Annotated in this window: 63 protein-coding genes, 3 tRNA genes and 2 pseudogenes (2 of these 68 cut by a window edge); 27 read left to right on the top strand and 41 right to left on the bottom strand. The window is 65.5% G+C overall.

Features of this window, described 5'->3' with window-relative positions:
* A protein-coding gene (locus tag FPZ24_RS06265) for a glutathione S-transferase family protein (protein WP_146570260.1) crosses the window boundary here: on the top strand, positions 1 to 169 show its 3' portion. Its footprint begins 497 nt before the window's first position; 169 of the gene's 666 nt are visible here — the last part of the coding sequence; its start codon lies off the left edge, out of view; the stop codon is at positions 167 to 169.
* Between the two features lie 90 nt (positions 170 to 259).
* Here the strand turns inward: FPZ24_RS06265 and FPZ24_RS06260 are convergent, their stop codons facing one another.
* On the bottom strand, positions 260 to 709 hold the full coding sequence (locus FPZ24_RS06260) for a cupin domain-containing protein (RefSeq protein ID WP_146570258.1): 450 nt from the start codon (positions 707 to 709) through the stop codon (positions 260 to 262).
* Between the two features lie 31 nt (positions 710 to 740).
* Here FPZ24_RS06260 and dapE point away from each other — a divergent pair, with 31 nt between their 5' ends.
* A complete protein-coding gene (gene dapE / locus FPZ24_RS06255) occupies positions 741 to 1859 on the top strand; it encodes a succinyl-diaminopimelate desuccinylase (protein WP_146570256.1) in 1119 nt (372 codons plus the stop codon).
* Here the strand turns inward: dapE and FPZ24_RS06250 are convergent.
* The 6 genes from FPZ24_RS06250 to glmU are packed head-to-tail and all read right to left on the bottom strand — an operon-like array spanning position 1856 to position 7457.
* Positions 1856 to 3232 carry a cytochrome P450 gene (locus FPZ24_RS06250; protein WP_146570253.1) on the bottom strand — a complete coding sequence of 459 codons (1377 nt, stop codon included), beginning with the start codon at positions 3230 to 3232 and terminating at the stop codon, positions 1856 to 1858. The genes dapE and FPZ24_RS06250 overlap by 4 nt on opposite strands.
* A gap of 59 nt (positions 3233 to 3291) precedes the next feature.
* Complete coding sequence (glmS, locus tag FPZ24_RS06245) at positions 3292 to 5115, bottom strand: glutamine--fructose-6-phosphate transaminase (isomerizing) (RefSeq protein ID WP_146570251.1); 1824 nt, start codon at positions 5113 to 5115, stop codon at positions 3292 to 3294.
* 16 nt (positions 5116 to 5131) lie between these two features.
* Entirely contained in the window at positions 5132 to 5500 is a 369-nt protein-coding gene (locus FPZ24_RS06240) for a type II toxin-antitoxin system VapC family toxin (RefSeq protein ID WP_146570249.1), read from the bottom strand.
* Complete coding sequence (locus FPZ24_RS06235) at positions 5497 to 5763, bottom strand: ribbon-helix-helix domain-containing protein (RefSeq protein WP_146570247.1); 267 nt, start codon at positions 5761 to 5763, stop codon at positions 5497 to 5499. The genes FPZ24_RS06240 and FPZ24_RS06235 overlap by 4 nt, the downstream gene beginning before the upstream one ends.
* Positions 5764 to 5793: 30 nt before the next feature.
* Positions 5794 to 6108, bottom strand: coding sequence for a hypothetical protein (locus FPZ24_RS06230; protein WP_146570245.1), 315 nt, complete (start codon positions 6106 to 6108; stop codon positions 5794 to 5796).
* Positions 6105 to 7457, bottom strand: coding sequence for a bifunctional UDP-N-acetylglucosamine diphosphorylase/glucosamine-1-phosphate N-acetyltransferase GlmU (gene glmU, locus FPZ24_RS06225; RefSeq protein ID WP_146570243.1), 1353 nt, complete (start codon positions 7455 to 7457; stop codon positions 6105 to 6107). Before glmU ends, FPZ24_RS06230 begins: the two co-directional genes overlap by 4 nt.
* A 79-nt stretch (positions 7458 to 7536) precedes the next feature.
* Here glmU and FPZ24_RS06220 point away from each other — a divergent pair, with 79 nt between their 5' ends.
* Positions 7537 to 8175 (top strand): HAD-IA family hydrolase, encoded by a 639-nt coding sequence (locus tag FPZ24_RS06220; RefSeq protein ID WP_146570241.1) that lies wholly within the window; start codon positions 7537 to 7539, stop codon positions 8173 to 8175.
* Here the strand turns inward: FPZ24_RS06220 and FPZ24_RS06215 are convergent.
* Together FPZ24_RS06215 and FPZ24_RS06210 are read right to left on the bottom strand one after the other, a co-directional pair.
* On the bottom strand, positions 8172 to 8579 hold the full coding sequence (locus FPZ24_RS06215; protein WP_146570239.1) for a hypothetical protein: 408 nt from the start codon (positions 8577 to 8579) through the stop codon (positions 8172 to 8174). The two genes, FPZ24_RS06220 and FPZ24_RS06215, sit on opposite strands and share 4 nt — an antisense overlap.
* 79 nt (positions 8580 to 8658) lie before the next feature.
* Positions 8659 to 9504 carry a tetratricopeptide repeat protein gene (locus FPZ24_RS06210; RefSeq protein ID WP_146570237.1) on the bottom strand — a complete coding sequence of 282 codons (846 nt, stop codon included), beginning with the start codon at positions 9502 to 9504 and terminating at the stop codon, positions 8659 to 8661.
* A gap of 80 nt (positions 9505 to 9584) precedes the next feature.
* Between FPZ24_RS06210 and FPZ24_RS06205 the strand changes: the two genes are divergently transcribed.
* The 8 genes from FPZ24_RS06205 to FPZ24_RS06170 all read left to right on the top strand — a co-directional run bounded on the left by FPZ24_RS06205 (position 9585) and on the right by FPZ24_RS06170 (position 15221).
* A complete protein-coding gene (locus FPZ24_RS06205; protein WP_146570235.1) occupies positions 9585 to 10625 on the top strand; it encodes an ATP-binding protein in 1041 nt (346 codons plus the stop codon).
* A 120-nt stretch (positions 10626 to 10745) separates the two neighbouring features.
* On the top strand, positions 10746 to 11375 hold the full coding sequence (gene phoU, locus FPZ24_RS06200) for a phosphate signaling complex protein PhoU (protein WP_240047688.1): 630 nt from the start codon (positions 10746 to 10748) through the stop codon (positions 11373 to 11375).
* Entirely contained in the window at positions 11372 to 12064 is a 693-nt protein-coding gene (gene phoB, locus FPZ24_RS06195) for a phosphate regulon transcriptional regulator PhoB (RefSeq protein WP_146570233.1), read from the top strand. The genes phoU and phoB overlap by 4 nt, the downstream gene beginning before the upstream one ends.
* 101 nt (positions 12065 to 12165) lie before the next feature.
* Positions 12166 to 12525: a hypothetical protein gene (locus tag FPZ24_RS06190; protein ID WP_146570231.1), complete on the top strand. Its 360-nt coding sequence runs from the start codon at positions 12166 to 12168 to the stop codon at positions 12523 to 12525.
* A gap of 62 nt (positions 12526 to 12587) precedes the next feature.
* Positions 12588 to 12848, top strand: a complete 261-nt coding sequence (locus tag FPZ24_RS06185) for a hypothetical protein (RefSeq protein WP_146570229.1) — start codon at positions 12588 to 12590, stop codon at positions 12846 to 12848.
* Positions 12849 to 12979: 131 nt separating this feature from the next.
* Positions 12980 to 13879: an SDR family oxidoreductase gene (locus FPZ24_RS06180; protein ID WP_146570227.1), complete on the top strand. Its 900-nt coding sequence runs from the start codon at positions 12980 to 12982 to the stop codon at positions 13877 to 13879.
* Positions 13880 to 13937: 58 nt separating this feature from the next.
* The gene (locus tag FPZ24_RS06175; protein WP_146570225.1) at positions 13938 to 14120 is read left to right on the top strand and encodes a hypothetical protein; all 183 of its coding nucleotides are present in this window, start codon (positions 13938 to 13940) and stop codon (positions 14118 to 14120) included.
* Positions 14121 to 14189: 69 nt separating this feature from the next.
* On the top strand, positions 14190 to 15221 hold the full coding sequence (locus tag FPZ24_RS06170; protein WP_146570223.1) for a hypothetical protein: 1032 nt from the start codon (positions 14190 to 14192) through the stop codon (positions 15219 to 15221).
* Between the two features lie 60 nt (positions 15222 to 15281).
* Here the strand turns inward: FPZ24_RS06170 and FPZ24_RS17070 are convergent, their stop codons facing one another.
* The 3 genes and pseudogenes from FPZ24_RS17070 to epsC form a co-directional block, all read right to left on the bottom strand.
* Positions 15282 to 15455, bottom strand: coding sequence for a hypothetical protein (locus FPZ24_RS17070; protein WP_186729095.1), 174 nt, complete (start codon positions 15453 to 15455; stop codon positions 15282 to 15284).
* 2 nt (positions 15456 to 15457) lie between these two features.
* Positions 15458 to 15805, bottom strand: a complete 348-nt coding sequence (locus FPZ24_RS06165) for a DUF2794 domain-containing protein (RefSeq protein WP_146570221.1) — start codon at positions 15803 to 15805, stop codon at positions 15458 to 15460.
* Positions 15806 to 16481: pseudogene (epsC, locus tag FPZ24_RS06160) on the bottom strand (serine O-acetyltransferase EpsC).
* A 157-nt stretch (positions 16482 to 16638) separates the two neighbouring features.
* Here epsC and FPZ24_RS06155 point away from each other — a divergent pair.
* Together FPZ24_RS06155 and FPZ24_RS06150 are read left to right on the top strand one after the other, a co-directional pair.
* Positions 16639 to 17409 (top strand): sulfite exporter TauE/SafE family protein, encoded by a 771-nt coding sequence (locus FPZ24_RS06155; RefSeq protein ID WP_146570217.1) that lies wholly within the window; start codon positions 16639 to 16641, stop codon positions 17407 to 17409.
* Between the two features lie 40 nt (positions 17410 to 17449).
* Positions 17450 to 18349: a hydrogen peroxide-inducible genes activator gene (locus tag FPZ24_RS06150; protein WP_146570215.1), complete on the top strand. Its 900-nt coding sequence runs from the start codon at positions 17450 to 17452 to the stop codon at positions 18347 to 18349.
* Here FPZ24_RS06150 and FPZ24_RS06145 read toward each other — a convergent pair.
* The 3 genes from FPZ24_RS06145 to pgsA are packed head-to-tail and all read right to left on the bottom strand — an operon-like array spanning position 18346 to position 19567.
* Positions 18346 to 18783 (bottom strand): molybdenum cofactor biosynthesis protein MoaE, encoded by a 438-nt coding sequence (locus tag FPZ24_RS06145; protein ID WP_146570213.1) that lies wholly within the window; start codon positions 18781 to 18783, stop codon positions 18346 to 18348. The genes FPZ24_RS06150 and FPZ24_RS06145 overlap by 4 nt on opposite strands.
* Positions 18780 to 19019 (bottom strand): molybdopterin converting factor subunit 1, encoded by a 240-nt coding sequence (moaD, locus tag FPZ24_RS06140; RefSeq protein WP_146570211.1) that lies wholly within the window; start codon positions 19017 to 19019, stop codon positions 18780 to 18782. The genes FPZ24_RS06145 and moaD overlap by 4 nt, the downstream gene beginning before the upstream one ends.
* Positions 19016 to 19567, bottom strand: coding sequence for a CDP-diacylglycerol--glycerol-3-phosphate 3-phosphatidyltransferase (pgsA, locus tag FPZ24_RS06135; RefSeq protein WP_146570209.1), 552 nt, complete (start codon positions 19565 to 19567; stop codon positions 19016 to 19018). Before pgsA ends, moaD begins: the two co-directional genes overlap by 4 nt.
* 139 nt (positions 19568 to 19706) lie before the next feature.
* On the opposite strand from pgsA, the gene FPZ24_RS06130 reads away from it, so the two are divergent.
* Entirely contained in the window at positions 19707 to 20996 is a 1290-nt protein-coding gene (locus FPZ24_RS06130; protein WP_146570207.1) for an MFS transporter, read from the top strand.
* A gap of 271 nt (positions 20997 to 21267) precedes the next feature.
* Here the strand turns inward: FPZ24_RS06130 and FPZ24_RS17750 are convergent, their stop codons facing one another.
* The 4 genes and pseudogenes from FPZ24_RS17750 to FPZ24_RS06115 all read right to left on the bottom strand — a co-directional run bounded on the left by FPZ24_RS17750 (position 21268) and on the right by FPZ24_RS06115 (position 23932).
* Entirely contained in the window at positions 21268 to 22095 is an 828-nt protein-coding gene (locus FPZ24_RS17750; protein WP_275669369.1) for an alkaline phosphatase D family protein, read from the bottom strand.
* Positions 22096 to 22291: 196 nt separating this feature from the next.
* Positions 22292 to 23329: pseudogene (locus tag FPZ24_RS17745) on the bottom strand (alkaline phosphatase D family protein); the annotation flags it as partial.
* Positions 23330 to 23463: 134 nt separating this feature from the next.
* Positions 23464 to 23539: transfer RNA gene (locus FPZ24_RS06120), tRNA-Ala, on the bottom strand.
* 78 nt (positions 23540 to 23617) lie between these two features.
* A complete protein-coding gene (locus FPZ24_RS06115; protein WP_146570205.1) occupies positions 23618 to 23932 on the bottom strand; it encodes a TIGR02300 family protein in 315 nt (104 codons plus the stop codon).
* A gap of 98 nt (positions 23933 to 24030) precedes the next feature.
* On the opposite strand from FPZ24_RS06115, the gene aroA reads away from it, so the two are divergent.
* The 5 genes from aroA to ihfB all read left to right on the top strand — a co-directional run bounded on the left by aroA (position 24031) and on the right by ihfB (position 29440).
* On the top strand, positions 24031 to 25359 hold the full coding sequence (aroA, locus tag FPZ24_RS06110; RefSeq protein WP_146570203.1) for a 3-phosphoshikimate 1-carboxyvinyltransferase: 1329 nt from the start codon (positions 24031 to 24033) through the stop codon (positions 25357 to 25359).
* Entirely contained in the window at positions 25356 to 26339 is a 984-nt protein-coding gene (locus tag FPZ24_RS06105) for a proline iminopeptidase-family hydrolase (RefSeq protein ID WP_146570201.1), read from the top strand. Before aroA ends, FPZ24_RS06105 begins: the two co-directional genes overlap by 4 nt.
* Before the next feature lie 24 nt (positions 26340 to 26363).
* Positions 26364 to 27020, top strand: coding sequence for a (d)CMP kinase (locus FPZ24_RS06100; protein WP_146570199.1), 657 nt, complete (start codon positions 26364 to 26366; stop codon positions 27018 to 27020).
* A 222-nt stretch (positions 27021 to 27242) separates the two neighbouring features.
* The gene (gene rpsA / locus FPZ24_RS06095; protein ID WP_146570196.1) at positions 27243 to 28964 is read left to right on the top strand and encodes a 30S ribosomal protein S1; all 1722 of its coding nucleotides are present in this window, start codon (positions 27243 to 27245) and stop codon (positions 28962 to 28964) included.
* Between the two features lie 197 nt (positions 28965 to 29161).
* Positions 29162 to 29440 (top strand): integration host factor subunit beta, encoded by a 279-nt coding sequence (gene ihfB / locus FPZ24_RS06090; protein WP_146570194.1) that lies wholly within the window; start codon positions 29162 to 29164, stop codon positions 29438 to 29440.
* Between the two features lie 146 nt (positions 29441 to 29586).
* Here the strand turns inward: ihfB and FPZ24_RS06085 are convergent.
* Positions 29587 to 29672 (bottom strand) — tRNA-Leu (locus FPZ24_RS06085).
* A gap of 77 nt (positions 29673 to 29749) precedes the next feature.
* Between FPZ24_RS06085 and FPZ24_RS06080 the strand changes: the two genes are divergently transcribed.
* A complete protein-coding gene (locus FPZ24_RS06080; RefSeq protein WP_240047639.1) occupies positions 29750 to 31228 on the top strand; it encodes an ABC transporter substrate-binding protein in 1479 nt (492 codons plus the stop codon).
* An 8-nt stretch (positions 31229 to 31236) separates the two neighbouring features.
* Complete coding sequence (locus FPZ24_RS06075; protein ID WP_146570190.1) at positions 31237 to 31659, top strand: DUF4112 domain-containing protein; 423 nt, start codon at positions 31237 to 31239, stop codon at positions 31657 to 31659.
* Here FPZ24_RS06075 and FPZ24_RS06070 read toward each other — a convergent pair.
* From FPZ24_RS06070 to nadC, 3 genes are read right to left on the bottom strand one after another with little or no spacing between them, the layout of a single operon-like run.
* Positions 31656 to 32369 (bottom strand): ribonuclease T2 family protein, encoded by a 714-nt coding sequence (locus FPZ24_RS06070; protein ID WP_146570188.1) that lies wholly within the window; start codon positions 32367 to 32369, stop codon positions 31656 to 31658. The two genes, FPZ24_RS06075 and FPZ24_RS06070, sit on opposite strands and share 4 nt — an antisense overlap.
* Positions 32366 to 32773 carry a hypothetical protein gene (locus tag FPZ24_RS06065; protein WP_146570186.1) on the bottom strand — a complete coding sequence of 136 codons (408 nt, stop codon included), beginning with the start codon at positions 32771 to 32773 and terminating at the stop codon, positions 32366 to 32368. The genes FPZ24_RS06070 and FPZ24_RS06065 overlap by 4 nt, the downstream gene beginning before the upstream one ends.
* Before the next feature lie 31 nt (positions 32774 to 32804).
* Positions 32805 to 33662: a carboxylating nicotinate-nucleotide diphosphorylase gene (gene nadC, locus FPZ24_RS06060; protein ID WP_146570184.1), complete on the bottom strand. Its 858-nt coding sequence runs from the start codon at positions 33660 to 33662 to the stop codon at positions 32805 to 32807.
* Positions 33663 to 33715: 53 nt separating this feature from the next.
* On the opposite strand from nadC, the gene FPZ24_RS06055 reads away from it, so the two are divergent.
* On the top strand, positions 33716 to 34234 hold the full coding sequence (locus FPZ24_RS06055) for a DUF1697 domain-containing protein (RefSeq protein WP_146570182.1): 519 nt from the start codon (positions 33716 to 33718) through the stop codon (positions 34232 to 34234).
* 82 nt (positions 34235 to 34316) lie between these two features.
* A complete protein-coding gene (locus FPZ24_RS06050) occupies positions 34317 to 35066 on the top strand; it encodes a polyphosphate kinase 2 family protein (protein ID WP_146570181.1) in 750 nt (249 codons plus the stop codon).
* Between the two features lie 41 nt (positions 35067 to 35107).
* Here the strand turns inward: FPZ24_RS06050 and nadA are convergent, their stop codons facing one another.
* From nadA to FPZ24_RS05980, 14 genes are all read right to left on the bottom strand, one after another.
* Positions 35108 to 36106: a quinolinate synthase NadA gene (gene nadA, locus FPZ24_RS06045; RefSeq protein ID WP_146570180.1), complete on the bottom strand. Its 999-nt coding sequence runs from the start codon at positions 36104 to 36106 to the stop codon at positions 35108 to 35110.
* Positions 36107 to 36145: 39 nt separating this feature from the next.
* On the bottom strand, positions 36146 to 36934 hold the full coding sequence (locus FPZ24_RS06040; RefSeq protein WP_240047638.1) for a hypothetical protein: 789 nt from the start codon (positions 36932 to 36934) through the stop codon (positions 36146 to 36148).
* Between the two features lie 56 nt (positions 36935 to 36990).
* Positions 36991 to 37842, bottom strand: a complete 852-nt coding sequence (locus FPZ24_RS06035; RefSeq protein ID WP_146570179.1) for an MBL fold metallo-hydrolase — start codon at positions 37840 to 37842, stop codon at positions 36991 to 36993.
* Positions 37843 to 37937: 95 nt separating this feature from the next.
* The gene (locus FPZ24_RS06030; RefSeq protein ID WP_146570178.1) at positions 37938 to 39467 is read right to left on the bottom strand and encodes a M56 family metallopeptidase; all 1530 of its coding nucleotides are present in this window, start codon (positions 39465 to 39467) and stop codon (positions 37938 to 37940) included.
* A complete protein-coding gene (locus FPZ24_RS06025; RefSeq protein WP_146570177.1) occupies positions 39464 to 39832 on the bottom strand; it encodes a BlaI/MecI/CopY family transcriptional regulator in 369 nt (122 codons plus the stop codon). The genes FPZ24_RS06030 and FPZ24_RS06025 overlap by 4 nt, the downstream gene beginning before the upstream one ends.
* Before the next feature lie 281 nt (positions 39833 to 40113).
* Entirely contained in the window at positions 40114 to 41406 is a 1293-nt protein-coding gene (locus tag FPZ24_RS06020) for a glycosyltransferase (protein ID WP_240047637.1), read from the bottom strand.
* 21 nt (positions 41407 to 41427) lie between these two features.
* Positions 41428 to 41757, bottom strand: a complete 330-nt coding sequence (gene grxD / locus FPZ24_RS06015) for a Grx4 family monothiol glutaredoxin (protein ID WP_146570176.1) — start codon at positions 41755 to 41757, stop codon at positions 41428 to 41430.
* A gap of 12 nt (positions 41758 to 41769) precedes the next feature.
* The gene (locus tag FPZ24_RS06010) at positions 41770 to 42000 is read right to left on the bottom strand and encodes a BolA/IbaG family iron-sulfur metabolism protein (protein ID WP_146570175.1); all 231 of its coding nucleotides are present in this window, start codon (positions 41998 to 42000) and stop codon (positions 41770 to 41772) included.
* A 1-nt stretch (position 42001) separates the two neighbouring features.
* Positions 42002 to 42325, bottom strand: a complete 324-nt coding sequence (locus FPZ24_RS06005; RefSeq protein WP_146570174.1) for a DUF1476 domain-containing protein — start codon at positions 42323 to 42325, stop codon at positions 42002 to 42004.
* A gap of 194 nt (positions 42326 to 42519) precedes the next feature.
* On the bottom strand, positions 42520 to 43521 hold the full coding sequence (locus FPZ24_RS06000) for an NADPH:quinone oxidoreductase family protein (protein WP_186729094.1): 1002 nt from the start codon (positions 43519 to 43521) through the stop codon (positions 42520 to 42522).
* 267 nt (positions 43522 to 43788) lie between these two features.
* Positions 43789 to 44385 (bottom strand): 3-isopropylmalate dehydratase small subunit, encoded by a 597-nt coding sequence (gene leuD / locus FPZ24_RS05995; protein WP_146570173.1) that lies wholly within the window; start codon positions 44383 to 44385, stop codon positions 43789 to 43791.
* 97 nt (positions 44386 to 44482) lie between these two features.
* Positions 44483 to 45919, bottom strand: a complete 1437-nt coding sequence (gene leuC, locus FPZ24_RS05990; protein WP_146570172.1) for a 3-isopropylmalate dehydratase large subunit — start codon at positions 45917 to 45919, stop codon at positions 44483 to 44485.
* A 25-nt stretch (positions 45920 to 45944) separates the two neighbouring features.
* Positions 45945 to 46916 carry an NAD-dependent epimerase/dehydratase family protein gene (locus tag FPZ24_RS05985; RefSeq protein ID WP_146570171.1) on the bottom strand — a complete coding sequence of 324 codons (972 nt, stop codon included), beginning with the start codon at positions 46914 to 46916 and terminating at the stop codon, positions 45945 to 45947.
* An 85-nt stretch (positions 46917 to 47001) separates the two neighbouring features.
* The gene (locus FPZ24_RS05980; protein ID WP_146570170.1) at positions 47002 to 47676 is read right to left on the bottom strand and encodes a ferritin-like domain-containing protein; all 675 of its coding nucleotides are present in this window, start codon (positions 47674 to 47676) and stop codon (positions 47002 to 47004) included.
* 123 nt (positions 47677 to 47799) lie between these two features.
* Here FPZ24_RS05980 and purS point away from each other — a divergent pair, with 123 nt between their 5' ends.
* Both purS and purQ read left to right on the top strand, forming a co-directional pair.
* Complete coding sequence (purS, locus tag FPZ24_RS05975; protein WP_146570169.1) at positions 47800 to 48027, top strand: phosphoribosylformylglycinamidine synthase subunit PurS; 228 nt, start codon at positions 47800 to 47802, stop codon at positions 48025 to 48027.
* Between the two features lie 126 nt (positions 48028 to 48153).
* Positions 48154 to 48822 (top strand): phosphoribosylformylglycinamidine synthase subunit PurQ, encoded by a 669-nt coding sequence (purQ, locus tag FPZ24_RS05970; RefSeq protein ID WP_146570168.1) that lies wholly within the window; start codon positions 48154 to 48156, stop codon positions 48820 to 48822.
* Between the two features lie 132 nt (positions 48823 to 48954).
* Here purQ and FPZ24_RS05965 read toward each other — a convergent pair whose 3' ends face one another.
* The gene (locus FPZ24_RS05965; protein ID WP_146570167.1) at positions 48955 to 49686 is read right to left on the bottom strand and encodes a queuosine precursor transporter; all 732 of its coding nucleotides are present in this window, start codon (positions 49684 to 49686) and stop codon (positions 48955 to 48957) included.
* Positions 49687 to 49762: 76 nt separating this feature from the next.
* Between FPZ24_RS05965 and FPZ24_RS05960 the strand changes: the two genes are divergently transcribed.
* A tRNA-Arg gene (locus tag FPZ24_RS05960) sits at positions 49763 to 49839 on the top strand.
* Position 49840: 1 nt separating this feature from the next.
* On the opposite strand, the gene FPZ24_RS05955 is transcribed toward FPZ24_RS05960, so the two are convergent.
* From FPZ24_RS05955 to FPZ24_RS05945, 3 genes are read right to left on the bottom strand one after another with little or no spacing between them, the layout of a single operon-like run.
* Entirely contained in the window at positions 49841 to 50878 is a 1038-nt protein-coding gene (locus FPZ24_RS05955; protein WP_146570166.1) for a CaiB/BaiF CoA transferase family protein, read from the bottom strand.
* Between the two features lies 1 nt (position 50879).
* A complete protein-coding gene (locus FPZ24_RS05950) occupies positions 50880 to 51662 on the bottom strand; it encodes an SDR family NAD(P)-dependent oxidoreductase (RefSeq protein ID WP_146570165.1) in 783 nt (260 codons plus the stop codon).
* A gap of 13 nt (positions 51663 to 51675) precedes the next feature.
* On the bottom strand, positions 51676 to 52851 hold the full coding sequence (locus tag FPZ24_RS05945) for an acetyl-CoA C-acetyltransferase (protein ID WP_146570164.1): 1176 nt from the start codon (positions 52849 to 52851) through the stop codon (positions 51676 to 51678).
* Positions 52852 to 53047: 196 nt separating this feature from the next.
* On the opposite strand from FPZ24_RS05945, the gene FPZ24_RS05940 reads away from it, so the two are divergent.
* Positions 53048 to 53994 carry the start of a malate synthase G gene (locus FPZ24_RS05940; RefSeq protein WP_240047687.1) on the top strand. Its footprint extends 1078 nt past the window's final position, so the window shows 947 of its 2025 coding nt (coding positions 1-947); its start codon is at positions 53048 to 53050; its stop codon lies beyond the right edge, outside the window.

Here is a 53994-nt window from a genome sequence, read left to right as displayed (position 1 = left end):
CATGTTCGCGCCGGTCTGCACGCGGATCGTAACCTATCAGCTGCCCGTCGCGCGCTTCGCGGTGCCGTATGTCGAGCGCGTGCTCAACCACCCCTTCATGCAGGATTGGATCGCCGCCGCGCAGGAGGAGGAATGGGTGATCGAGAAGTTCGAGCAAGCTGCCGAATAAATCCCAAGTCCGTTCGTACTGAGCTTGTCGAAGTACGTGGCCGGGACACGCCCTTCGACAAGCTCAGGGCGAACGGCGGACTGAAACGCACTAAAACCTGCTGCCATCCTTGCGGCGTTGTTCCCCGACGCTGGCGTAGAGGTGCATGTCGATATCGGGGTAATGACAGTCGCTGACGCCCGTCCCGCCGATCGCGACGAACACGCAATCCTTGTCCGACCGGTTCTGCAGGACATGGCCGTTCCCGTCGTTCTTGGGGAAGGCGGCAATATCGCCCGGGCGCATGACATGCTCGCCATCATTGTCGACCAGCACTGCCTCGCCGGCCAGCATGATGACGGCTTCGTCCTCGCCCTCGTGCCAGTGGCGCTGCGCCGACCAGGCACCGGGCTTGAGCGTGACGTGGCTAAACCCGAAGTCGCTCACGCCGCCCGGCGGCGCGAGGCGGCGATACCAGCGTTCACGCACCACCGTGGCGTATTCCGGCGGATAGCCGGTCGCGTTCGACTGCGGGATTGTATCGAGATCGAGCTTGGGCAATGCCGTCTCCGTTGCTTTACGGGAGTGCATCTTGCCCCAAGTCGTCGATCTGACCAAGGCGCTGATCGCCGCCGAAAGCGTGACGCCCGCGCGTGGCGAAGTGTTCGACGTACTCGCGCAGACGCTAGCGGTCGCGGGGTTCGAGATCGACCGCTTCACGGTCGGCGAGGAACCCGACGGACCGGTCGAGAACATGATCGCGTTGCGTCCAGGGACGAGAACGCACCTTGCCTTTGCCGGGCATCTCGACGTCGTGCCGCCGGGCGACGGCTGGACCAGCGGGGCGTTCGCGCCCGAAGTGCGTGGCGACTTGCTCCACGGGCGAGGCGCGGTGGACATGAAGGGCGCGATCGCCGCCTTCACCGCCGCCGCGGCGCGGGTGGAAGGCCCGACGCTCAGCCTGCTGATCACGGGCGACGAGGAAGGGCCGGCGATCTATGGCACGCGCGCGATCATCGACCGGATGGCGGAGCGCGGGTTGAGGCCCGATCTATGCCTGGTCGGCGAACCGACCTCCGACCAAAGGCTCGGCGACACGATCAAGATCGGCCGGCGCGGGTCGGTCAACCTCTGGATCGACGTCCCGGGCAAGCAAGGCCACGTCGCCTACCCCCAACTCGTCGACAATCCGATCCCGAAGCTGGTCGCAGCGCTGGCGGCGATCGACGCGATCGTGCTCGATCACGGCAACGACTGGTTTCAGCCGTCGAACATAGAGGTGACCGACGTGACCGTCGGCAACCCCGCGACCAACGTCATCCCGGCCAAGGCGTCGGCGCGGCTGTCGATCCGCTTCAACGACGAGCAACGTGGCGAGGATCTGGTCGATCTGATCGAGCGCACCGTGGCGCTCCACGCTCCCGAGGCGACGGTGATCGCGCGGATTTCGGGCGAGGCGTTCCTGACCGAGCCGGGGCCGCTCTCGACCCTCGTGGCGGATGCGATCGCGGCGGTCACGGGCGTGACCCCTGCTTTGTCCACCACCGGCGGCACCAGCGATGCGCGGTTCCTGTCGCAACTCTGCCCCACGGTCGAATTCGGCCTGGTCAATGCGACGATGCACAAGACCGACGAGGCGGTGGCGATCGCCGACCTCGAGACGTTGACCGACATCTACGCCGACATCATCGCGCGGGTCGCGCACGGTTAGACGATCGGCACGATCCGCACCGGAAGCCCGTCCTTCGGCCGCGGGATAGGGAAAACCTGCCATTTGTCGCCCGCGCTGGGATCCGCCTCGATCCGATAGCGCGACAACAAATTCGCCATCAGCAGCTTCATCTGCATCACCGCGAAATGCAGCCCGATGCACATGTGGGCACCGCCGCCGAAGGGTACCCAGGCGAAGCGATGGCGGCCCTTCGACGCCTCGGGCGTGAAGCGCAGCGGATCGAACTTGTCCGGCTCCGGCCAGATGTCGGGCATGCGATGCGTCCAGGCGATACCGACACCGACGCTGGTCCCGGCGGGGATGGTGTAGCCGCCGAATTCGAAGTCGCGCAGTGCCCGGCGTGGCAAGGACGGCACCGGCGGCATCATCCTGAGCGCTTCCTTGAAGGCGTAATCGGTCAGCACGAGCCGATCGAGCTGGTCGGTCAGCGGCACCGCGGGATCGAGCCCCATGATCTCCTCGCGCAGCCGCTCCTGCCAATCGGGATTGCGCGCCAGCAGCATGACGAGCGTGGTCATCGACGAGGTGATAGTATCGTGCGCCGCCATCATCAGGAAATTCATGTGATCGGCGATCGCATCGTCGGACAGCGGCTGGCCGGCATCGTCGGTCGCGCGGCAGAATTGCGAGAAGAAATCCTCACCATTGCCTAGTCTGGCGCCATGCCGCCGCGCCGGGATTTCGCGCTTGAACCAGTCGATCAGATAGGCGCGCGCCTGCACACCCTTGCGCATCATCGTCCCCGGCAACGGCACGCGAATCGGCGAGATCGATGCCTGTACTTCATCGACGAACGCCTGGTTGATGCGATCGGCCTCGTCGCCCAATTCGACACCAAGAAAGCTGGTCGCCGCCAGATCGAGCGTCAGCTTCTTGATCGCGGGATAGAAGCGCATCTCGCGCCCGCTCCAGTCGGTGATGTGGCGCTTGATCCCGGCATCGAGTTGCGTCGCGTAGTGCCGCATCGGCTCGGGCTTGAACGCCACCGACAGGATCTTGCGGTCGGCGCGATGGTGATCAAAATCCATCAGCATCAGCCCGCGCGGGAACAGCAGGTTGAGCATCGGGCCCCAGCCCTGCTCCGACGAGAACAACCGGTCGCGATCGAACAGGATCAGTTCGTTCGCCTCCGGGCCGAGCAAAGCGACATTGGGCTCGCCGAATGCGTGGTTGCGGTAGACCGTGCCGTAGCGCCCGACCATCGCGTTCCCGAACTTCACCGGATCGCGCAGCAGTTTCAGCGTGTTGCCGAACAACGGCAGGCCGAAATTACCCGGGATGTGGGTCAGCGACTGGCGCGCCGCGTGGGGCACCCAATGGGGATTCGCTTCGAGCGTGTGCGCATAGGCCATGCGGTTACTTACCACGGTGTCAGTAAGCGACGCTAGCCCCCAACCTCCCCGGTCGAGGATCACTCGACGGTCACCGATTTCGCCAGGTTGCGCGGCTGATCGACGTCCGTCCCCTTCGCCACCGCGACGTGATAGGCCAACAACTGCACAGGCACCGCATAGACCAACGGCGCGATCAACGGATGGACCTTGGGCATCTCGATCGTCGCGAGGCAGTTGTCGCCCGCCTCGGCCAGCCCCTCGGCATCGGAGATCAGCACGATCTTGCCGCCGCGGGCCTGTGTCTCCTGCATGTTGCTCACGGTCTTCTCAAACAACGGTCCCGACGGCGCGATGACGATCACCGGCACATTCTCGTCGATCAGCGCGATCGGGCCGTGCTTCATTTCACCCGCCGCATAACCTTCGGCGTGGATGTAGCTGATTTCCTTGAGTTTCAGTGCACCTTCGAGCGCCAGCGGATAGTCCGGTCCGCGGCCCAGATAGAGCACGTCGCGCGCCGGCGCGATCAGCGGCGCCATCGCGGCGATTTCCTCGTCATGGTCGAGCGCGGCGTTGAGCGCGGCCGGCGCCTGCGTCAGATGCTCGACGATCTCCTCTTCCTCAGCGCGGGTCAGGCGACCCTTCACCACCGCGAGGTGCGCGGCGAGCGCGGCGAGGACGGCGAGCTGGCACGAAAACGCCTTGGTCGAGGCGACGCCGATCTCCGGCCCGGCATGCGTCGGCAGCAGCAGATCGGCTTCGCGCGCCATCGTGCTGGTCGGCACATTGACCACCACCGCGATCTTCTGGCCGGCCTTCTTGGCGTGGCGCAGCGCGGCGAGCGTGTCCGCGGTTTCGCCCGACTGGCTGATGAAGAGCGCCAAGCCGCCGTCTTCCAGCACCGGATCGCGATAACGAAACTCGCTCGCGACGTCGATATCGACCGGCACGCGCGCGAACTGCTCGAACCAGTATTTGGCGACCATCCCGGCATAGAAACTCGTGCCGCACGCGACGATCGTGACGCGCTTCACCGCCGACAGATCGAAATCCATCTGCGGCAGGCCCACGGTCCGCTCGACCCCGCGCAGATACGACCGCAGCGTCTGGGCAACGACGATCGGCTGCTCGAAAATCTCCTTCTGCATGAAGTGGCGATAATTGCCCTTCTCGATCATCGCCGAGGTCGCGCCGGAACGCGTGATGTCGCGAGTCACCGGATTGTTGTCGACGTCGTAGATCTGCGCGCCGTCGCGGCGGACGACGACCCAGTCGCCCTCCTCCAGATAGGCGATGTTCTGCGTGAGGCCCGCGAGCGCCAGCGCGTCGGAACCGAGATACGTTTCGCCCTCGCCATAACCGACCACCAGCGGCGAACCGAGCCGCGCGCCGATCAGCATGTCGTCATGCTGGCGAAACGCGATCGCCAGCGCGAAGGCGCCGCGCAATTCGGGCAGGACAGCCTTGACTGCCTCTTCGGGCGATTTCCCCGCCTCGACATGCTCGCTGACCAGATGCGCGACGACCTCGGTGTCGGTCTCGCTCTGGAAGGTGCGGCCGCGCGCGATCAGCGCTTCGCGGAGCGGCTTGAAATTCTCGATGATGCCGTTGTGAACGAGCGCCACTTCGCCCGTCGCGTGCGGATGCGCGTTCGATGTGGTCGGCGCGCCGTGCGTCGCCCAGCGCGTGTGCGCGATCCCGGTATGGCCGGGCGCCGGATCGGTCGCGAGCACCGCGACCAGGTTCGCGAGCTTCCCCTCCGCCCGACGACGGATCAGTTGGCCGTCCTGAACCGTGCAGACGCCGGCGGAATCGTATCCGCGATACTCCATCCGCCGCAGCCCCTCGACCAGCCGATCGGCGACCTGATCCTTTCCGACAATTCCGATGATTCCGCACATGGTTAGGGAGCTTTCTTCAAATCTTGTAGGGGATACGAATGCCGGGCATGCTTGCCGGAAAGTCCTTGGTGTTACGCGTGACGAGGATGCGACCCCCCATTTGCGCAGAAGCAAGTATGATCGCGTCGGGCGACTTCAACGATCGGCGCTGATGGCGGATTGCGGCTGCACGACGCGCTACTTCTTCGTCGATCTCGGCGATCGCGAACAGCCGCAAGAATTCTTCGGTTTCAGGCGCGGCGGTATCGGGAACGCCCGACATCACTTCTATCCACGTCATCCGGCTGATCCACGGCCGCGTCGCCAATCGCAACTCGGCCCAGGCCATCGGTCGATTATGCAAGACGTCGATGACGATATTGGTGTCGAAGAAGCGCTCGCTCACGCGGCGTCGGGCCGCTTCTTGCCGTCGAGATCATCCACCGATGGCCACTCGTCGCGCAACCTGCGCTCGTAGTCGAGCCCATCGACGGCCGAACCATGGCGCTCCCACAAGCCGAAATACTTTTCCATCCCGGCCTTTTCATCGCGATGCCGGAACGCCGTAACGGCGTCGCGAACGACGGCTGCGCGTGACTTGCCCTCAGTGCGCGCAACTGCGTCGAGCCACTGCACGTCGTCATCGGGAATGTCGGCCAAGAATCGCATGATACACTGATATCATATCATGATATCATGTCAATTGTTCGGGAAGTTGGTATCGACAAATATCTGCGTGAATTCCGCGGGGTCGGGTTCCTGTCCGTTCATTTCAGCAAACCTGACCTTGCCCTTTTCCCACACCTCGCGGATCGCGCCCGGCATACCGTCGGGAAATTTCATGACGGTGGCGACGATCGTCCGCCAATCGCCCGGTGTATTGAACGCCTTGTGAAATTTCGGCTCGAGCCGCGTCAACGTCGCCTGCATCTCGGTGTCGAGATGGCCGATTGCATCCAGGATATAGCTGTCGAGCAACCGCAGAAACGGCTTACCGTCGTAACGATCACTCATTTTGCTGCCTTCTTCACGCGCATCATGTCGCGGAATCGTTTCGCCCAACCGGGCTTGGTTTCCTGCGGCGGGCGTACCAACCGCAAGGCATCTGCTTCGACGTCCTGTGTGACCGTGGACCCTGCCCCGACGATCGCGCCCGCACCGATCGACACCGGCGCGACCAGCGCGGAATTCGACCCGACGAACGCGTCCTCACCGATCACCGTTTTATATTTGAAGAAGCCGTCATAGTTGCAGGTGATCGTCCCAGCCCCGATATTCGCGCCGGCGCCGATCTCGGCATCGCCGAGATAGGTCAGGTGATTGGCCTTCGCGCCCTTGCCGAGGGTGGCCTTCTTCACCTCGACGAAATTGCCGACCTTCGACTTTTCGCCTAGCACCGCACCCGGACGCAGGCGGGCATAGGGGCCGACTTCGGCGCCCTCGCCCACGGTCGCGCCCTCGATATGGCTGAACCCGCGGATCGTCGCGCCGTCGGCGACGCTGACGCCGGGGCCGAAGAACACGTTGGGTTCGATCAGCACATCGCGACCGATCTGCGTGTCGAACGAGAACCAAACCGTGTCCGGCGCGACCAAGGTGGCACCGTCGGCCATCGCCCGAACGCGACGCTTGGCCTGCCAACTGGCATCGACAGCCGCGAGTTCGGCGCGGCTGTTGATCCCGGCGACTTCCGCCGCATCGGTTTCGACGACCACCGCCCCACGCCCGTCCTTCCCGGCCAGCTCGGCGAGGTCGGTGAGGTAGTATTCGCCTGCCGCATTCGTATTGGTGAGCTGGCCGAGCAACCGAAACAGATCGGCCGATCGCACCGCCATCAGTCCGGAATTGCAAAGGGTTACCGCACGTTGTTCAGGCGAAGCGTCCTTGAACTCGACGATCTTGTCGAGCCGCCCGTCGGCATCGGCGATCACCCGGCCATAGGCGGCGGGATCGGCGGGCCGGAAGGCGAGTACGACGACGCTCGGCTCGCCCGCGCCATGCAGCCGATCGACCATTGCGCGCATCGTCTCCGTTGTGACGAGCGGCACGTCGCCGTAGAGAATCAGGACATCGCCCTCGAACCCTGCGAGGGCAGTCTCGGCCTGGCGCACGGCATGGCCGGTGCCGAGCTGTTCGGCCTGGATCGCGACCTCGACGCCGAGTGGGGTCACCGCCGCCTCGACCTGCTCGCGCCGCGCGCCGGCGACGACCACGACCTTCGCCGGATCGAGCGCATCGACGCTGTCGATCAGGTGGAGCAGCATCGGCCGCCCGGCGATCGGGTGGAGCACCTTGTGCAGGTCGGACTTCATCCGCGTGCCCATGCCGGCGGCAAGGATGACAGCGGCGATCGGGGTGGTCATGCGTCAGCGTCTCCGTCTACCCGCGCCCTGCCACGAAGACCTTGCCATGGCCATAGAATTGCGGGCAGGCGCAGCAACGATGGCCGATTTTCCCTTCGATATCGTCGGTTTCGATCTCGACGGCACGCTGGTCGACAGCGCGGGGGATCTGGCCGCGGCGGTGAACCACGCGCTGGCGGCCGCGGCGCGCACACCGTTTCCGGTCGAGCGCATCCGCCCGATGATCGGCGGCGGCGCGCGGCTGATGCTGCAGACTGCGCTGAAGGCAAGCGGCGGCGACGAGCGACTCGACGATCTGCTGCCGATCCTGCTGGCGTATTACGAAGCCAATATCGCGGTGACGACGCGGCCCTTCCCTGGCGTGCTCGCGGCGCTCGATGCGCTGGCGGATCGCGGCGTCACGCTCGCGATCGTCACCAACAAGCGCCAGCATTTCACCGACCTGCTGTTGCGCGAACTCGACCTAACCGGCCGATTCGCCTTCGTCATCAGCGGCGACACGATCCCCGGCAAGGCCAAGCCCGACCCAGCGCCGATCGTCGAGATGGTGCGCCGCTGCGGCGGCGGGCGCGCTGCGTTCGTCGGCGACTCGCGCTACGACGTCGAGGCAGCGCGCGCGGCGGGCGTGCCGGTCGCGGTTTACGGCTTCGACGCGACCGGGGACGCGGCATTCGACGATTACCGCGACCTGATCGGCACGCTCGAGCGCCTGGCCTAGTAGTTACCCTTCAGCGCGTCGGACTTGACGTGATAGCCGATCAGCAACGGCTTGCCCTTGGCCATCCGGAACACGAACTCCTCGGCACCGTCGCCGCGATCGAACTTGGTGTCGTACGTCAACTCCAGCCGATGCTCGCCATTGTCGACGCGGTCGTTGAAACCGGTCCGAGACGTCGATTTGACGTTGCCCAACCGCGCATGGATCTGTTCGAGGATCGGGGCGAAGCCGCCTGCGGTCGCCTGGATTTCCGGCCCCGCGCCGGCGGCGATCGCCGCGAATTGGCCGGCATTCATCTGGCTGTGGAAGGCGTCGACCGCCGCGCCGCCGGACGACAGATCCTGTCCCATCGAACAGCCGCCGAGCGCCGCAGCCGCGAGCATCGAAAGTGCGTATCGCTTCATCCTATCTCTCCCTCCTGATCCCTTTAGCGCCGCGCGGGTCCCCGCCGCGCGATCCATGCATCGTCCTCGCGGGCGATCATCAGGCGACCGACGCGGTTGATCGATCGCCGATATCGCCCGATTTCTTGGGCAACAAAGCCGCCTGCGCCGCGCGATACCCGGCCAGCGCATCCTCGTAGCGCCCCGCCGCCTCCGCGCAGACGCCGAGATTGTAGAGTACCGACGGATGATTGGGCATCTGCCCGTTCATCGCCGCCCATTGCCGGCATGCTTCGGCGGTATTGTTCTGCGACAGCTTCACGACGGCCTTGAACTGGTTGCCGATATCCTTCCGCATCCCGTCGCGCTCCTCGCGGAAGCGTACGCGATAGGTCTGCGTGTACGGCCGCACGTCGCCGCGGATGGTGTTGGCGATGTCGCGAATCTGCGCCGTCACCATCTGCTCGACCGTGGTGTAGGGCGACCGCCCCTCGCACCAGCTGATCTCGCTGCGGCCCGATTTGTTGTCCGAATAGACCGACAGATTGTCCTCCAGCCGCATCAGCCGAACGCTGACGGTCACGACCACGACGCGGCGCGTGCACGGCACCGGCACTTGCGCGCGCTTGGTGCAGGCCTTGCTGCGGTCGCCCTTTTCCCATTCGACGCAGCGTTCCTCGCTGCCCTGGTAGCGATTCTCCTCGACGCCGGTGGTGACGCCGCCCGACAGGACGCCGTCGGGCTGTCCATTCGGCGCGCCGATCGCCTGTTCGAGCACGCTTTCGACCTGGCGTCCGTCGCGCCCGTCGAAGCGATCGACCACGACCACGCCCAGTCGATCCGCCTCGCGCACGCCCGCCGGAAACTTGCCGGTCATCGACGCGCTCTCGCCCCACGCCGCGCCGGTCATCGCCAGCCCCGCCAGCACCAGCCACTTTCCGCTCATGTCGATCTCCCCCGAGTCGCCCGCGACTATAGATCAAGCGGGTGGCCCCGCCACGCCCTCTGCTCTAGGGCCGTGTGGCGATGGACGACCTCCACACCCCCGCCGCGCCGCGGCTCGACACCGTGCTCGAAGGTATCGTCGAACCCGTATTGGTGATCGCCGATGGTCGCGTCGAGGAAGCGAATGCCGCCGCGCGCGATCTGTTGGGCAATCACATCCTCGATCAGGACGTGCGACTGGCGATTCGCCATCCCGCCGCGGCCGAACGATTGACCGCTCCGCCCGGCGTGGGTGCCTCGGGGCCGATCAACCTGGTCGGGCTCGGCACGCTCGACCAGCGCTGGGAATTGCGCGTCACCGACATTCCCGACGGCCGTCGCGTCGTCCATTTGATCGACCAGACCGGCAGCTACGCGGCCGAGCGGATGCGCGTCGATTTCGTCGCCAATGCCAGCCACGAACTGCGCACCCCCCTCGCCTCGATCCTGGGCTTTGCCGAGACGCTGATCGACGATGACGGCGCCGACCCGGCGATGCGCCAGCGTTTTCTGAAGGTGATGGTCGACGAAGCGCGACGGATGCAGCGATTGGTCGAGGACCTGATCTCGCTGAGCCGGATCGAGGCGGAGAAATACCGCTTGCCCGATGCTTCCGTCGATCTGGCGATGCTGCTCGAAGAGGTCATCGCGGAATTGCGCGATACGCACGACCCGCGCGTCGCCGACATCGTCGTCGAATTCGCCGACGACGTGCCCGCGGTTATCGGTGATCGGATCCAGTTGAGCCAGGCACTGCACAATCTGGTCGGCAACGCGATGAAATACGGCCGCGCGGGCACGCCGGTCACGATCAAGCTGTGGCGCTACCCCAACGGCATGGTCCGCGTCGCGGTCGGCGACGAAGGCGAAGGGATCGCACCCGAGCATATCCCGCGGCTGACCGAACGCTTCTACCGCGTCGATTCGGGGCGTAGTCGCGCGGTCGGCGGCACGGGACTCGGCCTGGCGATCGTCAAGCACGTGGTCGAGCGGCATCGCGGCCGGCTCGATATCGCCAGCCAGATCGGGCGCGGCACCGTCGTCACGATCCTGCTGCCCGCCGCCGCTGTCATCAAAGGGTAACGCTGACGTCACACAGGCGGCCGCGGAGCGACCCGATTCTCTCGCGCTCCGGGGAGTTTGATCTTGGCCACCGATTACGCCGCTCAAGCGTTCGACCGTGATATCGGTCGGTTGCGCGGCATGCTTAGTCAGATGGGCGGGCTCGCCGAACAGGCGATCCACGACGCGATCAACGCGCTGCAACGCGCGGACACCGATCTCGCCACCCAGATTCGCGGCGCCGACAAGGGCATCGACACGTTGCAGGCCGAGGTGGAGGCGCTGGCGGTGCAGATCATCGCCGAGCGCCATCTGGCCGACGGCGATCTGCGCGACGTCGTCGCCGCGCTCAAGATCGCGGGCGTGATCGAACGGATCGGCGATTATGCCAAGAACATCGCCAAGCGTGTGCCGCTGATCGAGAGCGAGCATCAGATCGAGCCGATCACCGTCATCCCCGCCATGGCGCGAATGGCGGCGGAGATGGTGCACGACGTGCTCGACGCCTTCGCTGCCCGCGACGCGCAGGCCGCGGTTCTAGTGTGCGACCGCGATCGCCTGCTCGACGATTTCTACGACGGGATCTTCCGCATTCTTGTCACGCACATGGTCGAAAATCCGGCGACGATCGGCCAGGTCGCGCACTTGCTGTTCGTCGCCAAGAATCTCGAACGGATCGGCGACCACGCAACCAACGTCGCGGAAATGGTCTATTTCGCCGCAACCGGCACGCCGATGCCCGAACGGGTCAAGACAGGGGAAACACGATGAGCCGCGTGAAGATGCTGCTGGTCGAGGACGATGCGTCGCTCGCCGAACTGCTCGCCTATCATTTCAAGCGCGAGGATTTCGACGTCAAGCACACGCCCGACGGTGAAGAAGCGTTGTTGCTGGCCAAGGAGGCGGCGCCCGACATCGTCCTGCTCGACTGGATGGTCGAAGGACTGTCGGGGATCGAGGTATGCCGGCGGCTGCGCCGCATGCCCGAGACCGCGAACATCCCGATCATCATGCTGACCGCGCGCGGCGAGGAGGAGGACCGCGTGCGCGGACTCGAAACCGGCGCCGACGACTACGTCACCAAGCCGTTTTCGCCGCGCGAGCTCGTCGCGCGCGTCGGCGCGGTGCTGCGCCGCGTGCGGCCTGCGCTGGCGGGCGAGCAACTGACCTATGCCGATATCGAGATGGATACGGTCGGTCACAAGGTCCGTCGCGGCGGCGAACTGGTCGCGCTCGGGCCGACGGAGTTCCGCTTGCTCAAGCATTTCCTCGAGCATCCCGGCTGGGTGTTCAGCCGCGAGCGGTTGCTCGATGCGGTCTGGGGCCATGACAGCGATATCGAGAGCCGGACGGTCGACGTCCACATCCGGCGCCTGCGCAAGGCGATCAATAACGGCGACCGCGCTGACCTGATCCGGACGGTGCGGTCTGCGGGCTATTCTCTCGATACAGGCGTATGACACGCACTTCGTCGAATCGCCTGCGAAACGACGGAGCCATTTTCCGATTACCGCGTTCTCCCACCCGTCACGTCTAGCGTGCCGGACTTCAGGAGAGTCGCATGAAACTGTTAGTCGCCGCGGCGGTCGCCGCATTCGCGTTTCCCGCCTTTGCTCAGGACGCCCCGGCCTCACCGCCGCCTGCCCCGCAGACCGCGCCGATGCCGCCGGCCGATCCCAACGCAACGCCACCCGCCGGCGATCCGGCCGCAGCGATGCCGCCGGCGGCCGACGCAACCGCAGCGCCGCCCGCGGCCGCGCCGATGGCCGCGCCTGCGCCGATGGCGGCTGCACCCATGGCCCCGCCGGCGACGACGGACGGCAATTATCCGATGTGCAGCAAGACGGTGACCGATCACTGCACCGAACGCTCGAACGCGCGGGGCGAACGCCTGCACTCGACGCCGCGCAAGCCGGGCTGATCGCAACGACCGGGCCGGCGCTCCCACGCCGGCCCGCATCATGTCGTAGTCAGGAGATGACGATGCGGACCTTAGCCGTTGCCATGGCGATCGCGCTGTTTGCTGCGCCGGCAGCGGCGCAGACGACGGCGCCGGTCGGTAATACGCCGCCCAACCCGCCGGGATACCAACCGCCGCCTCAACCGCCTGCGCCGCCGGATGCAGTCAGAGTTCCCGGTCCGACGCCGGACCAGGCCTACCCGGCTCCAGCGCCTTTGGCGGATTATCCGTTCTGCAAGCGCGGCCAGTTCGACAAATGCAAGCAGCGTAACGACCCCAAATAAGGGGCGCCACTCGGGTCGGGCCGGTGCGGGTTGGCACACCCTGCGCCGGCCTTTTCGTATTTTCGGTACGCTCTCTTGCGCAGCGCAGCAAAACCCCTAGGAAAGCGCGCAAACCACTTGGGAGTGCCGCAATGACCATCCGTTTCGATGACAAGGTAGCGATCGTCACCGGCGCCGGCGGCGGCCTCGGCCGCGAATATGCCCTGGCGCTGGCGAAACGCGGCGCGAAGGTCGTCGTCAACGACCTGGGCGGCAGCCGAGACGGCACCGGACATTCCGACGCAGCGCTCAAAGTCGTCGAGGAAATCAAAGCTGCCGGCGGCAAAGCGATGTCCAACGGCGGCAGCGTCACCGACTACCAGCAAATGGTCGAGATGGTCGCCAAGGCCAAGGAAACCTGGGGCGGCGTCCATATCCTGATCAACAACGCCGGCGTGCTGCGCGACAAGAGCTTCGCGAAGATGGAGCCGGAGGATTTCAAGTTCGTCGTCGATGTCCACCTCAACGGGTCGGCGAACTGCACCAAGGCGGTGTGGGAATTGATGCGCGAGCAGGCCTATGGCCGCATCCTGATGACCGCGTCGTCCACCGGCCTGTTCGGCAATTTCGGCCAGGCCAATTACGGCGCCGCCAAGCTCGGCCTCGCCGGGCTGACCAAGACGCTGTATCTCGAGGGCGCCAAGTACAACATCAAGGTCAACACGATCGCGCCGACCGCCGGTACCCGAATGACCGAGGACCTGTTCCCGGAAGAAGCGTTCAAGGCGTTCTCGCCAGACAAGGTCGCGCCGGCCGCGCTCTATCTCGTCAGCGAGGATGCACCGTCGAACGCGATCGTCGGCGCGGGTGCCGGCGTCTTCCAGGCGGCGTTCGTCACACTCACCGCAGGCAAGCTGCTGACCGGTGACGAACTGTCGCCAGAGGGTGTCGCGGCACATTGGGCGGAAATCACCGATCGCACCGGCGAAATCGTCCCTGCATCGGGCAGCGAGCAGTCGATCTCGATCATGAAGAAGCTGCAAGGCAGCTGAGGGGAACCCGCCCCGCCGATGATCGTTGCGCCCCCGCAAGTAAATTAGGAGGCGTACCATGTCCGACGAAGGCAAGACCACTGTGATCAAGACCGGCGGCGGTGGCGGCGCGATCGCGCTGCTGGCGATCGCCATCATCGCGATCGCCGTCGTGCTGTTCCTCGTGTTCGGCCAGAATCTGATGGGCAACACCAAAACGATCGACGCGAATGTGAAGATCGATACACCCATCAAGAACTGACGACAGCCTTGGTGTATTGATACACTAACTCACCTATGCTATGGCGGTGTTCCGAGAGGAGAAACTGCCATGTATAGCGAGAGCGATCTGGAGGGCGCGGTGGCGGCGGGGATCATATCCTCGACCACCGCCGACGCTTTCCGCCAGCACATCGCCACAGCGCGCGCGACGCCCGCGGTGGACGAGGAAAGCTTCCGGTTGCTGACCGGGTTCAACGACATTTTCGTCGGCATCGCCATCGCGCTGCTGCTCGCCGCGCTGGCGCAGCTCGGCGACTGGTTCAACCACGCGCTGGCGGGCGCCGCCGTCGCGGTCGCAGCCTGGGGGCTGGCCGAGTATTTCACGCGCGTGCGCCGCATGGCGCTGCCCAGCATCATCCTGTTGCTGGCGTTCGTCGGCGGGGTCGCCGCGACGATGATCGGCGCGCTGGTCGATATCAATCCCGACTGGTCCGACCGCACCAATGCGTTGGTCGGATCGGGCATCGCGCTCGTCACCGGCGGCGCGGCGTGGCTGCACTGGCGGCGCTTCATGGTGCCGATCACCGTCGCGGTCGGTGCTGCGGCGTGCGTCGGCGTGCTGATCGGGCTGTTCTTTGCGGCCACGCATGCGAACGAGCAGGCGATTTTCCCGCTCGTCTTGGTAGGCGGCCTCGCGACGTTCGCGCTGGCGATGTGGTGGGACGGGTCTGATCGCGAGCGCAAGACGCGCCGTAGCGATGTCGCGTTCTGGCTCCACCTCGCCGCCGCGCCGATGATCGCGCACCCCGTGTTCCACATGCTCGGCGTGTTCGAAGGCGATATCGGCGCGGTTCAGGCCGTGATCGTGATGGCGCTGTACGTCGTGTTCGCGATCATTGCGCTGGCGATCGACCGCCGCGCTCTGCTCGTATCGAGCCTGGCCTACGTGCTCTACGCGCTGTCGACCCTATTCCATCAGGCCGGCGCGGTCGAACTGTCCATGGCGTTCACCGCCTTGGTCATCGGCTCCGCACTGCTGACCCTGTCGGCCTTCTGGCAGCCGATGCGGCGGTCGGTGGTCGGCATGCTGGGCGGCGGGCTGGCGAACCGCCTGCCCCCGGCACAGGCCGCCACGGCCTAATCCATTCGCTTGGTCACGAGCGATTCCCTCGCCCGGCGGTCTTCGGACTGCCGGGCTTTTTTAGCTCACCAGCACGACGACCAGCCAGATCACCAGCGCGAGCAACGCGATCGGCGTCAATCCCACCACGATCGCGGCCAAACATCCGAACCGATCGTAGACCGCTTTGGAAATCGCGAGCCAGACGTCCATGACGACATACCCGATCGCCTCCACGACGACTTCGCCGATCACGCTTAGTCCTCGATCAGCTTCATCAGGCGCCGCTCGACGGGCGCGAGCACCGGGCCGAGTTCATGGCCGCGCTTCAGGATCGCGCCCTGTTCGTTGACCAGCGCCCACATGCCCTGCTTGTTGCGTAGCTCGGGCCGCTTCTCGATCCGCACCTCGGGCCGCTCGGCGGTGCGACGGAATGCGGCGAAGACCGCCGCATCACGCGTGAATTCGATCGCATAGTCGCGCCAATGCCCGGCCGCGACCATTCGGCCGTAAAGATCGAGGATGCGCGTCAATTCGACGCGATCGAAGCCTATCTGGCTTGGCTGACGACCCGCGGGCAACGGGAATGGCGTTACCGTCCCCATCTACGCGCGGTCGCGCATATCCTCTTGCTCGGCGAGCAGTTCGTCGAGGCGCTTGCGCAACGTCTCGATTTCGCAGCGCATCAGTTCGAGCTTCTGCGTCTGCGGGTCGAACTGTTCGCTGCACGGCGTACCGTATGCCAGGAACGGCTTTTCGCCGCGCCCTTCGACCATTGTCGCGCGCGCGGGGATACCGACCATCACCGCGCCCTCCGGCACGTCCTTGGTCACCACAGCATTCGCGCCGATCCTCGCGCCGGTCGCGACAGTGATCGGCCCCAGCACCTGCGCGCCAGAACCGATGATGACATTGTCCTCGATCGTCGGATGTCGCTTGCCGGCGACGCCGTCAGCGGGATTGGTGCCGCCCAGCGTAACGCACTGATAGATCGTAACGTTGTCGCCGATCGTCGCGGTCTCGCCGATGACCGTGAAGCCATGGTCGATGAAGAAGTTCTTCCCGATCGTCGCACCCGGATGGATGTCGATCGCGGTAAAGAAACGCGAGACGTGATTCACCCAGCGCGCGAGAAAGAACAGCCGTGCACGGTACAGACGGTTCGCGACGCGATGGTAGCCCAGCGCCCACACGCCCGGATACAGCAATACTTCTATGCGCGAGCGCGGCGCCGGATCGCGGGCGCGGATCAGAATCGAGATACGTCGTCAGGCCAGACATGCGGCCGGTCCCCTTAGCTTTTCTGGTATTTAGGCCTTTGCAGTCGTGATTTCCAGCGTCCGCCGTTCTCGCCTTGGAACGCGCAAAGCCTATCTTTGTTGTGGGATTTAAGGGCGGCCGCCAGACTGCCCGGCGAAACGAGGGAGAATTCGCGTCGATGTTCGACCTGTCGGCCGCCAGCATCGAAGCGATCCTGCCGTTCATCGCGATCGGTTTCGCCGCGCAATTGGTCGATGGCGCGCTCGGCATGGCGTTCGGGCTGATCAATTCGACATTGCTGGTCAGCGTCATGGGGATGCCGCCGGCCCTCGCCTCGGCTAGCGTGCATGCGGTCGAGACCTTTACGACCGCTGCATCGGGGGTCAGCCATGTGCTGCACAAGAACGTCGATTGGCGGATGTTCCGGCGGCTGGTGATCCCCGGCATGATAGGCGGCGCGCTGGGCGCCTATGTGTTGGCAAACGTCGATGCCGCGCACGCCAAGCCGTTCGTGATGGCCTATCTCGCCGCGATCGGCCTGTATCTGCTGTATCGCGCGTGGCGCGGACGAGTGGAGCCCCGGACGCCCAAGATAATTGAGCCGCTCGGGCTGGCCGGCGGGTTCCTCGACGCGGCGGGCGGTGGCGGTTGGGGGCCGGTGGTGACGAGCAATTTGCTGGTCCAGGGTTCGGCCCCGCGCGAGACGATCGGCACGGTCAACACCAGCGAGTTCTTCCTGACGACGACGATCTCTGCGACGTTCATCGCCAGCCTGGGGTTCGCCGCGTTCACCTTGCAGACGCTCGGTGTGCTGATCGGCGGTCTGCTCGCCGCCCCGCTCGGCGGCGTTCTGGCCAAGCGCGTCCCGGCGCGGCCGTTGATGGCGATGGTCGGCGTGCTGTTGACGCTGACCAGCGCGTTTTCGATCTGGCAGGCCCTGAGCAAATAGCTCGCTTAATCATCGCGCCGTGATCGGCTAAGTCGATCACATGACCACCTACCTCCCGACTCTCAAACAGCTCCACTACCTCGTGGCGCTCAAGGACCACGGCCATTTCGGCCGCGCGGCGGAGGCGTGTTTCGTCACGCAATCGACGCTGTCCGCGGGGATCCGCGAGCTGGAGACGCTGATCGGGGTGACGCTGGTCGAGCGCACACGCCGTGTCGTCCGTTTCACGCCGCTCGGCGACCGCATCGTCGACAAGGCGCGGCGCGTGATCCGCGAGGCGGAGGAGCTCGGCGACATGGCCCGCGCCGCCGGGCGACCGCTGTCGGGCGAAATGCGGATGAGCGTCATCCCGACGATCGCGCCGTTCATGCTCCCGCGCATCCTGCCCGCGCTCCGCCGAGACTATCCAGACCTCAAGCTGTTCCTGCGCGAGGAGACGACGGGAGTTGCGTGCGAGGGGCTGCAAAACGGCCGCACCGATTGCGTGCTGCTCGCGCTGCCCTATGCGTGCGGCGAGGTGGCGGCGCAGCCCCTGTTCGACGACCGCCTGTTCGTCGCCTTTCCGCAAGCCGATCTGCCCGACCCGCCACCGACGATCCACGCCGCGGACATCGACGAGACGCGGCTGCTGCTGCTCGAAGACGGCCATTGCCTGAAGGATCACGCGCTGGCGGCGTGCAACCGCCCCGAACTCGGCGCGCAGGCGATGATGCTGGGCACGTCGCTGCACACGATCGTGCAGATGGTCGACAATGGTCTAGGCGTGACGATGCTGCCGGAGATGGCGGTCGAGGCGGGCATCCTGGACCACACCAAAGTGTCGGCGCGGCCGCTAGCGTCGGACCATGCCATCCGCACGGTCGCGTTGGTCTGGCGTCGCGCGAGTCCACGCGAACGCGACTTCAAGCTGTTGGCAGAAGTGCTGGCGGCGTCGGCCTAACGCCAGCGCTCCGCTGCCTCATGGTCGCCGGCACGCTCCCCGAGCCACGTCGCCTCTTCGCCACGTGTCTCGCGTTTCCAGAAAGGCGCATCGGTCTTGAGGCGATCGATCAGGAAGCCGCACGCCTCCAACGCCGGCGCGCGGTGGGCGGCGCAGGCGGCGACGAAAACGATCGGCTCGCCCGGCTTCATCGCACCGACGCGGTGGATGACGATCGCACCCGCAAGCTCCCACCGCGCCACCGCTTCGGCCGCCAGCTTTTCGAGCGCCGCTTTCGTCGCGCCGGGATAATGTTCGAGCAGCAGTTCGCCGACGCCGTCGTCGCCGCGCACCAGCCCCGTAAACGTCGCCACCGCGCCGCCGCCCAGCCCGTGCAGCGCGGCGGTCTCCGCCGCGACGTCGAGCGGCATCTTACTGACGACGACGCGGATCATCCGCCAGTCACCGGGGGAAAGATCGCCACTTCGTGCGCGCCTGCCAACGGCGTGTCGAGCGGCACGAACTGCTGGTCGATCGCCGCGCGCAGCCTGGTCTTGTCGCTAAGCACTTTATGCCCCAGCCAGTCGATCAGGTCGGCCACCGTCTTCACTTCGGCGGGCGGATCGACGCGCTCCTGCCCCTTCCCCACGCCCTCGCGGACCCAGGCGAAGTACAGCACGTCCAGCATCAATCCATGTGCTTCAAGCCGAAGCGCAGATAGTCCCATCCGGTGATGCACGTCAGGATCGCCGCGCCCCAGAGCGAGACCAGTCCGACCGTGTGCACCCACGGAAACGCGGGCAACGCGCCCGCCAGGATCAGCGCGCCGAGCGCGACGAGTTGCAGCGTCGTCTTCCACTTGGCGAGTTGCGACACCGGCACCGACACCTGAATCCCGCCGAGAAACTCGCGCAGGCCCGACACCATGATCTCCCGCAGCAGGATGATCATCGCCGCGATCACGTGCCATCCGCCGATATCGGCGCGCGCGACCAGCATCATCAGCACGGCAGCGACCATGATCTTGTCGGCGATCGGATCGAGGAACACGCCAAGCTTCGACACCGTCCCCTGCGCCCGCGCCAGATACCCGTCGAGATAGTCGGTCACCGCGATCAACGCATAGAATACGAACCCGACCGCATAGCCGGCATGCCACCCCGGCCACCACAAACACGCGATCAGCACGGGGACGCCGACGATCCGCGACAGCGTCAGGATGTTGGGAAGCGTCCACATTCCCGTGTTCCTAGCTCCGTCGCGCCGTCTCGCAAAGTGCCGTCCGGCATACCGCACGAACGAATGAGCGATTGTCGGCAACGCGGCGCCTGGGCTAAGAGCCGCGCTCTATGTGGACTATCGAGACAATACACCTTTCATGATCAACGCGCTCGGCCTGTTGAAGGAGCGCCGCTTCCTGCCGCTGTTCGTCACGCAGTTCCTCGGCGCCTTCAACGACAATCTGTTCAAGCAAGCGATGGTGCTGGTGGTCGTCTACCAGATCTATCAGGATCCCAAATACGAGCAGAGCTTCACCGCGATCGCCAGCGGACTCAGCATCATCGCATTCGTGCTGCTGTCGGCACTGGCCGGACAGCTTGCGGACGCGTTCGACAAGACGCGGATCATTCGCATCGTGAAAACCGCCGAAATCGCGATAATGCTAGTCGGCGGCGCCGGTCTGTTGCTGGCCAAGGCCGGACATACGAACGTCGCGATGGTGCTGATGCTCGGCACGATCTTCGCGCTCGGGGTGCACTCGACCTTCTTCGGTCCGATCAAATACGCGATCCTGCCGCAGCATCTGAAGGAAGACGAAGTGCTGGGCGGCACCGGCCTGGTCGAATCGGCGACTTACATCGCAATCCTGCTCGGCACCGTGCTGGCCGGGTTCATGAAGGTCGAGCATGCGGTGATCGGCACGTTGGTCGTCGCCGGCATCGGCTGGCTGAGCGCGCGTCAGGTGCCACCGGCACCGCGTCAGGGGCCGGAGCTCAAGATCAATTACAACCCCTTCACCTCGTCGTGGCGGCTGATTTCGGGCACGATGCACATCCCGCGCCTGTTCCTGGCGATCTGCGCGATCAGCTTCTTCTGGACGATGGGAATCGTCCTGATCGTCATCTTCACCCCGCTGGCGAAGAACGTGCTGACCGCGGACAAGCATGTCGCGACCTTGCTGACCGCTCTGTTCTCGGTCGGGATCGCCATTGGATCGGTCGCGATCAACTCGCTGCTCAAAGGCCATACCTCGGCCAGGTTCGGTCCGATCACCGTGATGATCATGGGCGGGTTCGTGATGCTGTTCTCGTGGCTTTGCGAGGCATGGACGCCCGCCGCGGCGGGGCATCTCTATACGACGCTGGAGTTCATCGCGGAGCCGATGGCGTGGCCGCTGATCGCGGCGTTGGTCGGGATCGCGATCTTCGGCGGGATGTTCGTCGTGCCGCTCTACGCCTTCCTGACGACGACCGTGCACCAAGACGAGACCGCCCGCACAGTCGCGGCGAACAACGTCGTCAATTCGGGGGCGATGGCGGTCGGATCGGCGTTCGTGTCGCTGCTGACCAATTGGGGCGTGGGATCGACCCACATGCTCTATCTGGTCGCGGCGATGTGCCCGATTTCGGCTTGGCTAGCGTGGAAGCTGCACAAGGCCTGCGACTAGCGCGCGATCAGAAGATCAGCGTGTAGATACAGATGAAGAAGGCGGTGAAGCTCAACGCGAAGAGCTTCAGGTCGTTGTCGTCGTTCCGCCGCTGCACCACGTCGGCCTGCACGGCGACTCGCTGACGGAAGGGGTGGCTGGCCCCGCGGGGGCGACGTGCGAAGTTGCGTGACATGGCGAACAGTAAACGCCGCGTTTACGATTCAGACCATCGTTAAGATTGGTTAACCACCGTCCGGTTTCGGGACGGACCGCGGCACTGCTCCGTCGTTCAGATCGACAGCTTCGGATCGCCCTCCATAACCCGCTGTTCCAGCTTGGGTGCCTCGCCCGGTCGCCACATCATCGCGCGATGCGAGACACGATAGCGAAGCGGGCCGCCGTCGGGCGTCGTGGCACGCTTGATCGGACGTTCGATGCAGACGAACTCGGAGTCGACGGCGTCGGGACCCGCGCTGACCACGGTATAGCCGTGGCCGGCCATATCGACGAACGCGACGTGGGGCGCCACGTCGGGATTGGTCAGCGCGCGCGCCTTCGCAATATCGCCGCTCGCCGCGTATTCCAGCGCCGCTCGGACGCCGCGCTTGATCGTCAAGTTGACCGTATGCTCCGGCGGCGCGCCGTCGACCTTGCGCACGAACAGGGGTTGTTGCGGTGATGGCTTGGCGAATTCCACAGCCTCGCCCATCCCTGGCGCGGAGATCGAGCCGGTGATGAAGCTCAACCCTACAGGATCGAAGCCGGCCGGCGGCAGCTTCGGCGCTGCATAGCCGGCCCAGAAGCTGTGGCGATCGCCCGATACCGTGACGAAGCCCGAAATCTTCTTGTCGCGGATCATGTCATAGATTTCGGCGCGTTCGGCAAAGGCGTTGCTGAAATCGCCATTCGCGAAATTGCCGAAGTCCTTGCCCGGCCATTTGTCCTTTACCATCCCGGCGGGCAAGTTCTGGACGTCGGTCCGCTGATCGAGCGTGCCATTGGTCACGCCCCAGATCTTCCACGTCGCGGTCGACTTGGTCAGCCGCTCCTTGAGCCAGACCTTCTGTTCGCGACCGAGTACCGTGTGAGCGGGTTCGTCCTTGCGGAAATTGGGGATGCTCTTGTCGCCGAGCTTGATGGTTTCCGGAGGTTTGCCACCGGCATAGTCCCGGCCGCCATCGACGATCTCCAGCCACTCCTGCGGGAGGACCGGATAGTCTCCCGAGGTCGAGCGCCGCCGCCTCGGGCCGGTCGGTCGGATCCGTCGCCTTGTAACTATGAAGATCGGTCAGGATCAGATCGACGTGCCGGCCGTAGCGCATCGCCCGATACGCCGTCATGCTGCCGACGGCCACGCGGTTGTTTTGCTCGGTCCCGAAACCGTCGTCGTCGAACTTTTCGATCGGCGCCTTCGCCACCTTCGGCGGCCCGAACTGATCGAGCCCGGCGCCCGATGCCTTGCGCACGCGCGAGGGGATATATTCCCACCACGCCTGATTGGCGGCAACCCGCAGCGGCTGCGCAGGCTCGGCCGCGCTGCCCGGATATCTGATGAAGCTTTGCCAGCCCTGCCAGGAAAATTCGTGATTGTCGCCGATGCACACGAACGGGAGATGCGCGCGAGCATCCTGGATGTCGGGATCGTCGATATGCGCGCGATAGATGTGACGATAGCCGGCAAGGGTAGTGGGAACGTAGAAATATTTGCTGACCTTGCGCTCATCGGGGACGGGGCCGAGATCGTAGACGGTGCGCGCATAACGCTTCGGCAGCTCGGCGGGCTTTTCGTAAACCTCGTAGATGAAATCGCCGAGGTGGAGGACGAAACCGAGCTTGCCGTCGGCCGGCGCACGTTCATCCTCCCAGATCATCCGGCGATAGGCGTTCTGCGCGCCTTCGTTGACGCTGTTGCAGGAGACGAAGGCGAAGCGGACCGGGCGCGGATCGGTGACGCGCGGCGCGGTGATCGTGCGGCCGACGCGGCTGCCGGCGCCGGTCTCGTCGGTGAAGCGATACCAATAGTTCGTCGCCGGCGCGAGGCCGCCGACGAGCGCGCGGCACGTCCAGTCTGCAGCCGCCAGCACCGGCGCTTTCGCCCGCGCCACGACCTGGCGAAAATCGGCATCAAGCGACACTTCGACGGTCAAATTGTGCCGCTCGCCCTGATCGAACGGCCGCCGCGTCCACAGAATGACGCTATGCTCGTCCGGATCCCCCGACGCGACACCCTGCGGATAGAGTTTGCGATCTTCCCGCCACGCGACGGCCGACAGCTTGGCGGCCGATCGTGTCGCCCAAACACCGACCACACCGAGCGCCCCGGCGCTCGCTAGAAACTGCCGACGATCCATCTCACGCTCCAACCTTGCCTGGCGTGATAGTTTCGTAACACAGTCCTTTGGTCAAGCGGATCGTTCGATACGTAGCAAAACACGCCTGTGGCTGCTCTGCGCGCTGCAATGTGCGTGATATCGGAAGGTGGAAATGGTGGAGCCGAGGGGGATCGAACCCCTGACCTCTGCAATGCCATTGCAGCGCTCTCCCAGCTGAGCTACGGCCCCACGTCCTTGGGAAGGCGCCGCCCCTAAACGAAGCAGCGCCCCTTTGACAAGCGGGTGTTTCCCGCCTGCCCGATAAAATCAATGATCGTCGTCGTCGCCGCCGGTTTCGACGCCCAGATCGTCGTCCCCGCCAAGGTCGACTTCGTCGTCCGCGGACGGCTCTTCGTCCTCGGCGATGTCGATCTCTTCACCCTCGAGATCCGAATCGTCCTTCTCGGGCTTATCGGTCTTGACCACCTCGAACGGCAGCGGCTGCTTCGACTTCAGGATCGGTTCCGGGTTGAACGCGGTGTTGCACGCGATGCACACCACCGGGTCTTCCTTGCCCAGATCATAGAAACGCGTGGCGCATTTCGGACACGTACGCTTCGTGCCCCATTCCGGCTTGACCATGCCGCTGTGTACCTTTCGATTTATGCAAATTTCGGGTTGTGAACCCTAAAGTGGCGGGCGCCTTGCCATAGCGCAAGGGCACTGTCAAAGCCCCGCCGATGAGCCATTCCGCCCCACAGCCGATCGAGATTTCCGCGAGCGACGCGCTCAAGGGCCGCGTGACGGTGCCGGGCGACAAGTCGATCAGCCATCGATCGTTGATGCTGTCGGGGCTTGCGGTGGGCGAAAGCAGGATCGAAGGACTGTTGGAGGGCGAGGACGTACTCGCGACCGCCGCCGCCATGCGCACGATGGGCGTGACGATCGAGCGGTCCGGCGACGGCATCTGGCGGGTCTGGGGCGTCGGGGTCGGCGGATTGCTGCAGCCGGGCCAGGCGCTCGAGATGGGCAATTCGGGGACATCGACGCGGCTGCTGGCAGGGTTGATCGCGAGCCACCCGATCACCGCGACGTTCACCGGCGACGCCTCGCTGTCGAAACGTCCGATGGGCCGGGTCATCGAGCCGCTGTCGCTGATGGGCGCCGATATAACCGCAAGCCCGGGCGGACGCTTACCGATGATGGTACGCGGAATGAACCCGGCGGTGCCGATCGAATACACGCTGCCGGTGGCTTCGGCGCAGGTGAAGTCTGCGGTGCTGCTAGCGGGGCTCAATACGCCGGGGATCACCCGCGTGATCGAGCCGGTCGCGACGCGCGATCACTCCGAACGCATGTTGGCGGGGTTCGGCGCGACGCTGACGGTCGAGCCGACCAATCGCGGGCGAGTCATCTCGATTACCGGTGAGGCCGAATTGAAGCCGCAGGATATCGTCGTCCCCGGCGATCCCAGCTCGGCGGCGTTCTGGGCGGTCGCGGCGTCGATCGTGCCGGGCAGCGAAGTGACGATCGCCAATGTCGGCCTGAACCCGACGCGCGCAGGCCTGTTCACTGCGCTGCACATGATGGGCGCGGATATCACCGAGGTCGATCCGCGCACCGTCGGCGGCGAGCCGGTTGCCGATCTGATCGTACGTCATGCCCCGCTCACGGCGATCGACGTACCGCCCGACCTCGCACCGAGCATGATCGACGAATATCCAGTGCTGTTCGTCGCGGCCGCCTTCGCCCAGGGGCGCAGCGTGGCGCGGGGCGCGCACGAATTGCGCGTCAAGGAATCGGACCGCATCGCCGCGATGGTCGCCGCGCTCGGCGCGTGCGGCGTCGTGCTGGAGGAGTTCGAGGACGGACTCGCGGTCACCGGCACGGGCGGCGATCCCATCCCCGGCGGCGCGACCATCGCGTCGTTGCTCGATCATCGCATCGCGATGGCGATGACGGTAGCGGGACTGCATGCAAAGGCGCCGATCACGATCGACGACGCCGCGCCGGTCGCGACCAGTTACCCGACCTTCTTCGCGACGCTTGAGGAGTTGCAGGGCAAATGATCGACCGTCGCTTATTCCTTGCTACCGGCGCGGCATTTGCGGCAAGCCTTGCCCTGCCCCGCTCCCTGCTGGCGCGCGACCCGGACGGCTACGCGCCGCCCGATCTGGAGAAGATGGTCGCGGTCGAAGGCGGCCGCGTCTATGTCCGGGTCAACGGCGACCTTCGCGGACCCAAGTCGCCTATCGTCATGCTCCACGGCGGTCCTGGCGGCACGCACGGCCATTTCCTGGGCGCGCTGGCTCTCGCCGACGAGCGCGCGGTCATCCTGTACGATCAACTCGACAGCGGCCAGTCGGATCGCCCCAACGACCCCAAGAACTGGCGCGTATCGCGCTTCGTCGACGAGGCGGAACTGGTGCGCCGGGCGCTCGGCGTGGATCGCTGGCACTTGCTCGGACATAGCTGGGGTGGCACGCTCGCGCTAGAATATGGCGCACGGCGCCCTGTGGCGTTACGCGGACTGGCCCTGGCAAGCCCATTGGTATCGACCAGAAGCTGGATCGCGGATGCCAATGCCTTGCGCGGATCGCTCCCCGCCGCCGTCCAGACCGAGATTGCGCAATGCGATGTCGCGCCCGGACCGGTATGCGACGCCGGCACTAGCGCCTTCTATCGCGCCTTCAACGGCCGCGAAGCTGCGACCGCGGCGTCCATCGCCTATGCCCGCGCTCACCCTAACGGGTTCAACCCGAAGATCTACAACGCGATGTGGGGCGCTAGCGAGTTCGTCTCGACCGGCACGCTAAAGGAATATGACGGCGAACCGTTGCTGACCAAGCTCGACGGCAAGCGCACACTCTTCCTCGGCGGCCAGTATGACGAGGCTCGCCCTTCCACGCTTGCGGGTTTTGCCGCACGCGTCTCCGGCGCGGAATTCGCCACCATTCCTGGCGCCGCGCACGGTATCTTCGCCGACCGGCCCCAGGAAACGGTCGCATTGATCCGGGCGTGGCTGGCGCGGCAGGATGCGCTCGCCTAGATCGGAGTGCATGAAGGGAATCGCATGATCATCGCCGTCGACGGCCCGGCCGCCAGCGGCAAGGGCACCATCGCCCGCGCGCTCGCCAAGCATTACAGGCTGCCGCATCTCGACACCGGCCTGCTCTATCGCGCGGTCGCCGAGAACGTGCGCCGGATGGAGCTGGACCCGACGATCGAGGCCGACGCCGTCGCCGCCAGCAACTTTCCGGACGATATGCTCGACGATGCGGCGCTGCGCAGCGACGATGCCGGACAACGCGCGTCGATCGTGTCGGAGCATCCGCTGGTGCGTGCCGCGTTGCTCCAGCGCCAGCGCAAGTTCGCCAACCAGCCCGGCGGCGCCGTGCTCGACGGGCGCGATATCGGCACGGTGATCGCCCCCGACGCCGACGCGAAATTGTTCGTAAAGGCGACGCCCCAGATCCGCGCCCGCCGTCGCCATGGCGAATTGAGGGAACGCGGCTCGACGATCAGCCTCGACAAGGTGCTGGCCGACATCCGCGCGCGCGACTTGCGCGACACCGGCCGTAATGCCGCGCCGCTGGTGATGGCGGCCGATGCGGGCATCCTCGACACCAGCTTCCTATCGATCGAGGCCGCGGTGATCCGCGCGATCGAACTGGTCGAGCGGCAACTCGCGCTGAAGGCCGCAGCAGCACGAGGCGCCAGCTTGCCATAACGCCCTCTCGGCGCTATGTGCGCGCCGTCCAGCGAGCAGGTTCTCGCGGAGGCCAGGCGCGATGGGATGCCCGTCGCGCCCTTTTCGCTTTTTCGGCGCATTGGTTTCCTCCGTGTCCCCGTTCGTTCGGATGCCGTGCCGGTAATCGGCCGTCGCGGCGTTTTGGCCAAGACCACCGGAGACAACCGGTTGGCCGGAAACATTGATTAGGAACACGAATTTATGGCTTCTGCCGCAACTCCGACGCGCGACGACTTCGCGAAACTTCTCGAACAGACCCTGGGTGATGCCGACGGCTTCGAAGGCCGCGTCGTGCATGGCACCGTCACCGGCATCGAAAACGACATGGCCGTCATCGACGTCGGCCTGAAGTCCGAAGGCCGCGTGCCGCTGCGCGAATTCGCCGCTCCGGGTCAGAAGGCCGATCTGAAGGTCGGTGACGAAGTCGAAGTCTATGTCGACCGCGTCGAGAACGTGCACGGCGAAGCGATGCTGTCGCGCGACCGCGCCCGCCGCGAAGCCGCGTGGGACAAGCTGGAAGCCGAGTTCACGCAGTCGGCCCGCGTCGAAGGCGTCATCTTCGGCCGCGTCAAGGGCGGCTTCACCGTCGACCTCGACGGCGCCGTGGCGTTCCTGCCCGGCTCGCAGGTCGATATCCGTCCGGTTCGCGACGTCCAGCCGCTGATGGACATCCCGCAGCCGTTCCAGATCCTCAAGATGGACCGCAAGCGCGGCAACATCGTCGTGTCGCGCCGCGCGATCCTCGAGGAGACCCGCGCTGAACAGCGTTCGGGCCTGATCCTGTCGCTGGCCGAGGGCCAGATCATCGACGGCGTCGTCAAGAATATCACCGATTACGGTGCGTTCGTCGACCTGGGCGGCATCGACGGCCTGCTTCACGTCACCGACCTGTCGTACAAGCGCGTCGGCCATCCGTCGGAAGTCCTGAACATCGGCGACACCGTCAAGGTTCAGATCATCCGTATCAACAAGGACACGCAGCGCATCTCGCTCGGCATGAAGCAGCTCGAGAGCGATCCGTGGGACGGCGCCGCCGCCAAGTATCATGTCGGCGCGAAGATGTCGGGCCGCGTCACGAACATCACCGAATATGGTGCATTCGTCGAGCTCGAGCCGGGCATCGAGGGCCTGGTCCACGTCTCCGAAATGAGCTGGACCAAGAAGAACGTCCACCCCGGCAAGATCGTCTCGACCTCGCAGGAAGTCGATGTCGTCGTGCTCGAGGTCGACGAGGACAAGCGCCGCATCTCGCTGGGTCTCAAGCAGGCCCAGGCCAATCCGTGGGAGGCCTTCGCGGCAGCCCATCCGGTCGGCACCGAGGTCGAAGGCGAAGTCAAGAACGCGACCGAATTCGGCCTGTTCATCGGCCTCGACAACGATGTCGACGGCATGGTCCACATGTCCGATATCGCCTGGGGCATTTCGGGCGAGGACGCGCTCAACCTGCATCGCAAGGGTGAGATGGTGAAGGCGATCGTGCTCGACATCGACGCCGAGAAGGAGCGCATCTCGCTCGGCATGAAGCAGCTCGAGCGTGGTGGCCCGTCGGGCGCCCCGTCGGCAGCGTCGGCAGTCAGCGGCGACAAGCTGAACAAGAACAGCATCGTCACCGTCACCGTCCTCGAAGTCCGCGACGCGGGCCTCGAAGTTCAGGTCGGCGAAGACGGCGCGACCGGCTTCATCAAGCGCACCGACCTCGGCCGCGACCGCGACGAGCAGCGTCCGGAGCGTTTCCAGGTCGGCCAGAAGTTCGACGCGATGGTCACCGGCTTCGACCGGTCGAAGAAGCCCACCTTCTCGGTCAAGGCGATGCAGATCGCCGAAGAGAAGCAGGCGGTCGCTCAGTACGGCTCGTCCGATTCGGGTGCGTCGCTCGGCGACATCCTGGGCGAAGCGCTCAAGGCGCGCGACACCAAGAAGTAAGCTCAAAATGGGTAGTATCTACGTGATACTACCCATTTTTTGACATTTCGATGTCGAATCAGTCCTATTGCAGGGCTCACTTTCGTTTTATGATGGTTCTCAGGGAAGGTTGTCGTCGTGGCCGTTTGGCTGGGTCGGCAGTTGCAGGCGGCTGCTTCGCATATTCGCGACGGCCGATGTGGGGAGACTGACTGAAAATGATCCGCTCGGAATTGATCCAGAAACTGTCGGACGAGAATCCCGACCTCGCGGCGCGCGATGTCGAAGCGATCGTGACGACGTTCTTCGACGAAATCTCCCGGCGCTTGGCCGGTGACGGCCGGGTCGAGTTGCGTGGCTTCGGCGCGTTTTCGACTCGCCCCCGCGATGCCCGCACCGGCCGTAATCCCCGCACCGGCGAACTGGTCGCGGTCGACGCCAAGCGCGTGCCGTATTTCAAGCCTGGCAAGGAAATGCGGATCAAGCTGAACGTCTGAGAGAGCTTAGGGCGAACAGAGCGCAGCGAGTGAGCCTTAAGATCCACTGACGTTCAGCCGGCCGGCCTTGGCAACGCCAAGGACCGACGACGACCCGGCTTCGCCGGGTCGGAACACAGCGACAATACATCGCTTAATCCATCGAATGGTGCGGACGGCGGGACTCGAACCCGCACACCCAATGGGCGAGGGATTTTAAGTCCCGTGCGTCTACCAATTTCGCCACGTCCGCGCTGACCGATCGAATGACAAGCTAAACGGCGCGACGCAAGCGAAGCTTGTCATTGGCACCACCGCGCCGAAGCTGGCATGAAGGGCGCGATGATCGCGCGCCGCCGGCTCCTCCCCCTGCTCGCTTTGTGCACCGTCGCGGCGTGTCAGCAGCGCCCCGACAAGGGTCCGGTCGTGGTGTCGGCGATCGGCGGCCGCCCGACCTATGCCGACGTCAACAAGCGCGGCATCGACGCGGCGCAGCGTTTGGTGCTCGATTCGACGGCACAGGGGCTGGTGCGGTTCGACGCCGCCGGCCAGATCGAACCGGGGCTTGCCGAGCGCTGGATCGTGATCGACGCCGGTCGCACCTACATCTTCCGCCTGCGCGAGGCCGAATGGAGCGATGGGGCCAAGGTCACCGCCGCCGACGTCGCCACGATCCTGAAACGCGCCATCGCGCCCGGATCGCGCAACCCGCTCAAGCCCTTCCTGAGCGCGATCGATGATGTCGCGGTGATGACCGACGCGGTGATCGAAGTACGTCTCAGCCGCGCGCGGCCCGATCTGCTCAAGCTGTTCGCGCAGCCCGAATTGTCGATCCTGCGCGCCAACCCGCTCGGCGGCAGCGGGCCGTTCCGCGTCACCGACACTGCAGGCACCGGCATCCTGCTAAGCCCCGCCATCGACCCGGTGCGATCGCCCGACGACGATGTGCAGAAGCCGTCGCCCGAACAGGACGTCCGGCTGATCGGCGAGACGACGGCGCGCGCGCTGATCCGGTTCGCGGCCAAACAGTCCGACTACGTCATGGGCGGAACGGTCGACGACTATCCCCTGCTCGCCCGCACGCAAATTTCGCCGACCAATATCAAGATCGATCCGGCGGCCGGTCTGTTCGGGTTGGCGATCGTCAATCGCGACGGGCTGCTGGCGAGCGCCTCGGGCCGCGCGGCTGTCGCGCAGGCGATCGACCGGGCGGCGTTGATCGGCGCAGTTACGACCGATTGGGGCCAGCCCGTCGAGCGGTTGCTGCCCGACAAGCTCGACTCCGCAGTGCCTCCCGCCATTCCCACCTGGACGACGCTGGCGCCGGACGCGCGGCTCGCGGCGGCACGGGCAGAGGTTGCGCGTTACCGCGCCGCCAGCAAGGCCGCACCGATCCTTCGCATCGCTTTGCCGTCGGGTCCCGGGGGGACGTTGCTCTACGGTCAGATCGCCGCGCGGCTGATCCTGATCGGCGTGCAGCCCGAACGGGTGGCTATGAACGCGGAAGCCGACCTGCGATTGATCGATGCAGTGGCCCCCTACGACAGCGCGCGCTGGTATCTCGCCACCGCCTGCGTGGTTTGCAGCGACGAAGCACGCGCAGCGCTGGAAGCGGCCCGCGACGCGCCCGACATGGCGGCGCGCGGCCAGCATATCGCCGAAGCGGACGGGCTGATGGCCTCCGACGTCGCCTTCATCCCGATCGCGACTCCGCTACGCTGGTCGCTGGTGTCGCTGCGGCTCAAGCAATGGCAAGGGAACACGCGGGGCTGGCACCCGTTGAATCGGTTGAGACCCGACACCAATTAGGTGCAACAATGGCCAATACCACTCGCATGTCGCCGCCCAATCTGGGCTCTATCGTTCCGCTCGGTACCGACGCCGCGTCGGTGCGGCGGCGTATCGAAGGGCTCGAGCATGTGCTCGAGGGCCTCTTTCGGATCCCCGGCACCAAGCAGAAGGTCGGTCTGGACGTCATCCTCGACGTGCTGCCGGTGGGCGGCGACATCGTCGGTGCGGCGATGGGCGCCTATATGGTGTGGGAAGCGCGCAACCTGGGCATGTCGAAGCTCCAGATGGCGCGGATGTTCGGCAATGTCGGCACCGACTTCCTGCTCGGCCTGATCCCGTTCGTCGGCGCCATCCCCGACTTCTTCTTCCGCTCGAACACGCGCAACCTGAAGATCATCAAGAAGCATCTCGACAAGCATCACCCGTCGACCGCGGTGATCGAAGGCTAACGCCTTTTGCCACGCCAGATCTTGAGCGAGGCATTGGCGGCTAGCCCGCCCGTATTGGGCTTGCACCGCTCGTAGTTGAGCTTCGTGTCGAGGCACAGCCACAACTCGTCGAGCCACCCGCGCGCTGCCGTGACGCGGATGGAGGTCGCAGGTACGCCCGGATTGGCGGCCGCGAACGCCGCGGTGAACTGACCGACGGTCAGCGGGCCGCGCGACAAGGCATTCATGTCGGGGTAGCGAAGCTTCGCGTACAACGCGCTCGACTTCCCGAAATATTGCACGGGGGTGATGCCCATGCACGTGCCGTGCTTCGCCCATTCGTGCTGCAGCAATTGCGCCGATGGCGTCGCGCACATCATGCCCTTGATCGTTGCGGGCGGCAGCAAGGCGGTGGAGGTGCAATATTGCGGCCAGTCCTTCCCCACGCCGTCGGGCCACAATCCGTGGAGGGTGAAGCCGAAGCGATTGCCGCTGCCGCACTGAAACCGCGCCGCTGGCGTGAATCCGCCGGTGCGGCAGAATTGCGGGGACCAGGTGATCGCCAGGGTATAGCCGCCGATCGGCAGCACGCGCTGCGGCTGGCTGGCGCTGGCGAGGTCATCCACCGGACGCGGCGCCACGCCGGGTGCGGTGCAGACCAGCGCCTGCGCGCTCGCGATACCGGGCGCCAGCGCCAGCGCCGCAGCGGCAATCCGGGCGACCTGCTTCATGCTTTTTCCCCAAACCAGGCCCGCGCGTCGGGCCGAAACAACAGATAGACCGCGATCGCGTTCAATACGAACGCCGCCAGGGCCAGCGCGCCCGACAGATTGACCGGCATGTTCCCGCCGATGAGCGCCAATCCGACACCGATCGCCGACAGGACGAACCACCCCACGACGATCCACTTGGCGACGGCGTTCGGCACGCGCGCGGTGAAATACCACAGCGCCAGCGACAGCGTGTAGATGAACACATACAGGATCGGCAGGAACGACGGCCCCAATGTTGCGCGTATCTGTTCGACCTCCTGCGTCTGGCTGTTCGCGGTCCAGGTCATCGCGGTTACCGCGATCCCCAACAGCACCGACGCCAGATAAGCGATTTCGTAATAGACGATCGACTTCGGCCGCATTGCATCCCCCTGTTTTGTTTTCGTCAGCTTGTCAGTCTCTTAGCGCGAAATCCAGTCCGATGTCCGCGGCCGGTGCCGACTGGGTCAGTCGCCCGACGCTGATATAGGTAACCCCGGTTTCGGCGATCGCGCGGATCGTGTCGAGCTTGACCCCACCCGACGCCTCGGTCGGCACGCGTCCGCCGACCAGGGTGACCGCGCCGCGCAAGGTCGGCACGTCCATATTGTCGAGCAGCAGATGCGTCGCGCCCCCCGCCAGCGCGGGTTCGATCTGATCGACGCGATCGACTTCGACGATGATCCGCGCAATGCCCGCCGCCTTCGCCGCGCCCGCCGCTTGTCCGATACTGCCGGCCACCGCGACATGATTGTCCTTGATCATCGCCGCGTCCCACAGCCCCATGCGATGGTTGGTAGCCCCGCCCATCCGCGTCGCGTACTTTTCGAGCAAGCGGAGGCCAGGGATGGTCTTGCGCGTGTCGAGCAACGTCGCGCCGGTCCCGGCGATGCGTTCGACATAGGCACGCGTCATCGTCGCGATGCCCGACAGGTGCTGGACGGTGTTGAGCGCCGACCGCTCGGCGGTAAGCATCGCGCGCGCCTTGCCGCCCAGCCGCATCAAGTCGGTCCCCGCTGCCACCTGATCGCCGTCCGCGACCAGCATGTCTATTTCGACCGCGGGGTCGAGCGCGCGGAAGAACATCTGCGCGATCGGCAACCCCGCGACCACGATCGCATCGCGGCTGTCCATCACGCCGGCAAACCGCGCATCGGCAGGAATGACCGCAGCGGAGGTGATGTCGCCCTCCTCCCCCAGATCCTCCGCCAGCGTGGCGCGGACGAAGGCGTCGAGGTCGAAACCGGGAATCGCGAAAGTCGTTTCCGTCATGCCCGCCCGTCTGCCATGATCGCGGAGCCGCGACCACCCCGATGGAGCCGACCATGACCGCCTATGTCGCCCTGCTCCGCGCCGTGAACGTCGGCGGCACCGGCAAGCTGCCGATGACCGAATTGGCCGCAATGTGCGAGAAAATCGGGTTCGAGAAGGTGAAGACCTATATCGCCAGCGGCAACGTCGTCTTCACCAGCGGCAAGAGCGAGGCGGCGGTGAAGGCCGCGCTCGAAAAGGCGATGCACGATTATGCCGGCAAGGCGGTCGGCGTGATGGTGCGGACCGCGGCGGAGATGACGGCGATCGCCAAGGCCAACCCCTTCCCCAAGGCGCCGGGCAACCGCGTCGTGGCGATCCTGCTCGACGATAAACCGCCGAAGGACGCGGCCAACGAGGCCCGGCACATCGACGGGGAGGAAATCGAACTCGGCAAACGCGAGATCTACGTGCGCTATACCGACGAGGGCATGGCCGGATCGAAGCTGGTCATCCCCGCCGCCAAGACCGGCACCGCGCGCAATATGAACACGATCGCCAAACTGGCCGAGATGGCTGGGGCGTTGGCCTAGGTCGAGACACGTCGATCGGAAACGCCGCTCGACTTCGCTCGACGCGAACGGCAGGTTGGCACATCACACGGAGACACGGCGAATGGCGAAGAAAGACGGCGGCGACGACCTCCAGCTCGGGTTGGTCCAAATGCAGCTCGCCCACGCGGCAACCGGCGAGCGCACGATCATCGTCCTCGAAGGCCGCGACAGCGCGGGCAAGGACGGCACGATCAAGGCGCTCACCGAGCATCTCTCGGTCCGCTCGACCCGCGTCGTCGCGCTGCCCAAGCCCAACGACCGGCAGAAGACCGAATGGTATTTCCAGCGCTACGTCGCGCAACTGCCCGCGGCGGGCGAGCTCGTGATCTTCAACCGCAGCTGGTACAACCGCGCCGGGGTGGAGGTGGTCAACAACTTCTCGACGCCCGAGGAACAGGCGCAATTTCTGAAGGACGTACCCGATTTCGAACGGATGTTGGTTGAAAGCGGGATCAAGCTGGTCAAGCTATGGCTCGACATCACCAAGGCCGAGCAGAAGGAACGGCTCGACGATCGCGCGAGCAATCCGCTGAAGGCGCTCAAGCGATCCCCGCTCGACGCGGTCGCGCAGGATAAATGGGACGACTACACCAAGGCGCGCGACGCGATGCTGCTCGCGACCAACTGCGCGGTCGCGCCGTGGATCTGCGTGCGGGCGGACCACAAGAAGAAAGCGCATAAGGCGATCATCCGCCACGTCCTGCGCGCACTGGCGCCCGACGAAGTGGCGAAGACGGTCGAGGCGCCGGACAAGGACGTGCTGTTCCCGTTCGAGGCGAAGGCGCTGAAGGATGGACGGTTGGAGAAGTAGCTACCTACTCCCCTCCCTGGAAGGGAGGGGAGCCGCCGAGTTCAATCCCCCGTCACCCTAACCGGCCCGAGGTCCCCCATCCCCACCGTCCCGCTCGCCATCGCGAGCATCGCGTCGAGGCTCTTCTTCGCCTTCAGGCGCAGGCTCTCTTCGATCTCGATCCGCGGCTCGAGGTCGCGGAGCGCGATGTAGAGCTTCTCCATCGTGTTGAGCGCCATGTAGGGGCAGATATTGCAGTTGCAGTTGCCGTCCGCCCCCGGCGCGCCGATGAAATGCTTGTCCGGCGCGGCCTTTTCCATCTGGTGGATGATGTGCGGCTCGGTCGCGACGATCAGCGTATCGCCGGCCATCTCGCCCGCGAACTTCAGGATGCCGCTGGTCGAGCCGACATAATCGGCATGGTCGAGGATATAGGGCGGGCATTCGGGGTGCGCGGCGATCGGCGCATCCGGATGCTGCGCCTGGAGCTTGAGCAATTCGGTCTCGCTGAACGCCTCGTGCACGATGCACACGCCCGGCCACAACAGCATCTCGCGCCCGGTCTTGCGCGCGAGGTAACCGCCCAGGTTCTTGTCGGGGCCGAAGATGATCTTCTGGTCCTTCGGTATCTGGCTCAGGATCTTTTCCGCCGACGACGAGGTCACGATGATGTCGCTGAGCGCCTTCACCTCGGTCGAACAGTTGATGTAGGTCAGCGCGATCGCATCCGGATGCTGTGCGCGGAACGCCGCGAACTGGTCGGGCGGGCAGCTGTCCTCCAGGCTGCATCCGGCATTGAGATCGGGCAGCACGACGATCTTGTCGGGCGACAGGATCTTGGCGGTTTCCGCCATGAACTTGACCCCACAGAACGCGATCACCTCGGCGTCGGTCGCCTGCGCCTTTTTGGACAGATCAAGGCTGTCACCGACGAAATCGGCGAGGTCCTGGATTTCCGGCTTCTGATAGTAATGCGCCAGGATCACCGCATTGCGCTCTTGGCGCAAACGGTCGATTTCGGCGCGGAGGTCGAGGCCCTTCAGGTGCGGATGCTGTTCCATGCCGAAGACATGGCCCCGCAAAGGACCGCGATCAAGCGTCTAGCGTCCCGTAATCAAGGGACCGGTGGGCGGCGGTGGGAAATCCAGCGGCGGCACCTCGGCGCCCGGCGAGCCCGCCGTGACCGCAGTATAGATCGCGCTCCCCACCGGACTATAGGTGATCGCCTCCGTCACGATGAACGATGCGATCATCACGGCGACGCCACGGCTCCACGCCGGATGCACCGTGCCCGTGCGGCGACGATCGGCGATCATGCCGATGACCGGGAAGATCAGGCACGCCGCGAACGCCGCCTCCCATCCCCACGGCACCAGCAACGGCATCGGCAGCAAGCGCCCGAACGCCGGCCCCAGCAGCATCGACATGCCGCAATAATGCAGCCGGCGATGCCATTCGGTGCGCCGCCGCATGACGACCGCGGCGGCGGTCAACCCGACGAAAGTGAAGACCGTCATCGGATCGAAAATCAGGAACTGGAGCGGACGGAAGATGAAGGGAACATGCCCCGCGCGCACCATCGCCACCGTTACGGCGCAGCCCAGGAAAACCATCGGCACGGTCCACATCACGGCGATCCAGCCGAGCTTGCGATGCAGCGTCATCGACCCGCGCGTGACGAAGACGTTCTGGAGCAGATAGATCACCCACCAGCCCATGAAGACGATAGCATGGGCATGGACCAGCGGCGGCGAGCGGAAGGTCGATCGGCCCGCCGCGAGTTGCAGCGAGAAACCGGCGATGATCGTCACCGCCATGACGAGCGCCATCTTCAGAAAGAAATTGTCGTCGCGCGTCGGCGCGATAGGCGGTGCGGCGAGTGTAGCCATGATTCATCCCCCCGGATCGATCAGGCACCTTGTATATCAGTCGCGAGATCGTTTCGCTAGCGGCGCCAGTTATCGCCGTCCTGGCTGGCCAGCCCCCGCGCCTGCAAATCGATCAGATGCGCCAGCACCGATCGCTCGGCGGCGGGAAACAGGCGCGGGTCGATCCCGACATACATTTTCGCGACCATCGCCGGGATGTCCTGCGGCGCGGCGTCGAGCAGGCGCAGTATCTGCCCCTCGCGCTGCTTGCGATGGCCGATCAGCCCGCGCACCAGCCGCTGCGGCCGATCGACCGGGTCGCCATGCGCGGGGTAATAGATGCGGTCGTCGCGATCCTGCAGCTTGGCGAGACTCGCCATGTACGCCGCCATGTCGCCGTCGGGGGGCGAGACGATCGTGGTCGACCAGCCCATCACATGATCGCCGGTGAACAGCGCCTTGGTCTCGGGCAGCGCGAAGGCGAGATGGTTGCTGGTGTGGCCCGGCGTCGCGAGCGCGGTCAGCGTCCAGCCCTGTCCCGACACGCTGTCACCCTCGCCCAGCACGCGATCGGGCGCATAGTCCGCGTCGAAGCTCGCATCGGCACGCGGGCCGAGATCGTCGAGCGCGAGCGGCGCGCACCCGACGATCGGCGCCCCCGTTGCGGCCTTGAGCGGCGCGGCGCCGGGGCTGTGATCGCGATGCGTATGCGTGATGACGATCGCGGTCACCGGCCGCCCGCCGATCGCGGCGATCAGCGCGTCGATATGCTCGGGATAGTCAGGCCCGGGATCGATCACAGCCAGATCGGTGGTGCCGACCAGGTGCGTCTGGGTGCCGGTATGCGTGAAGGGCGACGGATTGTTCGCCAGCACCCGCGTCACCAGCGGTTCGAGGACCTGCGGCACGCCGGGCTGTTGTTCGCTCATGCCGGCGAGATGGCCCGGCAAGCGGCGCTTAGCAAGGGTTCAGGGCGGCGCGTGACCGGCGCCGCCCATTCCCCCTCCCTCCTAGGCTCGTGAAATCAATCGCGCTCGGCGCGCTCCGCCTCCATGTCGCGGATCGCTTCGTCGATCCCGTCGAGGGCGTCCCGTCGACCTTCGCCCGTCAGATTGTCGTTCCGCATCATGCTTTCGCGGGCGCGGCGCAGCCCTTCCAGCGCGCGGTCATAGGACATGCGCTGGATATCCTTCGCGCGCATCGCGCGGTCGGCCGCCAGGCTCGCCATCCGCTGGATGCGGTTGGTGCAGATCATCATGATCCGCCTGTCGCCTTTCTGCTTGTTGATCACGGTGGCGTCACCGCCGCCCTTGCAGTCGCCCGACCGGACATCGGGAATGTTCTTGAGCTCCGGCATGTCCGCCAGCTCGGGCATGTCCGGCACGTCGGGGATGTCCGTGACGTTCTCGCTGATCGTGTTGCCGTCCTTGTCGATCTTGACGATCTTGATCTTCTTGACGCGGGCGGGCGGCGCCGCGGCCTCGGGCGGCGCAGGCGGGGCCGGCACTTCGGCACCTTCGGGCATTGCGGGCGCCGTCGGCGGCATGCTCTGCGGCTTGGCGTCGAACTTGGCGATGTCGATCCCGGTCGCTTTTTCGACGCCGGCGCGCACGCTGGCGGCGGCGGCGGTACCGCTGGCGGTGCCGGCGAGCCCGACGATCATCAGCGCGGCGACGGCGGTGCCGCCCAGCGCTAGGCGAGTACGCGAGCGCGTTCCGGTGGTAAGCATCTTCAACCGTCCTTTCAGGTCGTTGATCGTGTGGAGGTGGCATGCCGCCGACACCGCACCGCCATGCGCCGCCTTGACGATCGCGCAGGCATAAGTGTGGCGGTCGATCGCCGAGCGTCCGGCGAGCACGCGGGCGTCGTTGGCCATTTCCTGGTCGCTGCGGAACGCGCGGAAGGCGCGCCACGCGAGCGGATTGAACCAATGCAGCGCCAGCACGCCGAGCGCGATCCAGTTGGCGAACAGGTCACCGCGCTGGTGGTGGCCGAGTTCATGAAGCAACGCGAGTTCACGCTCGTCGGCGTCGTACCGCTCGGCGAAATCGCGCGGGAAGGCGACGTAGCGGCGGAAGATACCGAACGCGAGCGGTCCCGACGCCGCTTCGGTCTCGATCACGTCGATCGCCCCGGCGCGCTCGCTCAGCGTGCTGCCCGCGATCATCCGGCGGCAGAACCGCCAGTGGCTGATCGCATGCCAGCCGATAAACGCCGCCGCGCCGACACCCCACAGCACGGCCAAGGGCAGTCCGAGCGAGGAAAACAGGGATGCAGGCGCGGCGGCCGAGCCTCCGAGCGGCTCGATCACGTAAACGGTCAATGTCTGGGCCAGATCGGGCGTGGCGACCGCGGCGGCCGCGCTCTTCCACGCCGGCAATTGCGGCAGCGGCGGCAGGACCAGGCGGATCGCCGGCAACGCCCACAAGGCGTATGCGATGCCAGGCCCGAAGGTACGGCGGACGGGAGCGCGGATGACGAGCACGATCGCCATCAGCACGGCCGAGGCGATCAGCGCCTCGATTCCCCAGCTGATTGAAACGCCGCCGTTCACGATTTGAGATCCTTCAGCAGCGCTTCGATCTCGGCGATGTCCTGGTCGGTCAGCTGATCGCGTTCGGCGAGATGCGCCACCAACGGGGTCAGCTTGCCGCCGAATAGCCGGTCGATCAGCCGTTGCGATTCACCCGCGACATAATCTTCGCGCGCGACGATCGGCCGATAGAGATAGCGGCGGCCATCCTCCTCATGCGCGATCGCGTTCTTGGCGAGCAGGCGGCCGAGCAACGTCTTGACCGTGTTCGCGCTCCAGTCGCGCTCGGGGGGGACGCGTTCGGACACGTCCTGGGCGCTGAGCGGGCTTTGCTCCCACAGCACTTCCATCACGGTGTGTTCGGCATCGCTGATACGTTCGGCCACGACTCGCTCCCGCTATGATTACGTCTGTAATCGCACTGATTACGGCCGTGGTCAAGCGGGGTCGGTCAAGATCGGGGAAATCGTCGGAAAAACTTACAGGCCCAACCGCGCGATTTGCACCGTTAACCATCGAATACCGCAGAATTCCGCGCCTCGTCCAAACTGGCACGCGCTCTGCAAGGTATCAGGCGCCCGAGCGGTTTCCCGCTTCAGCAGGGTGGACCGGCGCTTCCCCCGATCTCGCGCCGGTCCACCCTCACCCGGCTCTTCCTACAATCAGATCATTCGGCCGCGGCAAGCTGCATAGGATCGGCGTGCGCGACGCCGGGAAAGCGCCAGCCCTTGCCCGACCCCGCGCGCGCGGCGGCATGCGCCATCGCCTTGGGATAAATATGCCCGAGCAGATGCTCGAACGTTCGCCGCCAGCTGAAATTGTCCTCGACATGCGCGCGGGCGGCCAGGCCGATGGCGTCGTGGTCGTCGCCCCAGAGCGACACGACGTTCCGCGCCATCGCGGTCGTGTCGTCGACCGGGCCGAGCAGCCCCAGCCCGTGCGGCACGCGATCGGGCATCGCACCCGACGCCACCCCGACCACCGGCAAGGCGCACGCCTGCGCCTCCAGCACCGAAATGCCGAACGTCTCGTCCGCCATCGCCGATACGTAGAGATCCGACGACGCCAGCGCGCGGGCGAGTTCGGCGCGATCCTTTTCGAACCCCGGGAACGCGATCGGCAGTCCCGCTGCTTCGGCCTGGAGCCGCGCCATCAGCTTGCCGTCGCCCATCATCACCATCGCCGCGCCGAAATCGGCGGGCAATATCTTGAACATGTCGATCAGGCGGTCGGCGCGTTTCTCGTTATCGACGCGGCCGGCATAGATCAGCAGCGGCCCGTTGCCCGGCAGGCCGAGCTCCTGGCGATAGCCGGGGTCGCGCTTGTCGGGCGAAAACATCTCGATATCGACGCCGAGCGGCAGGACGTCGGTGCGCGTGATCTTGCGCCGGCCCAGCGCCGCGCGCGCATCTTCGCTCAGCGTGTAGACCCAGTCGAACTCGCGATAGGTGATCTCGGCATAGCCATAGCTCAGCCATTGCAGTGCCCGCGCGATCGTCTCGCCGAACTTCGCCTGGCCGACGCGATAGACGTGCGCGTTGGGGAAATCGGTGCGGTAGCCGGCGATCAGCGTCGTTTCCGGAAAAGCTTTGCGATGATTGATCGCGGTCCAGGGCAGCACCCACGGGCACAGTGACTCGATCACGTCGGGCCGATACCGCGCCAGGATGTCGCGCACCGCCTTGGTTCGCAGGATGAAGCGGTAATTGGGGCTGCCGCGCACCGGCTCGGCGCCGACCTCCGCGAAAATGTGCCGACCGTTGACCGTGATCCGGTCTTCCGGCCCCGGCACGATCTGCAGCAGATGATGCGGCGTGTGCGTCAGCACATAGTCGCGCTTCTCGCGCAGATACGTGCTGATCCCGCCGCCCCCCGACGGAGCATAGCTTTGCGTCAGGTCACACAAAATCAGCGGGCCGGCCGTACCCGGCCGCCGCGGAAAGTCGCTGTTGAGGAGCACTAAGCCCTCCCTTTTACTCTATTACGCTGGCGTAACGCCTTGATCGGCGAAGAGTTGCGCAAGCTCTCCGCTCTCGTACATTTCCATCATAATGTCGGAGCCGCCGACGAACTCGCCCTTGACGTACAGCTGGGGGATGGTCGGCCAGTCGCTATAGGCCTTGATACCCTGACGGACTTCCTGATCCTGGAGCACGTCGACGCTGTCGAATTCGACGTTCAGATGCTGAAGGATCGCGATCGCGCGGCTCGAAAAGCCGCACTGGGGAAACAGTGGGCTGCCCTTCATGAACAGCAGCACGTCGGCGCCGTTGACGAGCCCCGCGATACGCTCCTGGGTTTGGTCGGTCATCGATCTACTCCTTCACTCGACCGCGGTAGTGAGCTGCAACGCGTGCAGCACGCCGCCCATGCGGTCGCCCAATGCGGCATAAACGGCCTGATGCTGCTTGATCCGTGGCTGCCCGGCGAACGAGGCACTGACGACGCGCGCGGCATAATGATCGCCGTCGCCGGCGAGATCGGTGATCTCGACCCGGGCGTCGGGAATGCCCGCGACGATCAGCGCTTCGATGTCGGCCGCGGCCATCGGCATGTTATTTGGATTCCATCAGCTGACGACGTGCCTCGATCGCCTGCTCTTCGATCGCCTTGCGGACCATTGCGTCATCGACCTCGACGCCCGCCGCGGTCAGATCGCCCAACAGCTTGCGCACGACGTCCTCGTCGCCGGCTTCCTCGAACTCGGCCTGAATGACGGCGCGCGAATAGGCCTCGGCTTCCTCCGGCGTCAGCTTCATCAAGTTCGCGGCCCATTGGCCGAGCAGTTTGTTGCGGCGCGCGGTGACGCGGAACGCCATCTCCTCGTCGCGCGCGAACTTGGTCTCGAAAGCGCGTTCGCGGTCGTCGAAGGTGGTCATGGCTGCTCCCTGGCCGGTTGTTACGGGTTGGGAGATAGGGTGGCCGATTGAGTATGCCAAGCCGTCAATCCTCCCCCGCCAGGGGGAGGTGGCGCCGAAGGCGACGGAGGGGGCGGATACGGGCGGATAGTTGGTCGCCGTCCTCCCCCTCCGTCAGCTGCGCTGACACCTCCCCCTGGCGGGGAGGATTTGGTTTAATCCGCGACCTTAACCACCAGTTTCCCGATCGCGCCCCGCGCGGCCATCTTGGCGATCGCCTTGCCGCCCTCATCGAACGCGAAGGTCTCGGTGACGCGCGGGGCGATCTTGCCATCCTTCCACAGGCGGAACAGGCGATCGATATGCGCGCGGTTGGCCTGCGGATCGCGCGCCGCGAAGGCGCCCCAGAACACGCCGCACACGTCGCAGCTCTTGAGCAACGTCAGGTTGAGCGGCAGTTTCGGGATACCGGCGGGGAAACCGACGACAAGGTAGCGCCCTTCCCAGCCGATCGAGCGCAAAGCCGGCTCGGCATAGTCGCCGCCGACCGGATCGTAGATCACGTCGTAGCCGCCTTTGCCGCCGGCCGCCTTGAACTGCTCGGCCAGCGCCTTGGACTGATCCTTGTCGAACGGCGCGCGGCCATAGACGATCGTGTCGTCCGCCCCCGCCTCGCGACACGCCGCCGCCTTTTCCTCCGACGACACCGCCGCGACGACGCGCGCGCCGAACGCCTTGCCGAGTTCGATCGCCGCGAGGCCGACCCCGCCCGCCGCGCCGAGGACGAGCATCGTATGCCCCTCCTTCAAATGCCCGCGGTCGAGCAAGGCGTGGATCGTCGTGCCATAGGTCAGGATCAGCGACGCGCCTTCTTCGAAGCTGCGCCCGTCCGGCAAGGGAAACAGCGACGCCGCCGGCACCGCGATCTTCTCGACCAGCCCGCCAGCGCCCGTCGTGCACAGGACGCGATCGCCCGGTGCGAACCCGGTCACGCCCTCGCCGACGCTATCGACCACGCCCGACACTTCGCTGCCCGGCGCGAACGGGCGCGGCGGCTTCATCTGATATTTGTCCTCGATGATCAGGACGTCGGGATAGTTGATGCTGCACGCCTTGACCGCGACGACGACTTGGCCCGGCCCCGCGACGGGGTCCGGCAGGTCGTCCATCACCAGCGTTTCGGGTCCACCAGGTGCCTTAGACAGCAACCCCCGCATGCGCACTCTCCCGGTTAGGGTCTCTATTCAGGTATGATGTGGATCGTGATCGGCCGGACAAATCCGCTGGCTAGAAGCGCAGCGCGGTCGCGTAGCGGATAGCTACGCGCAAGCAAGCGACGACGTCCAGTGGACTTGTCCGGCCGACCGCGGAGCGGCGGGCCGATTTTGGCGCCAGGCGGCGTCGCTCGTCGGTCACGATGGCCTACGGCATCGCTCCCTCCTCGCTTCTTGCCCAACACCAAAATCGGCTCCGTCACGACCACGTCATACCTGAGTAGAGACCCTTAGCCACGGACGCTCTACGGCGACCGCGGATTCGTATTTCGAAATCGCGGTATCCCTTGCCAGCGTCAGCCCGACTTCGTCCAGCCCCTCTATCAGGCAGGTACGACGAAACGCGTCGAGCGTGAATTCGAAGCGGTCCTGGAAGGGGGTGGTGACGGTCATCGTCTCCAGATCGACGGTCACCTCGTCGGTCTTGGCGACTTCGATCAGCCGGTCGATCGCGTCCTGCGGCAGAACGACCGGTACGATCCCGTTCTTGACCGCATTGCCCGAAAAGATGTCCGAATAGCTTGGCGCGATAATCGCGGTGATGCCCAGATCCTTGAGCGCCCAGGCGGCATGCTCGCGGCTCGATCCACACCCGAAATTATCGCCCGCGATCAGGATCGGGCTGCCGGCATAGCGCTCGTCGTCGAAAATGTTGCCGGGTTGCGCACGGACCGTCTCGAACGCGCCCTTGCCAAGGCCGGCACGGCTGATCGTCTTCAGCCAATGCGCCGGGATGATCACGTCGGTATCGACGTTCTTCGCGCCCCAGGGATAGGCGCCGCCCTCAACCCGACGGACCGGGGTCACCTCGGCGGGGTTTCCGCCACTGCCGGACGCGCCATCGCCGCATAGGCGGCCACGCCGCTCAACACCGAACCGACCACCAACAGAATGAGTACCCGCTTCATCGCGATCCCCCCATCAATTCGCGGACGTCGGTCAGCCGTCCCGTGACCGCCGCCGCCGCCGCCATCGCCGGGGAAACCAGATGTGTCCGTGCTCCCGGCCCTTGTCGTCCTACGAAATTTCGATTCGAGGTGGAAGCGCACCTTGCGCCAGACGGCACTTTATCCGGGTTCATTGCCAGGCACATCGAGCATCCGGGCTCACGCCATTCGAATCCGGCGGAAAGAAAGATGCGATCGAGCCCTTCGGCTTCGGCCTGGCGCTTGACCAGCCCCGACCCCGGCACGACCAACGCGCGCACCCCATCGACGACCCGGCGCCCGTCCGCGACCGCGGCGGCCGCGCGCAGATCCTCGATCCGGCTGTTGGTGCAGCTGCCGATGAAGATATAGTCGACCGGCACGTCCTGCATCGCCGTGCCAGCGGCCAAGCCCATGTAATCGAGCGACTTCTGCGCCGCGACGCGCTTCGACGCGTCCTCGAAGCTTTCCGGATCGGGGACGATGCCGGTGATCGGCACGACGTCCTCGGGGCTGGTACCCCAGGTCAGCGACGGCGCGATGTCGCTCGCCGACAGCGTGACGACGCGGTCGTAGCGCGCCTGGCTGTCGGTCGGCAGCGTGCGCCACCACGCGACCGCCTTGTCCCATTCCTCGCCCTTGGGCGCCATTGCGCGGCCCTTGAGATAGGCGAAGGTCTTGTCGTCCGGCGCGATCAAGCCGGCGCGCGCACCGCCCTCGATCGACATGTTGGCGACGGTCAGGCGCCCCTCGACCGACAAGTGGCGGATCGTGTCGCCGGTATATTCGACGACATAGCCGGTCCCGCCCGCCGCGCCGATCCGTCCGATGATCGCGAGCACGACGTCCTTCGCGGAAACACCGAAGCCCAGGCTGCCCTCGACGCGGATTTCCATCGTCTTCGATTGCTGGAGCAGCAACGTCTGCGTCGCGAGGACATGCTCGACCTCCGACGTGCCGATGCCGAACGCCAGCGCGCCGAGCGCGCCGTGCGCCGAGGTATGGCTGTCGCCGCACACCAGGGTGGTGCCGGGCAAGGTGAAGCCCTGCTCCGGGCCGACGACGTGGACGATCCCCTGCTCGATCGCGAGCGCGTCGATATACGGCACGCCGAATTCGGCGACGTTATGGCGCAACGCGTCAAGCTGATTGGCGCTTTCTGCATCGGCAATCGGGATCGGCCGGCCTCTCGCATCGACGCGCGGGGTGGTCGGCAGATTATGGTCGGGCACCGCCAGCGTCAGGTCGGGCCGCCGTACGCTGCGCCCGCCCGCGCGCAACCCCTCGAACGCCTGCGGGCTGGTCACCTCGTGCACCAGATGTCGGTCGATATAGATCAGGCACGTCCCGTCGTCGCGCCGTTCTACGACGTGCGCGTCCCAGATCTTTTCGTAGAGCGTTTGCGGGCGGCTCATGACGAGCGCCCTACTCGCTTATTGCTTAATCGCAAGCGAGAAAGGAATTTTGTTGCGCGGGCGAGGTGTAATTGGGGTCGTGCTCGAACGGCAGTGTTTTGCCGTCACGCAACGCCGCCAGGATCGTGGCGAAGTCGGTCCGGCAGCGAAAGCCGAGGTCGCGCTCGATGAGCGAAGCGTCGTACACGCGCCCGATGCTGCTCGGTAGCTGCCAGCCACAATCGGCATACACCTGCGCCGCGTCGGGGAAATAACGCGCGATGACCCCCGGCGCGTCGCTCTTGAGCTGAGCCACGTCCACCCGCGCAAACGGCGTCGGCGCCGAGACGACGTACAGCCCGAACCCGACCGCCGGCGCCTTGTCGAGCGCCGCCACATGCGCCGCCGCGCAGTCCTCGACCGTCAGGCGCCGGTTGAGGAATTCGTTAGCCTTCATGTTCTCGCCCGATAGCGCGCGATGCGTGTCGTCGTCCTCCGGGAAGAACCGCGCGGTGCGCAATACGACCACCGGCATCCCGGTCTCGCTCTGGACCAGCCGGCACATCTCCTCCGCGGACCTTTTGGTAATACCGTAGACGTTGCGCGGCTGCAGCGGCCCGCTCGTCTCGTCGAGCCATACCGCCTCGCTCGCCGTTTCGTCGCGAATCGCCTGGGTGATCATCAGCGACGTGGTCGAGGTGAACACGAACCGCTCGACGCCTGCCGCGGCTGCTTCCTCGAGCAGATTCAGCGTGCCGGTCACGTTGACGTCGACGAACGACTGGCGCGGATAGCGTACGATGTCGGGCTTGTGCAGCGCACCGGCATGGATCACGCCCTCGATCCCGTGGCTCAGCATCGTCCGCTCGACCAGCGCGCGGTCGGCGACCGTCCCGACCACCTGCGTATCCGGCCCCGGCGCCACGTCCAGCCCCGTGACCTCATGCCCCGCTGCCCTCAGCATCGGCGCGAGATAGCGACCGAGCCAGCCCGTCGATCCGGTCAGCAAAACGCGCATGTCATCCTCCGTCGCCCCGGCGGAGGCCGGGGCCGCTAGCAATATCGCACAGCGGTCCCGGCCTTCGCCGGGACGACGGCTTCTTTCAAGCGGTCAGCGGTCGCGGCGCCGGTTCGTGCTCGAGCGCATCCGCCCAATCGGTCCGCCGCGGCAGCCACGGATTGAGGAACAGGAACGGGATCTTGAGGAACAGCAATTCGCGGTGGATCCAGAAATCCGTCAGCCGCTCGGTCCATTTCGCTTGCCGCCGCCCGGTCCGCGCCAGCCAATCGCGATACGGCATCCAGTGGCTCGGCTCGTCCTTCTCGACGATCCGGAAAATCTTCATCATCACCGGATCGTGCTTGATCAGCGGCGACTTGAGCAGTTTCTCGACCTGCCACATCCCCCGCATCTCGGTCAGCATGATCACGCGGCACAAGCGCTCGAACATCTCGGGCTCATCAATCACCTTCTGCGTGTCGAGATCGTCGATCGTGACGCCGAAGATGATCTCGACGAAGCGATCGATATGGCCGAGCGCGCGATCGACCTTCAACGGCATCTTGCCCTGCAGTTCGAACCAGCGGCGGAACATCGTGTAATGCTTTCGCTCGTCGGCGCGATGCTTCTCGATAGCGGCGATGAAGACGGCGTCGTCTGGCGCGCGTACCCTCACCGCCTCCAGCACGCGGTCGATCGACGTGTAGCCGCGATGCTCGTTGTAGAGGTAAATCGACGCCAGGACATCGAGATAGCGGCGGCGGAAAGCGGCAAACATGGGATACACTACTCCTCACCCCGGCTGCCGACAATGATGCCGATCAGCCGCCACGCTTGCGGCGAATCGTTGGTATCGCCATAGGGACGCCGAGTTCACTCCCACAGATCAGGATACGCCCCCATGAAGGTCCGCATCGTCGTCACCCTCAAGCCCGGCGTGCTCGACCCGCAGGGCAAGGCGATCCACAAGTCGCTCGAAGGCCTGGGGTTCGGCGGCATCAACGACGTCCGGGCCGGCAAGGTGATCGAACTCGACGTCGCGGACGGCACCAGCGACGACGATCTCGACGGCATGTGCCGCAAACTGATCGCCAACACGGTGATCGAGAACTACCGGATCGAACGATAGAAGCGTGACCGACATTTTTCTCTATTTGCCGTGCTCCGGCGAAGGCCGGAGCGTTGGAGAGGTAAGACCGGGTCGCCAACGCTCCGGCCTTCGCCGGAGCACCGTTGATATTGGGGAGCACCGCCGATGACCGCTGCCGTAATCGTATTTCCCGGCTCCAACTGCGACCGCGACCTCGCAGTCGCGATCGAGGCGGTGACGGGTCGCAAGCCCATCATGGTTTGGCATGCAGAGACGGAACTGCCGGCGGGATGCGACCTGATCGCGCTGCCGGGCGGTTTTTCTTATGGCGACTATCTGCGCTCTGGCGCGATGGCGGCGCGGTCGCATGTCATGCGCGCGGTGATGGAGGCGGCGGATCACGGCGTGCCGGTGCTCGGCGTGTGCAACGGGTTCCAGGTACTGACCGAGACGGGGCTGCTGCCCGGCGCGCTGATGCGCAATGCGGGGCTCAACTTCGTTTGCCGCGACGTCGAGCTTTCGGTGGAAAACGCGCAGTCGGCGTTCACCAGCCGCTATGCGCAGGGTGAGAAGATCCACATCCCGGTCGCGCATCACGACGGCAACTACACCGCCGATCCCGACACGCTCGACCGGATCGAAGGCGATGGCCGCGTCGCGTTCCGCTACACCGGGAACGTCAACGGATCGGCGCGGCAGATCGCGGGCGTGCTGAACGCCGCGGGCAACGTGCTCGGCATGATGCCGCACCCCGAACGCAAGATTGAAGCCGCGCATGGCGGCGACGACGGCCGGCGTCTGTTCGAGGGGCTGCTGGAGTTGGTCGGCGCCTGATCAGCGCGCTTGCAATGTTGGATTTCGCACGCCACGGTCGATGCAGCTCTTTGACATCGCCGGTTTTTTTGCCCAGCCGCGGAAGCCGGCGGAAGCACCGCGTTAGTGTCAACCTAGTGTCAACTTAGGCGGTCAGACCTTGGCGTGGAACGGGTTGAAATCGGTGCCCTCGTCATAGACGTCGACGCCCTCGCGGCGCTTGAGCCAACCGACGATCGCGTAGGTCGCGGGGGTCAGGATGACTTCCCAACTCACCTTCAGGACGAACTGGCTGAGCATCACCATCAGCATCGACTGCACCGGCCAATCGGGCGCGCCGTAGAACGCGAGCGGGTAGAAGATCAGGCTGTCCGCGCCCTCCCCCACGATCGTCGAGCCGATCGTACGCGTCCACAGATACCTGCCGCTCGTCCAGATCTTCATCTTCGCCAGCACGAATGAATTGAGCAGGTCGCCGACCCAGAAGGCGACGATCGAGGCGAGGATGATCCGCCAGCCCGCGCCGAACACGTACTCGTACGCCGGCTGACCGGTCCATCCGGCATCGGGCGGCAAATGCACCGCCACCCATTCCATTCCGGCGAGGAAGATCAGCGCGAAGAACCCGACCCACACCACGCGCCGCGCGCGGGCATAGCCGTACACCTCGGTCAGCACGTCATCGAGGACGTAGGACAAGGGAAAGAATAGGATCCCCGCGCCGAACGGCCACAACCCGACGAGCGGCAGGTCGATCACCGCGCGCTTCGACGCGCCGATCACGTTCGACAGCAACAGGATGACGACGAACGCCGTCATCACCACATCGTAGTAGCGGAATTGCTTGCCGGCGGATTCCCTCGCCGTCACCCGCGTCAATGCCATGCCTGCCCCCGATCGTTGCAACCGGGCTTATGATCGGCGTTCCTTCCCCGCGCAATCCGCGCTAGGCGAACCTCGGGCGCCCGTAGTTCAACTGGATAGAGCACGAGCCTTCTAAGCTTGGAGTTGCAGGTTCGAGTCCTGCCGGGCGCGCCACTTACAGTGTCGAGAATCGCGGTGCGGGCGCGGGTTGCATCACGCCGTCGATCTCGACGAACGTGCCGCGCGCAGCGTTGTGCGGGTGCGCGGCGGCTTCGGCCATCGACAGGACCGGCGCGAAGCAGACGTCGGAGCCTTCCATCAGCGCGCACCATTCGTCGCGCGTCTTCGACCTGAAGATCGCGGTCAGCCGCTCGCGTTGGGCCGGCCATTGCGCGCGGTCGAACTGGCCGTCGAACAGCGGTTCGTCGGTCAGGCTCAGTTTCTCGCGGAGCAGGGCATAGAATTGCGGCTCGATCGATCCGATCGCGACATAGCCGCCATCCGCCGTCTCGTACGTATCGTAGAACGGCGCCCCGGTATCGAGCAGGTTGGCGCCTCGCTGATCGCTCCACATGCCAGTTGCGCGAAAGCCCCACATCATCGCCATCAGCAACGCCGACCCGTCCGTCATCGCGCAGTCGATCACCTGACCTGGCGCACCGTTCTTCACCGCCAGCAATCCGCTGACCATGCCGAACGCGAGCATCATCGCACCGCCGCCGAAATCGCCGACCAGATTGATCGGCGGCACCGGTTTCTCGCCCGCGCGTCCGATCGCGCCGAGCACGCCGGACAGCGCGATATAGTTGATGTCGTGCCCGGCGGCTGGCGCGTACGGCCCGTCCTGACCCCAGCCGGTCATGCGGCCGATCACCAGCTTGGGGTTGTCGCCAAGCAACACATCGGGACCGATCCCGAGCCGTTCCAGCACGCCCGGCCGGAACCCCTCGATCAGCCCGTCTGCGGTCTTCGCCAACTCGCGGAGTTTGACGATGTCGTCAGACGACTTGAGGTCGAGTTCGACATAGTCGCGCCCCCGCAACAACGGATCGCGCGCGTTGCGCGTGGTCGGGCTGCGCGGATCGCCGGCGGCACCCGGCCGCTCGACGCGGATCACCTCCGCACCGTGATCGGCCAGCATCATCCCGCAGAACGGCCCCGGCCCGATGCCGGCCAGTTCGACGATGCGAATGCCGGTCAGCGGGCCGGGCATGTCAGCGCGGCGCCATCCGGATCGCGCCGTCGAGACGGACGTCCTCGCCATTGAAATAGCCGTTCTCGATCATCGTCAGCGCGAGCGCGGCGTATTCGGGCGGGTTGCCGAGCCGCTTGGGGAACGGCACCGACGCGGCGAGATTGTCCTTCACCTGCTGCGGCGCGCCCTGCATCAGCGGGGTTTCGAAGATGCCCGGCAGGATCGTGTTGATCCGGATGCCCTCGCCCATCAGGTCGCGCGCGATGGGGAGCGTCATGCCGACGACCCCGCCCTTCGACGCCGAATAAGCGGCCTGGCCGATCTGACCGTCCTCGGCGGCGACCGAGGCGGTCATCACCATTGCGCCGCGCTCGCCATCGTCGAGCGGGTCAAGGCTAAGCATCCCCGCCGCCGATTTCGCGATGCAGCGGAACGTGCCGATAAGGTTGATCTGGATGAGCCAGTTGAACGCTTCGAGCGGGAAGTGCTTGATCGAGCCGTCTTCCTTCGACCGGCTGGCGGTCTTCACCGCATTGCCGGTGCCCGCGCAACAGACCAGCACACGCTCCTGCCCATGCGCCGCGCGCGCCTTGGCGAAGCCCGCATCGACGCTCTCATCGCTGGTCACGTTGACCTCGCAGAAGACACCGCCGATTTCGGCGGCGACCGCCTCGCCCTTCTCCGCCTGCATGTCGAAGATCGCGACCTTGACGCCCTTCGCCGCCAGTGCGCGCGCCGTCGCCGCACCGAGGCCGGACGCGCCGCCGGTGACGACCGCGGATACCGAATTGTCGAGTTTCATCTCGTCTCTCCCCTTATAGCCGCTCGACGATCGTGACGTTGGCGATCCCGCCGCCCTCGCACATCGTCTGCAGCCCATAGCGCTTGCCGCGCGCCTTCAGCGCATGGAGCAACGTCGTCATCAGCTTCGTTCCCGACGCGCCGAGCGGATGGCCGAGCGCGATCGCGCCGCCGTTGACGTTCATCCGTGCATGATCGCCGCCGATGACGCGCAGCCACGCGAGCGGCACCGGCGCGAAGGCTTCGTTGACCTCGTACAGGTCGATATCCTCGATCTTCATGCCGGCCCGAGCCAATGCGCGCTGCGTCGCGGGCAGCGGTTCCTCGAGCATGATGACCGGGTCGCCCGCGGTCACGGTCAGATTGTGGATACGCGCCAACGGCGTCAGGCCATGGTCCTTGAGCGCGCGTTCGCTCACGATCAGCACGCCCGACGACCCGTCGCAGATCTGACTCGCCGACGCCGCGGTCAGCACGCTGCCTTCGCCGAGCGCCTTGACGCCCGCCATCGATTCCATCGTCGCGTCGTAACGGATGCCCTCGTCCTTCGTGTGCAGGACGGTGTTGCCCTCCTCGTCAACGACTTCGAGCGGCACGATCTCGGTGTCGAACGCACCCGCCTGGGTCGCCGCCGCCGCGCGCCGGTGACTTTCGAGCGAATAGGCATCGAGTTCTTCGCGGCTGAACCCGTATTTCTGCGCCATCATCCCGGCGCCGACAAACTGGCTGAATCCCTGAACGCCGTAGCGGTCCTTGATCTTCTGCGACCATGGTCCGACGCCGATACCGAGTTGCGCAGGGGCGGAACTCGCGAGGCCCATCGGCACTCGCGTCATGCTCTCGACGCCCACCGCGATGACGATGTCCTGCGTCCCCGACATCACCGCCTGTGCGGCGAACTGGATCGCCTGTTGAGAAGATCCGCACTGGCGGTCGATCGACACCGCCGGCACCGAATCGGGCAACGACGAGGCCATGACCGCGCTGCGGCCGATATGCGCGGATTGTTCGCCGGCCTGCATCACGCAGCCCATGATGACGTCCTCAACCGCCGCGCCGTCGATCCCAGCACGTTGGACCAGCGCATCGAGCACCGCGCCGCCGAGATCGGCCGGATGCCAGTCCTTCAGCTTGCCGCCGCGTCGTCCGCCCGCAGTCCGCGCCGCCGCGACGATATATGCCTCTGCCATCTGCCTCTCCTCGATTGGGTTTCAGATAGCCACCGGTCGACGCGAGCGGCAAGCGCATTTTCGTGTGGACGGTATGGCTCGTCGGTGTATTGGCACGGCTCCTCCCCACTCATGCTGAATGGAGTTGTGCGTGTCCGGAGGTTTCACCGATCTTCACGGGTTGCAGGTCGCGAGCGAGCTCGCGGCGTTCATCGAGATGCGCGCGTTGCCCGGCACCGGGATTGCGGCGGACGCGTTCTGGGCAGGCGCGGCGGATATCTTCGCAGCATTCGCGCCGCAGAACGCCAAACTGCTGGAAAAGCGCGACCTGATCCAGGCCGAACTCGACGGCTGGCACGCGCAACGCGCCGGGTCGCCGATCGATCAAGTCGAATATCAGGCCTTCCTCCGATCGATCGGTTATCTGGTCGACGAACCCGCGCCGTTCCAGGTCACGACAGTGAATGTCGATCCGGAAATCGCGGCCACCGCTGGACCGCAACTCGTCGTGCCGGTCCTCAATGCGCGCTTCGTGCTCAACGCGGCGAACGCACGCTGGGGGAGCCTCTACGACGCGCTGTACGGCACCGATGCGTTGCCCGGCACGGCCAAGCCCGGCGGTTACGATCCGGCGCGCGGAAGCCAGGTGATCGCCTGGGCGAAGGCGTTTCTCGACCACGCGGTGCCGCTGACAAGCGGCTCGTGGAGCGATCTGTCGAGTGAGCCCAATCCCGCCAACCCCGCTCAATTCGTCGGCCGCGCGGGCGACAATCTCCTGTTCAAGCATAACGGCTTGCACATCGAAGTGGTGATCGATCGCGAGCATCCGATCGGCCGCACCGATCCCGCCGGGATCGCCGACGTCGTGCTCGAAAGCGCGATCACCACGATCGTCGATCTCGAGGATTCGATCGCGGCCGTCGATGCCGAGGACAAGGTGGCGGCCTACGCCAACTGGCTCGGTTTGATGCGGGGCGACCTAGCCGAGACGTTCGACAAGGGCGGCAACAGCCTGACGCGCGAACTCAACCCAGACCGCTGCTACACCGCTCCCGACGGCACCGAATTCACCCTGCCCGGCCGCGCGCTGCTGTTCATCCGCAACGTCGGCCATCTGATGACGACGCCCGCGGTTCGCTTGCCCGATGGCGGCGAAGCGCCCGA

The sequence above is a fragment of the Sphingomonas panacisoli genome (assembly GCF_007859635.1).
GTDB classification, from domain to species: Bacteria; Pseudomonadota; Alphaproteobacteria; order Sphingomonadales; family Sphingomonadaceae; genus Sphingomonas; species Sphingomonas panacisoli.
This window is presented reverse-complemented; position numbering and strand designations above follow the sequence as displayed.

Excerpts from the sequence above, each read along its gene's own strand:
- FPZ24_RS06250 (WP_146570253.1), bottom strand. The coding sequence starts at position 3,232 with ATGGCCTATGCGCACACGCTCGAAGCGAATCCCCATTGGGTGCCCCAC.
- glmS (WP_146570251.1), bottom strand. The coding sequence starts at position 5,115 with ATGTGCGGAATCATCGGAATTGTCGGAAAGGATCAGGTCGCCGATCGG.
- FPZ24_RS06235 (WP_146570247.1), bottom strand. The coding sequence starts at position 5,763 with ATGCGATTCTTGGCCGACATTCCCGATGACGACGTGCAGTGGCTCGAC.
- FPZ24_RS06230 (WP_146570245.1), bottom strand. The coding sequence starts at position 6,108 with ATGAGTGATCGTTACGACGGTAAGCCGTTTCTGCGGTTGCTCGACAGC.
- glmU (WP_146570243.1), bottom strand. The coding sequence starts at position 7,457 with ATGACCACCCCGATCGCCGCTGTCATCCTTGCCGCCGGCATGGGCACG.
- FPZ24_RS06220 (WP_146570241.1), top strand. The coding sequence starts at position 7,537 with ATGGCCGATTTTCCCTTCGATATCGTCGGTTTCGATCTCGACGGCACG.
- FPZ24_RS06215 (WP_146570239.1), bottom strand. The coding sequence starts at position 8,579 with ATGAAGCGATACGCACTTTCGATGCTCGCGGCTGCGGCGCTCGGCGGC.
- FPZ24_RS06210 (WP_146570237.1), bottom strand. The coding sequence starts at position 9,504 with ATGAGCGGAAAGTGGCTGGTGCTGGCGGGGCTGGCGATGACCGGCGCG.
- FPZ24_RS06205 (WP_146570235.1), top strand. The coding sequence starts at position 9,585 with ATGGACGACCTCCACACCCCCGCCGCGCCGCGGCTCGACACCGTGCTC.
- phoU (WP_240047688.1), top strand. The coding sequence starts at position 10,746 with ATGCTTAGTCAGATGGGCGGGCTCGCCGAACAGGCGATCCACGACGCG.
- phoB (WP_146570233.1), top strand. The coding sequence starts at position 11,372 with ATGAGCCGCGTGAAGATGCTGCTGGTCGAGGACGATGCGTCGCTCGCC.
- FPZ24_RS06190 (WP_146570231.1), top strand. The coding sequence starts at position 12,166 with ATGAAACTGTTAGTCGCCGCGGCGGTCGCCGCATTCGCGTTTCCCGCC.
- FPZ24_RS06185 (WP_146570229.1), top strand. The coding sequence starts at position 12,588 with ATGCGGACCTTAGCCGTTGCCATGGCGATCGCGCTGTTTGCTGCGCCG.
- FPZ24_RS06180 (WP_146570227.1), top strand. The coding sequence starts at position 12,980 with ATGACCATCCGTTTCGATGACAAGGTAGCGATCGTCACCGGCGCCGGC.
- FPZ24_RS06175 (WP_146570225.1), top strand. The coding sequence starts at position 13,938 with ATGTCCGACGAAGGCAAGACCACTGTGATCAAGACCGGCGGCGGTGGC.
- FPZ24_RS06170 (WP_146570223.1), top strand. The coding sequence starts at position 14,190 with ATGTATAGCGAGAGCGATCTGGAGGGCGCGGTGGCGGCGGGGATCATA.
- FPZ24_RS06165 (WP_146570221.1), bottom strand. The coding sequence starts at position 15,805 with ATGGGGACGGTAACGCCATTCCCGTTGCCCGCGGGTCGTCAGCCAAGC.
- FPZ24_RS06155 (WP_146570217.1), top strand. The coding sequence starts at position 16,639 with ATGTTCGACCTGTCGGCCGCCAGCATCGAAGCGATCCTGCCGTTCATC.
- FPZ24_RS06150 (WP_146570215.1), top strand. The coding sequence starts at position 17,450 with ATGACCACCTACCTCCCGACTCTCAAACAGCTCCACTACCTCGTGGCG.
- FPZ24_RS06145 (WP_146570213.1), bottom strand. The coding sequence starts at position 18,783 with ATGATCCGCGTCGTCGTCAGTAAGATGCCGCTCGACGTCGCGGCGGAG.
- pgsA (WP_146570209.1), bottom strand. The coding sequence starts at position 19,567 with ATGTGGACGCTTCCCAACATCCTGACGCTGTCGCGGATCGTCGGCGTC.
- FPZ24_RS06130 (WP_146570207.1), top strand. The coding sequence starts at position 19,707 with ATGATCAACGCGCTCGGCCTGTTGAAGGAGCGCCGCTTCCTGCCGCTG.
- FPZ24_RS06115 (WP_146570205.1), bottom strand. The coding sequence starts at position 23,932 with ATGGTCAAGCCGGAATGGGGCACGAAGCGTACGTGTCCGAAATGCGCC.
- aroA (WP_146570203.1), top strand. The coding sequence starts at position 24,031 with ATGAGCCATTCCGCCCCACAGCCGATCGAGATTTCCGCGAGCGACGCG.
- FPZ24_RS06105 (WP_146570201.1), top strand. The coding sequence starts at position 25,356 with ATGATCGACCGTCGCTTATTCCTTGCTACCGGCGCGGCATTTGCGGCA.
- FPZ24_RS06100 (WP_146570199.1), top strand. The coding sequence starts at position 26,364 with ATGATCATCGCCGTCGACGGCCCGGCCGCCAGCGGCAAGGGCACCATC.
- rpsA (WP_146570196.1), top strand. The coding sequence starts at position 27,243 with ATGGCTTCTGCCGCAACTCCGACGCGCGACGACTTCGCGAAACTTCTC.
- ihfB (WP_146570194.1), top strand. The coding sequence starts at position 29,162 with ATGATCCGCTCGGAATTGATCCAGAAACTGTCGGACGAGAATCCCGAC.
- FPZ24_RS06080 (WP_240047639.1), top strand. The coding sequence starts at position 29,750 with ATGAAGGGCGCGATGATCGCGCGCCGCCGGCTCCTCCCCCTGCTCGCT.
- FPZ24_RS06075 (WP_146570190.1), top strand. The coding sequence starts at position 31,237 with ATGGCCAATACCACTCGCATGTCGCCGCCCAATCTGGGCTCTATCGTT.
- FPZ24_RS06070 (WP_146570188.1), bottom strand. The coding sequence starts at position 32,369 with ATGAAGCAGGTCGCCCGGATTGCCGCTGCGGCGCTGGCGCTGGCGCCC.
- FPZ24_RS06065 (WP_146570186.1), bottom strand. The coding sequence starts at position 32,773 with ATGCGGCCGAAGTCGATCGTCTATTACGAAATCGCTTATCTGGCGTCG.
- nadC (WP_146570184.1), bottom strand. The coding sequence starts at position 33,662 with ATGACGGAAACGACTTTCGCGATTCCCGGTTTCGACCTCGACGCCTTC.
- FPZ24_RS06055 (WP_146570182.1), top strand. The coding sequence starts at position 33,716 with ATGACCGCCTATGTCGCCCTGCTCCGCGCCGTGAACGTCGGCGGCACC.
- FPZ24_RS06050 (WP_146570181.1), top strand. The coding sequence starts at position 34,317 with ATGGCGAAGAAAGACGGCGGCGACGACCTCCAGCTCGGGTTGGTCCAA.
- nadA (WP_146570180.1), bottom strand. The coding sequence starts at position 36,106 with ATGGAACAGCATCCGCACCTGAAGGGCCTCGACCTCCGCGCCGAAATC.
- FPZ24_RS06040 (WP_240047638.1), bottom strand. The coding sequence starts at position 36,934 with ATGGCTACACTCGCCGCACCGCCTATCGCGCCGACGCGCGACGACAAT.
- FPZ24_RS06035 (WP_146570179.1), bottom strand. The coding sequence starts at position 37,842 with ATGAGCGAACAACAGCCCGGCGTGCCGCAGGTCCTCGAACCGCTGGTG.
- grxD (WP_146570176.1), bottom strand. The coding sequence starts at position 41,757 with ATGACCGACCAAACCCAGGAGCGTATCGCGGGGCTCGTCAACGGCGCC.
- FPZ24_RS06010 (WP_146570175.1), bottom strand. The coding sequence starts at position 42,000 with ATGCCGATGGCCGCGGCCGACATCGAAGCGCTGATCGTCGCGGGCATT.
- FPZ24_RS06005 (WP_146570174.1), bottom strand. The coding sequence starts at position 42,325 with ATGACCACCTTCGACGACCGCGAACGCGCTTTCGAGACCAAGTTCGCG.
- FPZ24_RS06000 (WP_186729094.1), bottom strand. The coding sequence starts at position 43,521 with ATGCGGGGGTTGCTGTCTAAGGCACCTGGTGGACCCGAAACGCTGGTG.
- leuC (WP_146570172.1), bottom strand. The coding sequence starts at position 45,919 with ATGAGCCGCCCGCAAACGCTCTACGAAAAGATCTGGGACGCGCACGTC.
- FPZ24_RS05985 (WP_146570171.1), bottom strand. The coding sequence starts at position 46,916 with ATGCGCGTTTTGCTGACCGGATCGACGGGCTGGCTCGGTCGCTATCTC.
- FPZ24_RS05980 (WP_146570170.1), bottom strand. The coding sequence starts at position 47,676 with ATGTTTGCCGCTTTCCGCCGCCGCTATCTCGATGTCCTGGCGTCGATT.
- purS (WP_146570169.1), top strand. The coding sequence starts at position 47,800 with ATGAAGGTCCGCATCGTCGTCACCCTCAAGCCCGGCGTGCTCGACCCG.
- purQ (WP_146570168.1), top strand. The coding sequence starts at position 48,154 with ATGACCGCTGCCGTAATCGTATTTCCCGGCTCCAACTGCGACCGCGAC.
- FPZ24_RS05965 (WP_146570167.1), bottom strand. The coding sequence starts at position 49,686 with ATGGCATTGACGCGGGTGACGGCGAGGGAATCCGCCGGCAAGCAATTC.
- FPZ24_RS05955 (WP_146570166.1), bottom strand. The coding sequence starts at position 50,878 with ATGCCCGGCCCGCTGACCGGCATTCGCATCGTCGAACTGGCCGGCATC.
- FPZ24_RS05950 (WP_146570165.1), bottom strand. The coding sequence starts at position 51,662 with ATGAAACTCGACAATTCGGTATCCGCGGTCGTCACCGGCGGCGCGTCC.
- FPZ24_RS05945 (WP_146570164.1), bottom strand. The coding sequence starts at position 52,851 with ATGGCAGAGGCATATATCGTCGCGGCGGCGCGGACTGCGGGCGGACGA.